This is a genomic window from Bacillus sp. sid0103 (assembly GCF_019219025.1).
The window spans coordinates 173,015-230,685 of record NZ_JAHUWN010000008.1; the positions used below are offsets into that span (position 1 = coordinate 173,015).

Annotated in this window: 61 protein-coding genes and 2 riboswitches (1 of these 63 cut by a window edge); of the genes, 48 read left to right on the top strand and 13 right to left on the bottom strand. The window is 39.6% G+C overall.

Annotated features, from left to right (window positions below; translation table 11 throughout):
* The first annotated feature begins 161 nt into the window (after positions 1-161).
* The 4 genes from KW850_RS11225 (at position 162) to KW850_RS11240 (ending at position 4,152) form a co-directional block, all read left to right on the top strand.
* Entirely contained in the window at positions 162-1,196 is a 1,035-nt protein-coding gene (locus tag KW850_RS11225; RefSeq protein ID WP_218347658.1) for an ABC transporter permease, read from the top strand.
* A 1-nt stretch (position 1,197) separates the two neighbouring features.
* Positions 1,198-1,878, top strand: a complete 681-nt coding sequence (locus KW850_RS11230) for an ABC transporter ATP-binding protein (RefSeq protein WP_218347659.1) — start codon at positions 1,198-1,200, stop codon at positions 1,876-1,878.
* A 214-nt stretch (positions 1,879-2,092) separates the two neighbouring features.
* Positions 2,093-2,773 (top strand): response regulator transcription factor, encoded by a 681-nt coding sequence (locus tag KW850_RS11235; protein ID WP_218347660.1) that lies wholly within the window; start codon positions 2,093-2,095, stop codon positions 2,771-2,773.
* Positions 2,770-4,152 (top strand): sensor histidine kinase, encoded by a 1,383-nt coding sequence (locus KW850_RS11240; RefSeq protein WP_218347661.1) that lies wholly within the window; start codon positions 2,770-2,772, stop codon positions 4,150-4,152. The genes KW850_RS11235 and KW850_RS11240 overlap by 4 nt, the downstream gene beginning before the upstream one ends.
* A 134-nt stretch (positions 4,153-4,286) precedes the next feature.
* Here the strand turns inward: KW850_RS11240 and KW850_RS11245 are convergent, their stop codons facing one another.
* Positions 4,287-4,937 carry a spore coat protein gene (locus KW850_RS11245; protein ID WP_218347723.1) on the bottom strand — a complete coding sequence of 217 codons (651 nt, stop codon included), beginning with the start codon at positions 4,935-4,937 and terminating at the stop codon, positions 4,287-4,289.
* Positions 4,938-5,090: 153 nt separating this feature from the next.
* Between KW850_RS11245 and KW850_RS11250 the strand changes: the two genes are divergently transcribed.
* The 3 genes from KW850_RS11250 to KW850_RS11260 all read left to right on the top strand — a co-directional run bounded on the left by KW850_RS11250 (position 5,091) and on the right by KW850_RS11260 (position 7,110).
* Positions 5,091-5,672 (top strand): IMEF encapsulin system ferritin-like cargo protein, encoded by a 582-nt coding sequence (locus KW850_RS11250; protein ID WP_308128786.1) that lies wholly within the window; start codon positions 5,091-5,093, stop codon positions 5,670-5,672.
* Positions 5,673-5,876: 204 nt separating this feature from the next.
* The gene (locus tag KW850_RS11255; RefSeq protein WP_218347663.1) at positions 5,877-6,725 is read left to right on the top strand and encodes a family 1 encapsulin nanocompartment shell protein; all 849 of its coding nucleotides are present in this window, start codon (positions 5,877-5,879) and stop codon (positions 6,723-6,725) included.
* Between the two features lie 4 nt (positions 6,726-6,729).
* Positions 6,730-7,110: a 2Fe-2S iron-sulfur cluster-binding protein gene (locus KW850_RS11260; protein WP_218347664.1), complete on the top strand. Its 381-nt coding sequence runs from the start codon at positions 6,730-6,732 to the stop codon at positions 7,108-7,110.
* A 125-nt stretch (positions 7,111-7,235) separates the two neighbouring features.
* Here the strand turns inward: KW850_RS11260 and KW850_RS11265 are convergent, their stop codons facing one another.
* Positions 7,236-7,703 (bottom strand): hypothetical protein, encoded by a 468-nt coding sequence (locus tag KW850_RS11265; RefSeq protein WP_218347665.1) that lies wholly within the window; start codon positions 7,701-7,703, stop codon positions 7,236-7,238.
* 236 nt (positions 7,704-7,939) lie between these two features.
* Between KW850_RS11265 and KW850_RS11270 the strand changes: the two genes are divergently transcribed.
* From KW850_RS11270 to KW850_RS11285, 4 genes are all read left to right on the top strand, one after another.
* Positions 7,940-8,959, top strand: a complete 1,020-nt coding sequence (locus KW850_RS11270; protein ID WP_218347666.1) for a polysaccharide deacetylase family protein — start codon at positions 7,940-7,942, stop codon at positions 8,957-8,959.
* A gap of 99 nt (positions 8,960-9,058) precedes the next feature.
* Positions 9,059-10,063 (top strand): AI-2E family transporter, encoded by a 1,005-nt coding sequence (locus tag KW850_RS11275; RefSeq protein WP_218347667.1) that lies wholly within the window; start codon positions 9,059-9,061, stop codon positions 10,061-10,063.
* A 61-nt stretch (positions 10,064-10,124) separates the two neighbouring features.
* A complete protein-coding gene (locus KW850_RS11280) occupies positions 10,125-10,358 on the top strand; it encodes a group-specific protein (protein ID WP_218347668.1) in 234 nt (77 codons plus the stop codon).
* 167 nt (positions 10,359-10,525) lie between these two features.
* The gene (locus KW850_RS11285; RefSeq protein WP_218347669.1) at positions 10,526-11,500 is read left to right on the top strand and encodes a cation diffusion facilitator family transporter; all 975 of its coding nucleotides are present in this window, start codon (positions 10,526-10,528) and stop codon (positions 11,498-11,500) included.
* A 66-nt stretch (positions 11,501-11,566) separates the two neighbouring features.
* On the opposite strand, the gene KW850_RS11290 is transcribed toward KW850_RS11285, so the two are convergent.
* Entirely contained in the window at positions 11,567-12,079 is a 513-nt protein-coding gene (locus KW850_RS11290) for an acyl-CoA thioesterase (protein ID WP_218347670.1), read from the bottom strand.
* Positions 12,080-12,205: 126 nt separating this feature from the next.
* On the opposite strand from KW850_RS11290, the gene nadE reads away from it, so the two are divergent.
* The 9 genes from nadE to KW850_RS11335 all read left to right on the top strand — a co-directional run bounded on the left by nadE (position 12,206) and on the right by KW850_RS11335 (position 22,650).
* Complete coding sequence (gene nadE / locus KW850_RS11295) at positions 12,206-13,027, top strand: ammonia-dependent NAD(+) synthetase (RefSeq protein ID WP_218347671.1); 822 nt, start codon at positions 12,206-12,208, stop codon at positions 13,025-13,027.
* 344 nt (positions 13,028-13,371) lie between these two features.
* Positions 13,372-14,802 carry an amino acid permease gene (locus KW850_RS11300; RefSeq protein WP_218347672.1) on the top strand — a complete coding sequence of 477 codons (1,431 nt, stop codon included), beginning with the start codon at positions 13,372-13,374 and terminating at the stop codon, positions 14,800-14,802.
* Positions 14,803-14,959: 157 nt separating this feature from the next.
* On the top strand, positions 14,960-15,790 hold the full coding sequence (locus tag KW850_RS11305; protein ID WP_308128787.1) for an amino acid ABC transporter substrate-binding protein: 831 nt from the start codon (positions 14,960-14,962) through the stop codon (positions 15,788-15,790).
* Positions 15,777-16,475 carry an amino acid ABC transporter permease gene (locus KW850_RS11310; RefSeq protein ID WP_218347724.1) on the top strand — a complete coding sequence of 233 codons (699 nt, stop codon included), beginning with the start codon at positions 15,777-15,779 and terminating at the stop codon, positions 16,473-16,475. Before KW850_RS11305 ends, KW850_RS11310 begins: the two co-directional genes overlap by 14 nt.
* Positions 16,476-16,490: 15 nt before the next feature.
* Positions 16,491-17,225: an amino acid ABC transporter ATP-binding protein gene (locus KW850_RS11315; RefSeq protein ID WP_218347673.1), complete on the top strand. Its 735-nt coding sequence runs from the start codon at positions 16,491-16,493 to the stop codon at positions 17,223-17,225.
* A gap of 249 nt (positions 17,226-17,474) precedes the next feature.
* The gene (locus KW850_RS11320) at positions 17,475-17,660 is read left to right on the top strand and encodes a hypothetical protein (RefSeq protein ID WP_218347674.1); all 186 of its coding nucleotides are present in this window, start codon (positions 17,475-17,477) and stop codon (positions 17,658-17,660) included.
* 19 nt (positions 17,661-17,679) lie between these two features.
* Entirely contained in the window at positions 17,680-18,222 is a 543-nt protein-coding gene (locus KW850_RS11325) for an NfeD family protein (protein WP_218347675.1), read from the top strand.
* 14 nt (positions 18,223-18,236) lie between these two features.
* On the top strand, positions 18,237-19,754 hold the full coding sequence (locus KW850_RS11330; protein ID WP_218347676.1) for a flotillin lipid rafts scaffold protein FloT: 1,518 nt from the start codon (positions 18,237-18,239) through the stop codon (positions 19,752-19,754).
* 505 nt (positions 19,755-20,259) lie between these two features.
* Positions 20,260-22,650, top strand: coding sequence for an immune inhibitor A domain-containing protein (locus KW850_RS11335; protein ID WP_218347677.1), 2,391 nt, complete (start codon positions 20,260-20,262; stop codon positions 22,648-22,650).
* A gap of 42 nt (positions 22,651-22,692) precedes the next feature.
* On the opposite strand, the gene KW850_RS11340 is transcribed toward KW850_RS11335, so the two are convergent.
* Positions 22,693-23,364, bottom strand: coding sequence for a sensor histidine kinase (locus tag KW850_RS11340; RefSeq protein WP_374226318.1), 672 nt, complete (start codon positions 23,362-23,364; stop codon positions 22,693-22,695).
* Between the two features lie 231 nt (positions 23,365-23,595).
* Between KW850_RS11340 and KW850_RS11345 the strand changes: the two genes are divergently transcribed.
* Both KW850_RS11345 and KW850_RS11350 read left to right on the top strand, forming a co-directional pair.
* On the top strand, positions 23,596-24,306 hold the full coding sequence (locus KW850_RS11345; RefSeq protein ID WP_218347679.1) for a response regulator transcription factor: 711 nt from the start codon (positions 23,596-23,598) through the stop codon (positions 24,304-24,306).
* On the top strand, positions 24,284-25,657 hold the full coding sequence (locus KW850_RS11350) for a HAMP domain-containing sensor histidine kinase (RefSeq protein WP_218347680.1): 1,374 nt from the start codon (positions 24,284-24,286) through the stop codon (positions 25,655-25,657). Before KW850_RS11345 ends, KW850_RS11350 begins: the two co-directional genes overlap by 23 nt.
* Before the next feature lie 73 nt (positions 25,658-25,730).
* On the opposite strand, the gene KW850_RS11355 is transcribed toward KW850_RS11350, so the two are convergent.
* Both KW850_RS11355 and KW850_RS11360 read right to left on the bottom strand, forming a co-directional pair.
* On the bottom strand, positions 25,731-25,973 hold the full coding sequence (locus KW850_RS11355) for a P-loop NTPase family protein (RefSeq protein ID WP_218347681.1): 243 nt from the start codon (positions 25,971-25,973) through the stop codon (positions 25,731-25,733).
* A gap of 241 nt (positions 25,974-26,214) precedes the next feature.
* Positions 26,215-26,997, bottom strand: coding sequence for an undecaprenyl-diphosphate phosphatase (locus KW850_RS11360; RefSeq protein ID WP_218347682.1), 783 nt, complete (start codon positions 26,995-26,997; stop codon positions 26,215-26,217).
* A gap of 205 nt (positions 26,998-27,202) precedes the next feature.
* Here KW850_RS11360 and KW850_RS11365 point away from each other — a divergent pair, with 205 nt between their 5' ends.
* The 3 genes from KW850_RS11365 (at position 27,203) to KW850_RS11375 (ending at position 29,607) form a co-directional block, all read left to right on the top strand.
* A complete protein-coding gene (locus KW850_RS11365) occupies positions 27,203-27,967 on the top strand; it encodes a DUF4931 domain-containing protein (protein ID WP_218347683.1) in 765 nt (254 codons plus the stop codon).
* Between the two features lie 104 nt (positions 27,968-28,071).
* Positions 28,072-29,241, top strand: a complete 1,170-nt coding sequence (locus tag KW850_RS11370; RefSeq protein ID WP_218347684.1) for an FtsW/RodA/SpoVE family cell cycle protein — start codon at positions 28,072-28,074, stop codon at positions 29,239-29,241.
* Positions 29,242-29,427: 186 nt separating this feature from the next.
* On the top strand, positions 29,428-29,607 hold the full coding sequence (locus tag KW850_RS11375; protein ID WP_218347685.1) for a hypothetical protein: 180 nt from the start codon (positions 29,428-29,430) through the stop codon (positions 29,605-29,607).
* Between the two features lie 291 nt (positions 29,608-29,898).
* Here the strand turns inward: KW850_RS11375 and KW850_RS11380 are convergent, their stop codons facing one another.
* The gene (locus tag KW850_RS11380; protein WP_218347686.1) at positions 29,899-30,879 is read right to left on the bottom strand and encodes an ABC transporter substrate-binding protein; all 981 of its coding nucleotides are present in this window, start codon (positions 30,877-30,879) and stop codon (positions 29,899-29,901) included.
* 245 nt (positions 30,880-31,124) lie between these two features.
* On the opposite strand from KW850_RS11380, the gene KW850_RS11385 reads away from it, so the two are divergent.
* Genes KW850_RS11385 through KW850_RS11405 form a run of 5 tightly spaced genes read left to right on the top strand, consistent with a single transcriptional unit; the run spans position 31,125 to position 35,020 of the window.
* Complete coding sequence (locus tag KW850_RS11385) at positions 31,125-32,129, top strand: FecCD family ABC transporter permease (RefSeq protein ID WP_218347687.1); 1,005 nt, start codon at positions 31,125-31,127, stop codon at positions 32,127-32,129.
* Positions 32,126-33,181, top strand: a complete 1,056-nt coding sequence (locus tag KW850_RS11390) for a FecCD family ABC transporter permease (protein WP_218347688.1) — start codon at positions 32,126-32,128, stop codon at positions 33,179-33,181. Before KW850_RS11385 ends, KW850_RS11390 begins: the two co-directional genes overlap by 4 nt.
* 34 nt (positions 33,182-33,215) lie before the next feature.
* Positions 33,216-34,034, top strand: coding sequence for an ABC transporter ATP-binding protein (locus tag KW850_RS11395; protein ID WP_218347726.1), 819 nt, complete (start codon positions 33,216-33,218; stop codon positions 34,032-34,034).
* Positions 34,027-34,812 (top strand): siderophore-iron reductase FhuF, encoded by a 786-nt coding sequence (gene fhuF / locus KW850_RS11400; protein ID WP_218347689.1) that lies wholly within the window; start codon positions 34,027-34,029, stop codon positions 34,810-34,812. The genes KW850_RS11395 and fhuF overlap by 8 nt, the downstream gene beginning before the upstream one ends.
* The gene (locus KW850_RS11405; RefSeq protein ID WP_218347690.1) at positions 34,772-35,020 is read left to right on the top strand and encodes a YusU family protein; all 249 of its coding nucleotides are present in this window, start codon (positions 34,772-34,774) and stop codon (positions 35,018-35,020) included. Before fhuF ends, KW850_RS11405 begins: the two co-directional genes overlap by 41 nt.
* 45 nt (positions 35,021-35,065) lie before the next feature.
* Here KW850_RS11405 and KW850_RS11410 read toward each other — a convergent pair whose 3' ends face one another.
* The 3 genes from KW850_RS11410 to KW850_RS11420 all read right to left on the bottom strand — a co-directional run bounded on the left by KW850_RS11410 (position 35,066) and on the right by KW850_RS11420 (position 35,955).
* The gene (locus tag KW850_RS11410; protein ID WP_218347691.1) at positions 35,066-35,401 is read right to left on the bottom strand and encodes a spore coat protein; all 336 of its coding nucleotides are present in this window, start codon (positions 35,399-35,401) and stop codon (positions 35,066-35,068) included.
* Positions 35,402-35,425: 24 nt separating this feature from the next.
* Complete coding sequence (locus tag KW850_RS11415; protein WP_218347692.1) at positions 35,426-35,719, bottom strand: hypothetical protein; 294 nt, start codon at positions 35,717-35,719, stop codon at positions 35,426-35,428.
* 104 nt (positions 35,720-35,823) lie between these two features.
* On the bottom strand, positions 35,824-35,955 hold the full coding sequence (locus tag KW850_RS11420; RefSeq protein WP_149871499.1) for a YuzL family protein: 132 nt from the start codon (positions 35,953-35,955) through the stop codon (positions 35,824-35,826).
* Positions 35,956-36,218: 263 nt separating this feature from the next.
* Here KW850_RS11420 and KW850_RS11425 point away from each other — a divergent pair, with 263 nt between their 5' ends.
* From KW850_RS11425 to KW850_RS11460, 8 genes are all read left to right on the top strand, one after another.
* Complete coding sequence (locus KW850_RS11425; RefSeq protein ID WP_374226316.1) at positions 36,219-38,606, top strand: 3-hydroxyacyl-CoA dehydrogenase/enoyl-CoA hydratase family protein; 2,388 nt, start codon at positions 36,219-36,221, stop codon at positions 38,604-38,606.
* 75 nt (positions 38,607-38,681) lie between these two features.
* Positions 38,682-39,857 carry an acetyl-CoA C-acetyltransferase gene (locus KW850_RS11430; protein ID WP_218347693.1) on the top strand — a complete coding sequence of 392 codons (1,176 nt, stop codon included), beginning with the start codon at positions 38,682-38,684 and terminating at the stop codon, positions 39,855-39,857.
* Between the two features lie 87 nt (positions 39,858-39,944).
* On the top strand, positions 39,945-41,729 hold the full coding sequence (locus tag KW850_RS11435) for an acyl-CoA dehydrogenase family protein (protein ID WP_218347694.1): 1,785 nt from the start codon (positions 39,945-39,947) through the stop codon (positions 41,727-41,729).
* Positions 41,730-41,923: 194 nt separating this feature from the next.
* Positions 41,924-42,280 (top strand): arsenate reductase family protein, encoded by a 357-nt coding sequence (locus KW850_RS11440; RefSeq protein ID WP_218347695.1) that lies wholly within the window; start codon positions 41,924-41,926, stop codon positions 42,278-42,280.
* Positions 42,281-42,360: 80 nt separating this feature from the next.
* Complete coding sequence (gene gcvH / locus KW850_RS11445; protein ID WP_218347696.1) at positions 42,361-42,744, top strand: glycine cleavage system protein GcvH; 384 nt, start codon at positions 42,361-42,363, stop codon at positions 42,742-42,744.
* Positions 42,745-42,852: 108 nt separating this feature from the next.
* Positions 42,853-43,077: a YusG family protein gene (locus KW850_RS11450; RefSeq protein ID WP_218347697.1), complete on the top strand. Its 225-nt coding sequence runs from the start codon at positions 42,853-42,855 to the stop codon at positions 43,075-43,077.
* A gap of 156 nt (positions 43,078-43,233) precedes the next feature.
* A complete protein-coding gene (locus KW850_RS11455) occupies positions 43,234-43,590 on the top strand; it encodes a toprim domain-containing protein (RefSeq protein WP_218347698.1) in 357 nt (118 codons plus the stop codon).
* A 7-nt stretch (positions 43,591-43,597) separates the two neighbouring features.
* Positions 43,598-43,903: a thioredoxin family protein gene (locus KW850_RS11460; protein ID WP_218347699.1), complete on the top strand. Its 306-nt coding sequence runs from the start codon at positions 43,598-43,600 to the stop codon at positions 43,901-43,903.
* Between the two features lie 560 nt (positions 43,904-44,463).
* Here KW850_RS11460 and KW850_RS11465 read toward each other — a convergent pair.
* Complete coding sequence (locus KW850_RS11465; protein WP_218347700.1) at positions 44,464-45,378, bottom strand: NERD domain-containing protein; 915 nt, start codon at positions 45,376-45,378, stop codon at positions 44,464-44,466.
* A gap of 238 nt (positions 45,379-45,616) precedes the next feature.
* On the opposite strand from KW850_RS11465, the gene KW850_RS11470 reads away from it, so the two are divergent.
* The 10 genes from KW850_RS11470 (at position 45,617) to sufB (ending at position 56,166) form a co-directional block, all read left to right on the top strand.
* Positions 45,617-45,976: a hypothetical protein gene (locus KW850_RS11470; protein ID WP_218347701.1), complete on the top strand. Its 360-nt coding sequence runs from the start codon at positions 45,617-45,619 to the stop codon at positions 45,974-45,976.
* Between the two features lie 72 nt (positions 45,977-46,048).
* Positions 46,049-46,157, top strand: a riboswitch (SAM riboswitch).
* A 72-nt stretch (positions 46,158-46,229) separates the two neighbouring features.
* Positions 46,230-47,546, top strand: a complete 1,317-nt coding sequence (locus tag KW850_RS11475) for an O-acetylhomoserine aminocarboxypropyltransferase/cysteine synthase family protein (protein WP_218347702.1) — start codon at positions 46,230-46,232, stop codon at positions 47,544-47,546.
* Between the two features lie 131 nt (positions 47,547-47,677).
* Positions 47,678-47,787, top strand: a riboswitch (SAM riboswitch).
* 164 nt (positions 47,788-47,951) lie between these two features.
* Complete coding sequence (locus tag KW850_RS11480; RefSeq protein WP_218347703.1) at positions 47,952-48,977, top strand: methionine ABC transporter ATP-binding protein; 1,026 nt, start codon at positions 47,952-47,954, stop codon at positions 48,975-48,977.
* A 34-nt stretch (positions 48,978-49,011) separates the two neighbouring features.
* Entirely contained in the window at positions 49,012-49,641 is a 630-nt protein-coding gene (locus tag KW850_RS11485; RefSeq protein ID WP_218347728.1) for a methionine ABC transporter permease, read from the top strand.
* Between the two features lie 13 nt (positions 49,642-49,654).
* Positions 49,655-50,497: a methionine ABC transporter substrate-binding lipoprotein MetQ gene (gene metQ / locus KW850_RS11490; RefSeq protein WP_218347704.1), complete on the top strand. Its 843-nt coding sequence runs from the start codon at positions 49,655-49,657 to the stop codon at positions 50,495-50,497.
* 402 nt (positions 50,498-50,899) lie between these two features.
* Entirely contained in the window at positions 50,900-51,685 is a 786-nt protein-coding gene (sufC, locus tag KW850_RS11495; RefSeq protein WP_218347705.1) for a Fe-S cluster assembly ATPase SufC, read from the top strand.
* A gap of 21 nt (positions 51,686-51,706) precedes the next feature.
* Positions 51,707-53,017, top strand: a complete 1,311-nt coding sequence (gene sufD / locus KW850_RS11500; RefSeq protein WP_218347706.1) for a Fe-S cluster assembly protein SufD — start codon at positions 51,707-51,709, stop codon at positions 53,015-53,017.
* Positions 53,017-54,246, top strand: coding sequence for a cysteine desulfurase (locus KW850_RS11505; RefSeq protein ID WP_218347707.1), 1,230 nt, complete (start codon positions 53,017-53,019; stop codon positions 54,244-54,246). Before sufD ends, KW850_RS11505 begins: the two co-directional genes overlap by 1 nt.
* Positions 54,236-54,676, top strand: a complete 441-nt coding sequence (gene sufU, locus KW850_RS11510; RefSeq protein ID WP_218347708.1) for a Fe-S cluster assembly sulfur transfer protein SufU — start codon at positions 54,236-54,238, stop codon at positions 54,674-54,676. Before KW850_RS11505 ends, sufU begins: the two co-directional genes overlap by 11 nt.
* 92 nt (positions 54,677-54,768) lie before the next feature.
* Positions 54,769-56,166 carry a Fe-S cluster assembly protein SufB gene (gene sufB, locus KW850_RS11515; protein WP_218347709.1) on the top strand — a complete coding sequence of 466 codons (1,398 nt, stop codon included), beginning with the start codon at positions 54,769-54,771 and terminating at the stop codon, positions 56,164-56,166.
* A gap of 87 nt (positions 56,167-56,253) precedes the next feature.
* Here sufB and KW850_RS11520 read toward each other — a convergent pair whose 3' ends face one another.
* Both KW850_RS11520 and KW850_RS11525 read right to left on the bottom strand, forming a co-directional pair.
* Complete coding sequence (locus KW850_RS11520) at positions 56,254-57,414, bottom strand: tyrosine-type recombinase/integrase (RefSeq protein WP_218347710.1); 1,161 nt, start codon at positions 57,412-57,414, stop codon at positions 56,254-56,256.
* A gap of 242 nt (positions 57,415-57,656) precedes the next feature.
* Positions 57,657-57,671, bottom strand: partial view of a hypothetical protein gene (locus KW850_RS11525; RefSeq protein ID WP_218347711.1) — the end only. Its footprint extends 915 nt past the window's final position; only the last 15 of its 930 coding nucleotides appear in the window; the start codon falls outside the window, past its right edge — the gene reads right to left on this strand; its stop codon occupies positions 57,657-57,659.

Genomic DNA, 57,671 nt, shown 5'->3' on the forward strand with positions numbered 1-57,671 from the left:
TTAATAAACTCTTGTTGAACGTGTGCATGAGTTAAAAACCAAAGCTGTCATTGAGGCAGCTTTTTTTTGTGCTATCGAAGTCAAATGTAATTTCCTGTTCATCGTCCGTTCACATAGCGATTTTAAACTAAGGATGTCAAAAAGAAATTGGGGGAATTAAGATGAACATTGCTTGGAAAGAAATTAAGAAAAATAAAGTAAGGTTTTTGATTTTAGGTTCAATCGTTTTTCTCGTTAGTTTATTAACGTTTGTTATATCAGGCTTGGCAAATGGATTATCACAAGATAATGCTGCATTAATTAAAGATTTACCAAATGGACAATTTTATATGAATAAAGATGCAGAGCAAACCTATAATCTTTCAAGAATAGATAGCAGTACCCAAGATAAAGTTTTAAAAGAACAAAAAGGTGCGGTTGCATTTTCAATTCAAATGGGATTTTTGAATGATAGTGCTGGTAAGCAACGAAGCGTTGCCTTTGTTACATCGACCGATTCAAATTCGTTTAAAAATGTAAAAAAAGGAGAAATCGTACTAGATCGCTCAATGGAAGACATGGGTATAAAAGTCGGGGATACCTTAACCAATAATCAATACAGCAGCAAGTTTCTTGTAAAAGGTTTTGTGGACCATAGTAAATACAGCCATGCGCCTGTCGCTTATATTAGTATGGAAGACTATAAAGAAATTTACCGGTCCGAAGAAATGCAGTTGATTTTCATCCCAGGAGGGGATGAAACACAAGTATTCACTGGCTTACAATCATTCTCGAAAAATCAGTTCCTTAATACAATTTCAAGTTATAAAGCAGAACAGATGTCTCTAAATATGATTGTTTGGTTTCTAGTTGTTATTAGCGGAATGCTGTTTGCGATCTTTTTCTACATGATGAACGTTCAAAAAATTGGTCTTTACGGTATTTTTAAAGCAATCGGTGTAAAAACACTTGCCTTGTTTAAAATTATGTGGACACAAATGGTACTGATTACAGTAATTGCACTTAGTTTATCAGTTGCACTCAGTCAAGTCTTTAATATGATTGCACCTAAAGGAATGCCTTTTAGTTTAACCCCTGAAACAACCGTACAATTGTCAGCAGTCTTTTTAATTATCGGATTTATTGGAGCTACTCTTTCAGGTATGCAAATAAAAAAAGTCGAACCATTACAAGCAATACAACAAGGAGAGATTTAAAATGGATATATTTACAATAGATGAAGTTAGAAAAACGTTTACTAATGGTGAAGTGAAGGAAGAAATACTAAAAGGAATTAATCTTTCCCTTAGAGAGGGAGAGATAACAGCATTAGTGGGTGCATCAGGCTCTGGTAAAAGCACACTCCTTACAATAGCGGCGGGACTTCAACACGCATCAGATGGGCAAGTAATATTCGAAGGAGAAAATTTGACTAATATGAGTTCGGAGCAAGTTCGGAAAATACGAGCAAGTAAATTTGGTTTCATCTTTCAATTTGCACATCTCGTTCCTTTTCTTACAGTAGAAGAGCAACTGTTACTAATGATGGAGGTATCTGAATCTAAATTGAAGAAACTTGAACAAAAAAAAGAAATTGACAACATACTAAAATTAGTTGATATGGACCATCGGAAAAAGGCATACCCATCTTCATTATCTGGCGGGGAAAAGCAACGAGTTGCAATAGCTCGCGCAATTATCCATAAGCCAAAAGTTCTTTTTGCAGATGAACCAACTGCGAGTTTAGATTCAAAAAGGTCTAAAGATGTTATGAGGTTAATCCGAAATTTAACTAAAACGCTAAACATTACTACTTTAATCGTTACACATGACGAAGAAATGCTTTCCTATGCTGACCATATGATTCAAATGAGCGATGGGCGGATTTTGCAAAGTTAGATTAAGGACCATAGTTATAGGCAAAGGATAAATCTTGCTAAAATAATATTAACAGACCTGACACTTTTACGTGGGCCTATTTATTATATTTTGTTTTATTAATGTAAGGTACAGGAACTGAAGTTTTACAACTTCGGTTTCTTTGCTTGCATGTAATGGTTATGATAAAGGTAATTAAAGATAGTAATTTTGAATTTTATAGGAGAAAACATTTATGACAACTATTCTAATTGTTGATGACGATCTCAATATTTTAAAGCTTCTAGATATTCACTTATCTGAAATAGGCTATAGAGTATTCCAAGCAAAAAACGGTATCGAAGCTTTGGAAATTCTTAATAGGGAAGCTTGTGATTTAGCAGTCGTGGACGTAATGATGCCTTTTATGGATGGCTATGCGCTAACAAATGAGATTAGAAAAAAGTATGCTATTCCAGTTATCCTATTAACAGCTAAAAATCAAATTGAGGATAAGGAGAAGGGATTTCAAGCTGGAACGGATGATTATTTAGTTAAGCCATTTGAACCAAAAGAATTAAGTTTTCGTATAAAAGCTTTGTTACGGAGATATGATAATCAACCAGATGAATCAATTGTTCGCATTGGAAATACAACAATCAACAAAAAAAGCTATGAGGTTAAGATTAGGGAAAGAACCTCACTTTTACCCTTAAAGGAGTTTGAACTTTTATTTTTTCTAACTTCTAATCCAATGCAAGTTTTTTCTAGAGAACACCTAATTGAACATATTTGGGGTTTGAATTTTGAAGGGGATGAAAGAACAGTAGATGTCCATATAAAAAGATTGAGGGAACGGTTTTCTAAGTTGACAGATGATTTCCAAATAAAAACAATACGTGGGGTTGGATATCTCTTAGAGGTCAAACATAGATGAAAACTCTATATGTGAAATTTATTGTAATAACTATTGGAATCATGGTTGTAAGCTTCATCTTAGCTTTTTTAATCTCTAATACCTATTATCAACAAAAATTAAAACCTTATAATGACAAAAAAAACACAAGAATTGCACTAGATATTGCAGCATTTGCTAAAGAGCATCCAAAAATCAACTTGACAGAGTATTTAGAAAGTATTGCAGCAGTTGGGTACCAAATTAATCTAGTAGATAATCAGGGAAATAGAAAATTCTTTGGCGAACCATTCAGGGACAAAAGTCTTTCAGCTTCGACTAAAGAGGATGTATTAAATGGTACTATTTACCATGGAATTCTTCACTTTCCTCAGGAAACATTTGTAACAGGATTTTTTGCTAATGAGCTGAGGAATACGATTGGTGTTCCTTTGAAACATAACGGAAGAAACTTTGCTCTTTTTGTTAGACCAGATATAAAACTCCTTTTCAATGAGATGCACATTTTATTTGGATGGATACTTGCATTATCGATTACGTTGAGCATAGCGATGGTAGTTATTAGTACAAAATATTTAGTAAAACCGATCTCTAACTTAACTAAAGCAACCAAATTGTTGTCAAATGGAGATTTTAATATAGAACTTAATATAACTCGTCATGATGAGTTAGGGGAACTTTCACATAGTTTTTTAAGAATGGCGAGAAAATTAGAACAAATGGATGAAATGAGGAAGGAATTCATATCGAATATTTCTCATGATATACAGTCACCTCTCTCTAATATAAAAGGATATACGAATCTATTGGATAATAATGATTCAATAAGCAAAGAAGAAAGATCCCAATACGTTTCAATCATTAACGGTGAAATTAAAAGGCTTTCTACCTTAACAAAACAATTGCTACTTCTTGCCTCATTAGATCGAAATGAGGATATTATGAAGAAAAGATTATTCAACATTGGTCAACAATTGAAGGAATTGGTGCGAAATTATCAATGGGCAGTAAGTGAAAAAGGTATAATGCTTAGCTACTCCTTACCAGATTTAGAAATTATCGGTGATCCATCCTTACTGAATAATGTTTGGGATAACCTTTTATCAAATGCCATTAAATATAATAAACCGAATGGCAGTATAGAGATATCAATTGAAGAAAGAGGTGAATCGGTCTGGATAACTTTTGAGGATACAGGAACAGGGATGAATAATACGGAATTAGAAAGGATATTTGATCGCTTTTATCGGGCAGATATAGCGCGTACAAGAACTACTGAGGGAACAGGATTGGGTCTATCAATTGTGGCAACCATCGTCAAACTGCATGGGGGTCATATTACTGTGAAAAGTAAAGAAAAAGTTGGGTCTACTTTTATTGTAGAATTACCAGTTAGATAGAAATTTTTGTACTATGCCATACATTACCTATGGGAAAATCTTCATAATATTTAGTATAAAAAAATCTATCCTTTCTTTCATTTCAAAATGAAATGGAAGGATAGATTTTTGTCTTATTTTATTTGGACTTCATTTTAATGATTGATGTTGTTCATATTCATATTGTTAGTTTGCGGCATTCCTTGTGCAGGGGCGAAGGCATTAAGCAGTTGATTCATATCCTGCTGTGCAAGCTGCGGTACTTGATAGTAATGATGTTTATTTTGATAAATCGAGATTTCATAAGCCATTTCAATACAATTTGGAACAGAGTCGGCGAGGACGCGGCGAACTACCGGATTGGTTGTCTCACATGCAGCCATTGTCTTCGCTGAGGCCCCAGTTTTACAGGAAGCAAGCATGCAGCTGGAAATGAATTCATCATTAATCTCCGATGCAGATTGCCAAGGTTTTTTTGGCTGGGAGGGTTTCATCCCATAGACCCAATCATTGCCTTGTTTCATCATATATTTTCCTGTCGGTTTGGAAGGATCCTGTCCGGTTTTGAAACACTCCACAGTGATATTGTATTCATCCTGCATAAATTGATATTGGCGGTCCAGAATATCCATCAATTCTGGATCTTTTACGTGTTGACGATATAACATATAGGAATTCATGGTTCCTATTGCGCCTGATAAGACTTCATGTAAGTCGAAAAGTTCATGACCACCGTGATTCATTTGTGGCGGTACAGATCCTGTATGCATGTTTTGGTGCGTTTGTCCTTGTTGTTGGTTTTGCATCATGAATGTATCTCCTCCTAATGATATTGAACATAACCATAGTTAGTATGTTTCGGAAGAAAAGAGTTATTCATTTTCTATGGAAATTATGGAAAATCGGTATTAAACTCGTCTATCCACGTCAATAATGATAGGTAGTTGATTTTTTAAGGGGTGGATAAATTGAAGGAAGAACTGAAGGTTTTTTATGGGATTTTTACAACAACGAAAGATGCTATTGAAAAATTTATGAATATGCTTGATCCGGTCATTCAGAACGCAACCGATGACCATGAACGACTTTATTATCATCATATTTTTGAAGAAGAGGAGCAGCGGCTTTCTCGTTTGGTAGAGCTGATTCCGCTTATCAGTAAGTTTGAATACGAAAAGGACGAGAAGGATTTTGCACCGACTAATAATGAATTTAATCGTCTTCTCCAAGAGTTGAATCTTGAAAGATTCGGATTACATAATTTTGTGGAACATTTAGATTTAGCGCTGTTTCGCTTTACTGACGAGGAACGAAGCACAATGCTGAACCAATTACGGGAGGTATCCTACAAGGATTATCAGCAGGTTAAAGCGATGTTGAACGACATTAATAAACGGTTCGATAATGACTACATCGACCCGCATGCCCATCATGATCACGACCATGATCACCTAGACAGGTCAGTTAACACATCAGATGGTGTCTCAATTGTGTCTTCAGCTAAATATAAAAAAGGGTTTACAGTGGGGAGCTTAATTTAGCTTTATTACATAAGATGATGTTTGGCGGAATAAATGGTGAAGTTGGCGGAATCCCTCGCAAGTTTGGCGGAATAAATTGTAGACTTGGCGGAATCCACGCTAAAATTGGCGGAATAATCCCATAATCGGCGGAATCCAAACACTAAACATCAACCTACAAACCCATGCCGAAAAATAAATACCTAAACACGAAAGGATAGAATCATGAACAAATCGCAATTATTTCCGGATGCACCATTAACAGACCAAGAATTTGCCGAACTAGACAAAACGGTCATTGAATCAGCACGCAGACAACTAGTTGGCAGGCGCTTTATCGAACTATATGGCCCACTCGGACGAGGGATGCAAAGTATCTCAAATGACATCTTTATCGAAAATCAAGAAGCGAAAATGGACATCCAAGGATCCTTTGATACCACCTTCGAAACAAGCAAGCGAGTAAACCATACCATTCCTTTACTCTATAAGGATTTCATCCTCTATTGGCGCGATATTGAACAAACCAAGGTCCTCGATATCCCAATCGATTTTTCACCAGCAGCCAATGCGGCCCGAGACGTTGCCAATCTTGAAGATCAGATGATTTTTCATGGAGCTAAAGAATTTGATATCCCCGGCTTAATGAATGTTCAAGGCAGGCTGACGCACTTAATTGGAGAATGGTATGAATCGGGAGCAGCCTTTCAGGATATTGTCGATGCACGAAACAAGCTGCTTGAAATGAATCATCATGGACCGTTTGCACTGGTCTTATCACCAGAACTGTACTCGCTTTTACACCGGGTTCATAAAGACACCAATGTATTAGAAATTGAACATGTCCGTGAACTTGTCACAGACGGAGTGTTCCAATCTCCAGTTTTAAAAGGAAGAGCAGGTGTGCTGCTTAACACCGGGCGGAATAACTTGGATCTTGCCGTATCAGAGGATTTTGACACAGCTTATATGGGTCAGGAAGGGATGAATCATCCTTTCCGTGTTTATGAAACCGTGGTATTAAGAATTAAGCGCCCAGGTGCCATTTGTACGCTAGAGGCAATCGGGGATTAATCAGGTGAATAATCGAGTTTTTACAGTAGGCTCGCTCCTTCCTGGAAAAATGGCGCCTGTACGGAATTCTCCCGCGCACACTGTTGTTGAAAAAAGAGAAGCTAAACACCAATCCGGTAAAGTCATAACGCACCTTGAAAAAATATTCGTCATTCAAGGCCGGAATCAATTTGAAATCGCACCTGCTAAAGGGACATTACTAGATGCAGCTTTAAAGCAAGGACAGGCAATCAAATATAAATGCCAAAAAGGAACTTGCGGACAATGTACAGTCCAGGTTCTGCAAGGCCCAAGTCTTTCGAAACCAAATGAACAAGAACATAAAAAACTTGGCGATGAATTAAACAACGGCTATCGATTGGCTTGCCAAGCCGTCATTCTTTAAACAAAGACTATGTTAAATCTCACTGTGGATTTGGCACAATGTTGATTGGAGCGGAAATCGACAGGCACGTTAAACAGAACCTAAACAAAAAAACGCGGTCCACCACAAGGCGGACCGCGTTCTCATTATGCAAACAACTGTACTAATTTATCCTCAACAGGGAATGGAAGCGAGATATTGTGGTTTTTCAATTCTTTCACACTAATATCACGCACTAATTTCAACGCTTCTTTTTTGAATGAGCTCGTAACAAAACCAGCATTCACTTCACATAGCTTTTGTAAGTATTTCAATGTATCATGCAGTAAGTACTGTTTAATGTAAGTATTATTAAGCTGGCAAATTAATTTATGTTGTAAGCCTTTAATAACAGCAATTTGGTCAACATGTGCAATCACATTTGCACCATCTTGGTCAATAAATCCTACAGAAACATAGTGTCCTTTTGAGATATCAACATTAGTAAACACGGGGTTTAGGTAGGTTTCACCTGATAATAACCGAATCGAATCAGCTTCAGCCGCACCGCCGATTTTACGATGATTAGAAATAACCGTGTGAATATCCTTCAACCCATATAGCATGTTAAACATGTTGAATCCCCCTTCAGATAATCTCGTTAATTTAATATTAAAGATAATGAGAATCATTGTCAATGGGAGTTATTTACCAAAATTATGAAGAAAAATGAAACAAAACTACCGATTCAAAGCATCGCTAAAGCAAAAGGAATTTATATCTAATAATTTCATAGATTGGTAACATTTTGATCAATAATTCGTCTATAATGGAGGTAGAAAAATAATAAACATCAAAGAGGGATTGATCAATGGGGAATCTTAAAAGCAGTTGGTCGAAGGGGACGTTAATTGCCGTCATTGTTGTTACTTTTTTGTTTGCAGGAATATTTGTCAGTAATTATTTTCAAGCAAAAGCAGCAAGCAGTGAATCTAATAATCACCCAAAAAATAAGGTTACGAATCAGCCTGTTGAAAAAAATGTGAGCGCAAAAACCATTGTGCAAAACACAAACGATGCAAAGTTGGAAAAAGAAAGAATGCAAAAACAGCAAAACGAAGCAGTGCACTGGAGAAACGAGCAAGAACGAGAGACTAGTAAGGTAAAAAACAATCACACTACTGATACGGGGGCACACCCCACCACAAAAGATAAAACTACTTCTCAATCACCGTCAAAGGAATCTAATGCAGCTCCGTCTAAACCAAAAAATACACAACAACTAAGCACAAGTGGAAAGAAAATTGTCTATTTAACATTTGATGATGGCCCAGCTCCATTTTCCGATAAGATTATCAAACTACTTGAAAAGTATCAATTTAAAGCTACCTTCTTTATGATAGATGGGAATATTAAGAGATACCCTGAAGCGGTAAATTTAATGACCAAGACAGGAGAAACGGTTGGACTACATAGTGTATCCCACAGTCAAAAGAAATTTTATAAATCAAAAAAAACCGTACTCAGTGAACTAAACCAAAATCGAAACACCTTAAAGGAAGTTTCAGGTGTCAATTCATTTATCATGAGAACGCCTTATGGCAGCGCGCCAAACATGACAGACGAGTATAAAAAGGCTGTTAAGGAAAAAGGGTACATCATGTGGGATTGGAATATTGATAGTAAAGATTGGTATTATAAGGATAAGCGCTATGTCAATAATGTTATACAGCAAATAAAACAGATGAAACACCATAACGGACCGCTTGTCATTCTTTTACACGAGCGAAAGGAAACACTTGCTTATTTGCCTAAACTTTTAGACTATTTAAAGAAAGAAGGCTTTGAAGGCAGACCAATTGAAAACACAACTACTCCTGTCCAATTTTAAAATAAGACAATATACCAGGAGATTTGGTATAATTAATGTATTGTTAAAAAATATTTTCATGTGAATTATAGTGAATATAATGGGGACCGATAATAGCCTATGATCAATAAACTTTTGCACAGTACAGGTTTCAAGCGAATATCTATTTTTGTCTTAATTGCCATTGTTATTTATGCAATGAAATCTATGATAAATTTAATCTTGCTTACGTTCATATTTGCGTTTTTAATGGATCGGTTAGTGCAATTCATTGAACAAAAAATACCGATTAACCGAAAGTTGATCGTTGTCATTGCGTATGCGAGTATTGTTGGTCTGCTTTCGTATGGGTTGGTCATGTACCTGCCAATGATTGCAGGTGAAATTACGGCATTAATCAAGCAGTTAACTGCTTTTTATACGGCTAAGCATGATAACATTGTGCTGAATTATATTGTTAGTCGAATGGAAGAAATTAAAATCTCAAGTTACTTAGAGCAGGGCTTTACTTTTGTATTAAAGTACTTTACGGATATTAGTAAAATTGGATTGCAAGTTTTATTGGCGCTATTACTGAGTTTGTTCTTCTTATTAGAAAAACCGCGCTTAATTGACTTTACAAAGAAATTTAGAACAAGTAAAATTGCACCCGTTTACTCAGAAATTGAATTTTTTGCGCGAAAGTTCGTTGGTACGTTTGGTAAAGTAATTGAAGCACAACTGATTATTGCTGTTGTGAACTGTATTTTAACAACTATCGCTTTATGGATCTTGGATTTCCCACAGCTTGGCGGATTATCCATTATGATTTTCGTTTTGGGACTTATCCCTGTTGCGGGTGTTATTATCTCGTTAATACCGCTGACAATCATTGCCTACAGTATTGGCGGATTGGTGACGGTTCTTTACGTCGGTATTGCGATTATGATTATTCATGGCATCGAAGCGTATATATTAAATCCAAATCTAATGAGTTCAAAAACCAATCTTCCTGTTTTTTATACATTCATCGTATTGATTTTCTCAGAGCACTTTTTTGGTGTATGGGGGTTAATCGTTGGGATCCCCGTCTTTGTTTTCCTTTTGGATGTTTTAGAGGTGACCGAGAGTAAGAAGGTTAAATAAAAAGCCCAGCTGTGGGCTTTTTTGTTTATACTAGAGATATTAACCAAAAGGAGGAAAACAGATGAGCGAATGTAAGCTAAATCATACCCACGAAGATGTAAAAACTAAATATGAATCACAAGCAGCCTTTCTTCCGGAAGAGATGAAGCCATTATTTAATCAGTTCTTCGAAAAAGAGCATACCCAGGACATCTTAAACGAAGTGTTCCATTTGCTTAAAAAATACGATTTAGCCGCTGAGGAAGAACAAGGAAACCGAAATAACCGCTTATATTTGGTACTGAATAACGTTTAAATAGGAAGGGCCCTATCGAATGATAGGGCCCCGTAAATTTCATCCTCCCTCCATTTTCCCTTGTTGGAAAAATTTCCTTTTGTTGTCATTAAGGTTTATTTATAATGAATTTGGTTATTTAAGAAAATATTAAGAAGAGAAAAGCTTACTTAAGAAAAGAGGATACGATGGGAGAAATATTGCAGTTATTAAAACGGGGCAATAAATCAGCTATGCTGGCGGCAATAATTAATACAATCATTTCGATTATTAAAGGGGTAGCCTTTATGTTTACGGGCAATGTGGCCATGTTTGCTGAAACGATGCACAGTCTAGGTGATGCTGCTAACCAGTTTTTTGTGTTTGTTGGGTCTGCCTTAAGTAAAAAGGCACCAACTGAGAAGTATCCAAACGGGTTTGGCCGCTTAGTGAACCTCGTCCTGTTGGGAGCTGTGTTGATTGTTGGAATTATGGCATTCGAGACCATAAAAGAAGGATATCACCATGTGGTTCATCCAACTGAATCTGGTGGGTTTATGGTTAATATACTTGTTTTAGCGGTTGCAACTCTTTTAGAAATGTTTGTTTTATTTAAGGCAATGAAAGAGATTTTACATGAAATCGAAGAAGAGGCAAGCGGACTTCAAGTGTTTTCTAAAAGTTTTGCCAACTTGGGAAAAGCTAAACCTGCAACGAAGCTTGTTTTCATGGAGGATCTGGTGGCAACTTTGGGCGGTTTGCTGGCAATTTTGGCAGTAGTTATTTCTCATTTCACTGCATTTCACCAAATAGAGGGGCTCGCATCCATGCTGATTGGCGCAATGATGTTATTTGTTGTCGGCAGGGTCTTTTTAGATAATGCTGCTGGGGTCCTTGGCCAAGCAGATGAAGAAATGGAAAACAAAATCGGCACCCTCGTGATGGAGGATCCTGATGTAAAGGATATTCAAGGGATAACCGTTATTAAAGAGGGCGAGGATCTGCACGTTGAATTAGAAATTGAGGTTGATCCAAGAATAACAGTTGCCGCTGCCGATGATATTAAGGACCGTCTTGAAGAAAAAATCATGGCGGAAAAAGGTGTCGTCGATGTCACGATTGAGTTTGATGAGGAAGATGAAGTCATGTCATGGCAAGCGCGCACGGAACAGAATGTAAAGTAAGCAAAAAGGTTCGCGGTATTCGCGAACCTTTTTGCTTCTTTTCTTATTGTCTAGCTCAGGCTTTTCTTATTCCCATGGTTTATGTATGGTCAGTACGCTTGCCAACTCTTTACTGCTTTTTCTGTGTTCTTTCCGTTTTTCTGCACGTTCTTTGCCTGTTTCAAAGAGCTTTTTCTCTTCATCGGTTTCAGGAATGATACCTGGGACCTTTGTCGGTTTGCCGTTTTCATCTAGGGCGACAAAGGTTAAAAAGGCGGTAGCGGCAATTTTTCTATCACCAGACATTAGATTTTCTGCAATTACCTTAACGAAAATCTCCATCGAAGATGTTCCGGTTGAAGAAACAAATGTTTCAATGCAAACAGAATCCTTTGGTGTAATCGGACTAAGAAAGTCGACGGAATCAATCGAAGCCGTAACACACTCCGCTCTGGAATGTCTGACGGCCGAAATAGAGGCGATCATATCGATATCGCTGATTAGCTTTCCCCCAAACAAGGTATTATGGTTATTTACATCATTAGGAAAAATCCTGCTTGTTCTGACCACTCGAGATTCATTACATGTTTTTGCATCCATCCTAATCCCTCCATTAATTGTCTATGTTAATTTACCCAAGTTTCTATTTTCTCTCCATTTTAGTGAAATCGAAGTATTTGTGGTACATTAATTAATATATCGATTGTTTGTCAGGAGGTACAGTAAATGAGTTTACAAGCACAGATTATGAAGGATTTAAATGTCAATCCGACCATCCATCCGCAAGAAGAAATTAGGAAACGGATTGATTTCTTAAAAAATTACCTATTAAAAACAAAGGCCAAGGGTTATGTGCTGGGAATAAGCGGTGGTCAAGATTCAACGCTTGCAGGCCGGCTCGCCCAACTAGCGGTGGAAGAGCTGCGCAGCGAAGGAACTGATGCCTTATTTATCGCTGTTCGTCTCCCTTATGGCGTCCAACAAGACGAGGAAGATGCTAAGCGTTCATTAGCCTTTATCCGCGCTGACCGTGAGACAGTCTTTAACATCAAATCAGCCGTAGATGAAGTCAAAAAAGAATATGATGAAAGCTATCAGGGGGCACCTCTAAGCGATTATCAAAAAGGAAATGTAAAGGCTCGAATGAGAATGATTGCTCAATATGCGATTGGTGGTATGGAAGGGCTGCTGGTTATTGGGACAGATCATGGAGCTGAAGCCGTAACAGGTTTCTATACAAAGTATGGCGATGGCGGAGCTGACATTCTTCCATTGAGCGGATTATCGAAGCGGCAAGGGAAAGCTCTGTTAAAAGAACTGGGTGCAGATGAACGTTTATATTTAAAAACACCTACTGCAGACCTGCTGGACCAAAAACCTGGACAGGCCGATGAGACGGAATTAGGTATCAGCTACGATGAACTCGACGACTATTTGGAAGGCAAGTCCGTTTCAAAAGAGGTAGCAGACAAAATAGAACAGCGCTATCTCATGACCGAACATAAACGCCAACTTCCGGTTACAATGTTTGATGGTTGGTGGAAATAGAAAGCGGATGTGGTTTGAACTAGATGACTTGGAAAAAAACATTCCATGTTTCCATGAAACCCACTATTGAAGAGAATCAAAAAAAACTATAATGGGAACTGTCGAAGATATCCCATTCCAATAAGGATGAACTATAAAATAGTAATGTAATCCATTGCAATGGGTACTTACTATTTTTTTTGTTAATTTACTTCTTTAATACTTTATCAGGATAAAATTTCCCGTTGACACAATCCTTGACGGGTCTTATATTTAATAAAGTGTTTTAATGTTTATTCAAGTAAATGACTAAAAAAACATTTTTTTAATATAAAATAAAACTTATTAGTGAGAGGGATTACACCATGGGGAACGCAAATAAATTAGGTTTTTGGGTTTTAACCGCTCTTGTTGTCGGAAACATGGTCGGTTCAGGGATTTTTATGCTGCCAAGCTCGCTATCTGAAGCAGCGAGTCCTGCTGGTGTGATCTCAGCATGGCTCGTAACAGGCCTTGGTGTATTAATGACAGCTCTTGTATTTGGTAACCTTGCGATACGAAAACCAAATATAACTGGCGGCCCGCAAATATATGCAAAGGAATTATTTAAACCAGGTTCACACGCATCAATCCTCTCTGGTTTTATGTCTTCTTGGGGATATTGGATCGGTAACCTTGCCGGGAATGTTGCGATGATTACAACCTTTGCTGGTTATTTATCAACCTTTTTCCCGATCTTAACAAGCCAGGCGGATTGGTTTACCATTGGCGGATTTACACTTAAGGTTGGTAATGGATTAACTTTTCTTGTATGTTCTATCCTGCTCTGGGGAACTCACATTATTATCCTGCGTGGGATTGAAAGTGCCGGAAAGCTGAATTTTGCCGCAACTGCAGCTAAAGTTGCCGGATTTATTCTGTTTATTATTGTCGGTTTATTTGCATTTGAAAAAAGCAATATCCTTCCTTTCATGGCCGTTAGAATGGACGAAGCTGGTCATGCAATTGGAATGATGAGTCAAGTGAACAGTGCTGCTGTTAATACATTGTGGGCATTTATTGGGGTCGAATCTGCAGTGGTGTTTGCTTCGCGTGCTAGAAAACAAACGGATGTTAAACGTGCCACCATCCTTGGATTATTTATTGCCCTTGGGATTTACATCGGCATCAGCACCTTAGTAATGGGAATGTTAGACCAAACCACGCTTATGCATTCTGATAAGCCGCTAATTGATGCAATTTCGACTGTCTTAGGACCTATTGCTGGGAAAGTATTAGCAGCAATCGGGTTAATCAGCTTATTCGGTTCAACTATTGGCTGGTTAATGTTAAGTGCAGAAGTACCATATCAAGCAGCGAAACAGGGATTATTCCTTCCATCTTTCAAAAAAGAAAACAAAAAGGGACTTCCCTTATTTTCCATGATTGTTTCGAATGGCTTAGGACAATTGTTTATCTTTTCAACGGTATCAAAATCCATATCCGATGCCTTTGGATTCGTTATAGTCATTGCCACGTTATCCTACTTGGTGCCTTACTTTATCTCTTCGGTTTATCAGTTAAAATTAGTTGTGACAGGAGAGACCTATATAGGGGGGCGTTCAAGGATTACCGATGGAATTATTGCCTTGCTTTCGACCATTTATTCGGTGTGGGTTATTATCGCTGGAACAGCTGATATTAAAACCTTCACTTATGGGATGATCTTAATAGCGAGCGGTGTCCTTTTTTATGGACCACTTTGGAGAGGTAAAAAGACCGCTAACATGGAACAGAAGAAAGCTTTATCAGCATAATAATTTTTAGCCTATCAGAATTCCTCTGATAGGTTTTTATTTTGTAAAAATGGGTAAAATAATTTTAATTTCGTGCACAACTTTTCCTTTGACATAAGTCAATCTGTGTAATATGATTAAATCCGATAAAAACAATAAGAATTAGGGGGTTTTAACAGTGAAAAAACTTTCACTTATTTTCGCACTTTTATTAAGCTTTATGTTAGTACTGTCAGCTTGCGGCAAGGATAATGCCGATAAAGATAATAACAAAACTGACAACAAGACTGCTGAAAAAGCAGGTAACGATTTATTGAAAAAGGTAAAAGATGAAGGAACACTATTAATTGGAACAGAAGGTACATATCCTCCATTCACATTCCATGATACTAGTGGCAAGCTAACGGGGTTTGATGTGGATCTTGCGACTGAGGTTGCCAAACGAATTGGGGTTAAACCTGAATTTAAAGAAACACAGTGGGATGCGATGTTTGCAGGATTAGATGCAAAGCGTTTTGATATTATTGCGAACGAGGTTGGCATTCGTCCAGACCGTCAGGAAAAATATGATTTCTCAGATCCATATATTACTTCTGCAGGTGTCCTGATTGCCCATAAAGATAACGATAAAGTGAAAAGCTTCGAAGATATTAAAGGTTTAAATGCGGCTCAATCGATGACAAGTAACTACGCAGATATGGCAAAGAAATATGGTGCTAAAATAGTTGGAGTGGATGGTTTCCAACAAGCAGTTGAGCTCCTTGCCCAAAAACGTGTTGATGTGACAATTAACGATAAGCTTTCATTTTTAGACTATAAAAAACAAAAGCCAGATGCGCCAATTAAGGTTGTCGCAACAGCAGATGATGCTTCTTCAAGCGGTTTTATGTTTAGAAAGAATAGTAATACGCTAGTCGACGAAGTGAATAAGGTGTTAAAAGATATCGTCGATGATGGAACCTACAAAAAAATCTCTGAGAAATGGTTTGGTGAAGATGTACTTAAATAGTATTTTTGCTGACCCAGAACGAGCAGATAGATTAATCGAGATTGCAAAAACTTCCCTCCAGCCGCTGCTGGAGGGTGCTGTTATGAATACTATTCCATTAACAATCATTTCGTTTATTATCGGGATTATTCTGGCCGTGCTAACTGCTCTTGCCCGAATTTCTCAGGTAAAACTCTTTCAAGGGATAGCAAGGTTTTATGTTTCAGCGATTCGCGGCACTCCATTACTGGTTCAGTTATTCATTATTTTTTATGGACTTCCTAATATAGGAGTGACTCTGGATCCATTTATATCCGCGGTCATTGGTTTCTCATTAAGTGTTGGGGCTTATGCTTCAGAAATCATTCGAGCTGCGATTATCTCCATTCCTAAGGGCCAGTGGGAAGCTGGTTATTCGATCGGAATGACCTACACCCAAGCATTAAAGAGAATTATCCTGCCGCAGGCAGCAAGAGTATCCATACCGCCATTATCGAATTCATTTATTAGTCTTGTAAAAGACACTTCTCTTGCGTCAGTTGTCCTTGTAACAGAGATGTTTCGCCGGGCCCAAGAAATTGCTTCAACCACCTATGAATTTTTATTGGTTTATGTAGAAGCAGCACTTTTTTATTGGGTTATTTGCTTTTTCCTTTCTATCGTGCAAGGATATTTGGAAAAGAGAATGGACCGGTACACGTCTTAATGAGGGAGTATTTCGATGATTTCAATTAAAGGTTTATATAAGCAATTTGGTCAATTAGAGGTCTTAAAAGGGATTGACATAGACGTTGAAAAAGGAAAAGTAGTTGTAGTGATCGGTCCATCGGGTTCTGGTAAGACAACGATGCTTCGGTGTTTGAATGTGCTTGAAACACCGAACAAAGGAATCATCTCCATCGAAGGACAAAGCTTGGATTTTTCAAAAAATGTACCGAAAAAACAAGTCGCCTCGTTTCGGCGCTTAACGGGGATGGTTTTTCAAAGCTATAATCTCTTCCCGCACAAAACAGCTCTTCAAAACGTCATGGAAGGTCCCATCATTGTTAAAGGCGAGAGTAAAGAGATTGCACGGAAAAAAGCACAGGCACTCCTTGAAAAAGTAGGACTTGGTGATAAGGTAGATTACTTTCCCGCCCAGCTTTCCGGCGGTCAGCAGCAGCGTGTCGGTATTGCCCGGGCACTAGCCATGGAACCGGAAGTGATGCTTTTTGACGAGCCGACCTCTGCCCTTGACCCCGAACTCGTTGGAGAGGTGTTGAAGGTTATGAAAGACCTGGCTGGTGAGGGGATGACGATGATTGTGGTTACCCATGAAATGCGCTTTGCCCGTGAAGCGGCCGATGAGGTCATTTTCATGGATCAAGGTGTGATTGTTGAGAGGAACAAGCCAGAAGAGATCTTTACTAATCCAAAAGAAGAACGAACAAGGAAGTTCTTGAATATGATTCAATAAGGTGTTGTAGCTAAGTGCTATGGCACTTTTTTATTTTTATAAAGTATTGTTCATAGATTCTCCATATCGTTGAGGCAGGATTTCGACAAGCAGTATCGAATCTTGAATAAATCAGGTAAATTTTTAGAAAAAAGTGAAACTTTTCCATTATTTAGCCGTATTTAAGGTAGGTAGATAGGAAGGGATGGATGCTAATGGATGAGGAGTGGTGGTTACATTCTTAAATAGTATTTTTTAAAATAAATAGGCATGTTAAAGCATATTGTTGATTTCGGCACCCTGTTGATTGGAGAGGAAGGCGCGAAGACTCCTGCGGGAGGACGGGGCAGGGGAGACCCCGCAGGAGCGCAGCGACGAGGAGGCTCCCCGGACCGCCCGCGGAAAGCGAAGCGCCTGGAGCGGAAATCAACAGGCAAGTTTAACAGGGCCAAATGAATAAGAAGGATGGATGCGCATGGAACCATTCAGCATTCCTTTAGAAACGATTTATTTATATGGATTAATAATTGCAGGGGTTTTAACCGTTTTGTATGTATTATTTGCAGATGTTTTCCATTTTCATGGATTTGGAGAAGGACTCGATTTTCTTAACCCGGTCCTGATCTTTGCTTTCGTGACAATCTTGTCGGCGAGCGGTTATCTGTTTGAACGGCTATCATCATTCCATTATTTACTGATTTTAGGCATTTCTGCTGTTTCGGCCTTTATTGTTGTAACGTTATTAAATGTTTTTGTGCTTATCCCGCTTTCGTCTGCGGAGGAATCACTAGTCTATAAAGAAACAGACTTGCGGGGCAGGATTGGGACGGTCATCACGACCATTCCTGTTGACGGGTTTGGGGAAGTGATGATTGACAGTACAAGCGGCAGAATTGCAAAGCCAGCATCAAGCTTTGATGGAGACCTGATTGAGAGTGGAACAAAAGTACTGATTGTCCAGGTAGAAAAAGGTGTCCTGCAAGTAACGGTACATCATCAATTTGAGAGTTTTTTATAGGGAGGTTTTAGGAGATGGAATTCAATATTATCTGGGTATTCATTGGAATAGTTGTTCTTATTTTACTTGCGTTAATCGGTGTTTTTATCACGAAATACAGAACGGCCGGACCAGATGAGGCCTTAATCGTGACCGGCAGTTTCCTTGGTAATGGAAATGTCCATGTCGACGAGTCTGGGAATAAAGTTAAAATCATCCGCGGCGGGGGTACGTTTATTTTACCCGTCTTCCAACAAGCTAAACCGCTAAGCTTACTATCTAGTAAACTGGAGGTAACAACTCCTGAGGTTTATACCGAGCAAGGTGTACCTGTAATGGCCGATGGGGTAGCGATTATTAAAATCGGCGGCTCAATTAGTGAAATTGCAACTGCAGCGGAACAGTTCCTCGGAAAACCTAAGGAAGACCGTGAGAATGAAGCAAGGGAAGTACTTGAAGGACATCTGCGTTCGATTCTTGGTTCGATGACCGTCGAAGAAATTTATAAAAACCGGGATAAATTCTCCCAAGAGGTCCAAAGGGTTGCCTCACAGGACTTAGCCAAAATGGGCTTGGTGATTGTGTCGTTTACGATAAAGGACGTCCGTGACAAAAATGGTTACCTGGATTCACTAGGTAAGCCGAGGATTGCACAAGTAAAAAGAGATGCGGATATCGCAACGGCAGAAGCAGAAAAAGAAACTCGGATTAAAAAAGCAGAGGCAGCGAAAGAAGCCAAGCGAAATGAATTAGAGCGAGCAACAGAAATTGCCGAAGCGGAAAAGGTCAACCAATTAAAAGTGGCTGAGTTTAGACGCGAACAAGATATTGCCAGGGCCCGTGCCGACCAGGCATACGATCTGGAAACGGCAAGATCCAAACAGGATGTCATGGAACAAGAAATGCAAATTAAGATTATTGAAAGACAAAAACAAATAGAATTAGAAGAAAAAGAAATTCAACGCCGCGAACGGCAATATGACTCGGAAGTGAAGAAAAAGGCTGACGCTGACCGTTATTCCGTGGAACAATCCGCAGAAGCAAATAAGGCCAAGGAAATTGCTGCAGCTGAGGCCAATAAATATCGAATTGAAGCGATGGCAAAAGCAGAAGCCGAGCGAATTCGTTTAGATGGTCTAGCTAAAGCAGATGCACAAAAAGCACAGGGATCAACCGAAGCGGAAATTATTCGCCTCAAAGGTTTAGCCGAAGCGGAAGCAAAAGAAAAAATTGCTGAAGCATTTGAACAATTTGGTCAAGCGGCTATCCTAGACATGGTCATTAAAATGTTGCCAGAATATGCGAAGCAAGTAGCGGCGCCATTGTCCAATATTGATAAGATTACAGTGGTTGATACTGGAGGCGGCTCTGGAGAAAGCGGTGGTGCTAATAAAATCACCAGCTATGCAACCAACTTGATGGCGAGTCTTCAGGAGTCACTTAAGGCCTCAAGCGGTATTGACGTGAAGGAACTCATTGAAAACTACTCAGGAAAAGGAAATATAAGAAAAAGTATTGAGGAATTAACCAATGAAGTTAAAAAAGCCGAATAAAAAAGAAAATCCTTATCACATTCGATAAGGTTTTTCTTTTTTTGCTTTTAAATTAATAAGATTATTATTCTATTACAATAACAATAGTTTTAGATGTTTTACCAATAGAATCAGAGTAATGCTTTATTACATTGGTGCGTTGCTGGGGAAGAGTAGTTTTTTAATCATTATTAAAATAATGAAGTCTATCCATTTGGTCCTCGGAGAACAATTTTTTATTTTTTTTGTAGGTAAAAAGAATTAAATCTAGAAACTCGAAATTATAAGTATTTTGTCGCAATTAGAGATTTTTAGGTCAGTTATTCCTATAATACACCTTTTATATTCAGGTAAAACCACTCGATTTAGTGGTAAATTCTGGTTGTTAATAATAGATTTTACCCAAATTTTTACCCATAAGACAAAAAAATTTTAAATATTTACAATATTACTTCTTCTTGCTAGAATACAAATCAGACTCTTCTGAAAACGCTTACACCATATTAATAATTAGGGGGCTACATATTTGAAGAAGAAAAGTGGCTTAAAGGTATTTTCCAGCGTCGCCGCTACTACTCTACTAGCGACGACATTATTCGCAGGCACATTTGCTGGGCCAAAAGCAACGCCAGTGTCGGCCAAAACAGTAAATGCAGCAGGAACTGCACCGATTGACTTGAATATTGTCGATCAGGAAAGACTAGCAAAGGCATTGGAAAAAAGGGGTCTAATTTCTAAGAATGCTAGTCAGGAAGACGTAACAAAAGCAGTAAAAGGTTACATAAAGAAAAAACAGGGTGAAAAGCCTGGCAAAACTGACATGAACCTTACAAAAGAGCAGAAGGAATTTGACAAGAAAGCAAAGGACTTTGTTACAAAACAGAAGGACAAGCTTGCTAAACAACTTGAAAAGGGTCATGAAAACTTTAAAAAGGGTAAACCAACAGGTACAGTAAAAGTAAATTCTGCTACACAAGCAAACTATAACGGAGCAGTACGCGAAGATAAAGTACTTGTGCTGCTTGTTGAATATGCAGATTTCGCACACAATAACATTGACCAAGAACCTGGTTATATGTGGGCTAAAGATTTCAATCGCGAGCACTATCAAAAAATGCTTTTTGGCGATGAAGATTTCACCCTTTTCAACGGTGAGAAGGTTAAGACTTTTAAACAATATTATGAAGAGCAATCTGGCGGAAGCTACACTGTTTCCGGAGAGGTTTCAAACTGGTTGAAGGTGCCAGGGTATGCAGATGAATACGGTGGCGACAATTCGGCAGGAGGTCATGATAATGCGCCTGGAATAAAAGGTGCTCGTGGTCTTGTTAAGGATGCATTGGTTGCAGCGGCTCAATCAGGGATTAACTTAGCTGACTACGACCATTTTGATCAATATGATCTTGATGGTGATGGAAACCAAAACGAGCCGGATGGACTTGTAGACCACTTGATGGTTCTTCACTCCGGAGTTGGACAGGAAGCAGGAGGCGGCAAGCTTGGTGACGATGCAATCTGGTCACACCGTTGGGTTGTTGGCAACGCTCCTTATCGAGTACCTGGTACAACTGCTGCGGTCCCTTATTGGGGAGGACAAATGGCTGCATTTGACTACACCATTGAACCAGAAGATGGGGCTACTGGCGTATTTGCGCACGAGTTTGGTCATGACTTAGGTCTTCCAGATGAGTATGATACTCAGTATACTGGTAACGGTGAGCCAGTTGAACAATGGTCTATCATGAGTGGCGGCAGCTGGAGCGGTCATATTGCTGGTACCCAACCACCAAGCTTCTCACCGCAAAACAAAGACTTCTTCCAAAAAACAATCGGCGGCAACTGGGCCAATATTACGGAAGTGAACTATGCAGACATCGATAAAAACGGTGGTGCGGCAGTTATAGACCAAAGTGTCACAAAATCAAAGAACCCAGGTATTGTAAAGGTTAATCTTCCGAAAAAAGAAGTAAAGGGTATTCAAACTACTTTTGGCAGCAAATACTACTACAGCCAAAAAGGGGATGACCTTCATACCACCCTTGTAACTCCTGAATTGGATCTTACAAATGCTACAAATGCTGAATTTTCGTATAAGGCAAATTATGAAGTTGAGTATGATTATGACTATGTATCTGTAAATGCATTGGTGGATGGTAAAGAAGTAGAACTTGATAAAATCGGGGATACAAACGTTGCTGATGGTATGGACACTACAAATGGAAAATGGATAGATGTATCATATGATTTAAGTCAATTTGCCGGCAAGAAAGTAAAACTAGCTTTTGAATATGTAACTGATGGCGGTTTAGCTCCTGAAGGTTTTGCAATGGACGAGCTGAAACTGACTGCTGACGGTAATGGCGTATTCGCTGATGGCGCTGAAGTTACACCTGCTGTAACGCTTAATGGTTTTACTCAGACAGACGGTATTTTTTTGAAAGATCACTACTACTACTTAGAGTGGAGAAACTATGCAGGTTCCGACACAGCACTGCAATTCTCTCGAGGTGTTAAATATAATACTGGTTTAGTAGTTTGGTATGCAGATGATTCATATACTGATAACTGGGTAGGTGTTCACCCAGGAGAAGGATTCCTTGGTGTGGTCGATGCCCATCCTGAAGCAATCATCGGTACACTAAACGGCAAGTCTTCAGTAAGTCAAAGTACACGCTACCAAGTTGCAGACGCTGCCTTCTCCTTAGACAAGTCACCAGAATGGTATATTAATTCACCTTCTCGTGGAATCTTTGATTACAAAGGACTTCCAGGCGTAACATCATTTGATGACTCTAAAACTTATTCTAATGAGTTGATTCCAGATGCTGGACGCAAAGTTCCAAACTTCGGACTTAAATTCCAAGTCATCGGCGAAGCAAAAGACAACTCTGCTGGTGCAGTTTGGATCCATAAGTAAAAAGTAAAAAGACACCGGGCATGCCTGGTGTCTTTTTACCTTTTATAAGATCATCGCAAATGCGGTCCCAATATTTGGGTTGCTTGTTACCTTGATTGTACCTCCATGTGCCTCAACTAATTGTTTAACAATTGACAGTCCCAGCCCTGTTCCACCGAGAGCACAGGTCCTAGATTTATCAACGCGGTAGAACCGTTCAAAAATGTGCGGCAAGTCCTCTCCAGGGATTCCCATTCCTTCATCTTGAATCTTCATATGAACTCTTCCACTGATATTCCTAATTTCGACACGGATTTTAGAATTTGGTTCCGAATATTTACGTGCATTATCAATCAGATTGAGAATAACCTGTTCGAATCGTATTGGATCTAGGAATAGATAAAGATCATCTGAGCATTCTAGAACAAGGTCCATATGATTTTCTTTGAGTGCAGGGGTAACTTTTTCGATGATAGATTGAAAATAAGGCCGTAAATGAACCTTTTCTTTTTCAATCGAAAAAATATCCTCATCCATTTTTGCGAGATTGAATAATTCCTTCACTAGTTTCGATAGCTTGCCTGTCTCTTCAAAAATAATCCCTAAATATTTATCGCTGTCCTCACCAATGGTTTCTTGCTGTCGGGCGATATCTGCATAGCCCTGAATATAAGTCAGTGGAGTATAGCTAAAATAAAAAAAGGGGGCGCCCCATCGGTGGGGCGCCCTGACTATTTAAAAAAGAGAGGTTAAATTTGGGATGAGTAAGATGGCTTTGGACCATGTACTTCATCAAAGAGGAGATAACTACAAACTTGGGAGTCCTTCTAGTGGTCGCCTCTTCCAACTACACCCCTATCTTACCGAGAAAAATTGAAGATGTTATGAAGAACTTGTGGTGAATTTGTGAAGTTACAAACATCACAGACTTGGAATGATATATTTAATTTGTGGGGAGTGGTTAAAATGAAAATATTATTAGTAGACGATGAACGTAGAATAATAGAAGTCCTTGAAGCCTATTTAGTAAGGGAAGGCTATGAAATTCATTGCGCAGATAATGGTATTGATGCTTTGAAAAAGGTAAAAGCCCTAAACCCAGATTTAATTATATTAGATTTAATGCTGCCGGATATTTCTGGTGAAGAAGTCTGCCGTTTGGTTCGAAAAGAGTCGGATGTACCCATTCTGATGGTGACGGCCAAATCAGCAGAAGATGACCGAATTAATGGAATCGTGATGGGCGCAGATGATTACCTAACCAAACCGTTCAGCCCTCGGGAAGTCGTGGTGCGTGTTCAAGCGATTTTAAGACGTGTAAAAAAGACGGAAAAAGTGGAACGTCTTGAATTCAATCGCAAAAAGCTGATCATTGACTTAATCAAAAGAGAAGTAACCGCAAACGGAGATAACATTACCTTAACACCAATCGAATATAAGCTATTAACCAATATGGCAGTGAAGCCTGGCCGGGTTTACAGCCGGATGGATTTGCTCGAAAAAATTCAGGATGAAGGCATGTATTATGAAGGCTATGAACGTAGTGTGGATACCCATATCAAAAATCTTCGTAAAAAAATTGAGCGGGATTCACGGCAGCCTGATTTTATCGTGACGGTTTTCGGGATGGGGTACAAATTTGGAGGGGTATTAGATGCTGCAAAAGCTCCGGTCTAAGATACTATTTTATTTAATCCTCATCTCGATGATTGCCATCATCATTGTTAGTTTTTTCATCCAGTATGGTTTTGAGGAGAGCTTCAATAGCTACTTAGATCGAAATCGGGATAAGAAGATTGATCGAATCATCACGGAAATTGAAAAGGATTATAAAAAAAATGGCCACTTTACGAGCGACCCGGTATTTGGCCTCTTACACGAACATGCGATGACCGATCAACTTTATTTCCAACTTTATGATCGTTTAGGGCAATTGCAAATGGATTCATCCAACATTCGCGGTATGCTAAACAGCTTCGGATTAACAGAACCTGCTCCAAACGGGGAAGAGTGGCATTCCAAGACCTATACACTGAGGGTAGAGAATCAAATCATTGGGAAACTCGTCGCCATCTATCCTAAGGGCTTAATTGATGATGAATATACGTTTATTCAAACGATTCAATTATACATTTATGCGGCTGTTTGTTTGACGATTGTTTTGGCGATTATATTTAGTATGCTTTTTTCAAAGAAGCTCACCTCAGGGTTACAGAAGCTTTCGTTTGCAGCAAATGAACTACAAAATCATAATCTTGATATTCGGATTCCATTAACCGGTTTGCCAACCGAGGTAAAGGATATTGCGATCTCGTTTAATAATTTGGCCGTGTCATTGGCAAAGGAAGAAAATTTGCGAAAGCATTTTACAGGTGACCTAGCACATGAACTCCGTACACCGCTTGCGACATTGAGAAGTCAAATTGAGGCATTTCAGGACGGTATTTGGGAGCCAACGCCGCAGCGATTGCAGACAACACATGAAGAGATAATGCGGTTAGTTAGGCTCGTTAATGAATTAGAAAAGCTGCTGGCGGCTGAAAATCCTCAGATCAGACTGGAAAAAATCGAATTAGATGCAGGAAGTGTGCTGGCGGCGTTATTTGAGATGTTCCAGCCCTTGTTTAAAGAGAAGGGTGTTCATCTCCTGATTAAAGAACCTGCCGAGGACGAATTATTTGAAGCAGACAAGGACCGGTTAATGCAAATTCTGTCAAACATCCTTAATAATGCCCTGAAGTATACGCCAGAAGGAAAAAATGTCACCCTCTCTGTGCAAACAGACATGGAAGGCTATGTTGGCTTTAAGATTCAAGATGAAGGTGCAGGAATGGCAGAGGACGATATTCCGCATATATTTGAACGCTTCTATCGCGGTGATAAATCCCGTGATCGTAAAACTGGGGGAGTCGGAATCGGGCTCTCGATCGTTAAAGCTTTAATGGATGCTCATAAAGGCGTCATTAAAGTAAAAAGCAGGCTGAATAAGGGAACGAGCGTGACGTTGTGGTTTCCGCAGAAAGACTAGAATGCCTCTGCAGTGAGCAGGGGCGTTCTTTACCATTCCACTAGAAAATAGCAGTTCCGAACAGAACTGCTAATTAACGGGCAATAGGATAAAACTTTTTCCACTCGTTTAGGAAGGAGGCAGTGAAGGCATTTGGTTGGTCAAGAACACGTTGGGTTGGTCCCACTTGTTTCACTTCACCATTTACAACAATGGCAAGCTGTGTAGTGAGATAATTGATTTCCATCAGATCATGACTGACAAGGACTGTTGTAGTTTTTGCGTCTTCGATAATTTGCTTGAAATCTTTCATTAAGTTGCAGAAGGTATGGATCATTTCCCTAAAATGATTCCTGAGATTATGGCATAAGCGTAGGAACAAGCCGCCGAAGCAGCTAGAGAAATGGCAAAACTACCTATTTCATTGTAAAAAAGAGCGACTCGATTGCATCGAGTCGCTTTCTCGTTGTTTTTTTGAAAAATTGTAGATTAATTTTACTCCTATTTGTGAAAAACCCCCTTTTATTTACGAATCGAGGGCTTTTATTTGCGTATTGATTTTTCCACCTGCTCCGGCTTTAAAATTTACCCGTAAATTGGAAAATTAACACGAGCAGACCTAAGGCCCACACATAAATAGCAAATGGTTTTAAGGAGTGATTCTTCAAATAGCCAATCATCCATTTAACGGCTACATACCCAAAGATGGCAGAAGCAACAATACCAACAAGCAATGCCGACAGAGAGATCTCTTCCCCTTGACCGCCGAGTAAATCCTTTGTTTGTAAGACAATCGCACCTGCAATCGCAGGGGTGGATAATAAGAAGGAGAAATACGCAGCTGTTTCACGGTCTAATTTTCGCCAAAGTGCCGCAACAATGGTCATCCCTGAACGAGAAATCGCCGGCATAATGGCAACCGCCTGAAAAGTCCCAATGATGAGGGCATCCTTATAGCTAATATCATCCATTTTTTTATAGCCATTTTTCACGGAATCAGCAAGCCACAAGAAAATTCCCGTAATCAAAAACTCCCAGCCAATTGTCACACCTGTTTTCGAAATTTCATCAATATAATCTTTAAAGGCAAGTCCAAAGACCACCGCTGGGATCGTCCCAACGATTAGCAAAAAAGTTAACTTACTAAATGGATTCTTAATAATTTTGATAAATTCTTCCTTATAAAATACAAACACAGCCAACAACGTGCCGACATGAAGCATGGTATCGAGCAAGAGCCCAGCTTCCTGCAAACCGAATAAATTTCTTCCTAAATAAAGATGGCCTGTACTGCTAATGGGCAAGAATTCCGTTAAACCTTGAATAATCCCAAGAATAAATGCTTCTAATTTCGTTAACATAAATACCCTCACAATCTAAAGAAATGATAAGCCTGTACATTTAAAAGATATGCTAAAATTATCTATTTAATGAAATTCTCCTCCATTTTAGGATTCTCTTTCCAATTAGGTCAATGAAAATATTGGCTGACTAAACAAAATAAGTGCAATTGGAGGGCACTCTCCCATAAAATAGAAGTATACCCGTTCGAGAGGAGAAGCGCATTTGGAAAATTCACATCTACATTTTAATACGTCGATTGGTGTTCAAAAGCCTGAGAATATACGAAACAAAGACCAGGCATGTCCATTTTGCGAAAGAGATCAACTGACCAACCTCATTGCTGTGGACGAACCAATTATTCTTTTAAAAAATAAATATCCAGTTTTAGAACATACCTTTCAAACGGTATTAATTGAAACAGATGATTGTCATGGTGAATTATCAACTTACTCAAAAGAGCATTTACATAAACTGATGAGGTTTGGCATCAAACATTGGTTAGCCATGGAGGAAACAGGCCGCTATCAATCGGTAATCTTTTTCAAAAACCATGGACCATTGTCCGGAGGTACGCTCTCCCATCCTCATATGCAAATTATCGGCCTGGATGATATTAATTATAAAGAAAAGGTAACCCATGAAATGTTTGAGGGCATTGTGATTGCCGAGGAGGAAGGGGTCCGGTTTACCCTATCGACAAAGCCGCGTGTTGGCTTCTATGAATTCAATGTTGAAATGGAGGAATCCAGCTACCAGGAAAAATTTTCAGATTACCTGCAAATAGCGGTTCATTATATCCTGAATAATTTTCCATTCAAAGCATCGAGCTATAATCTGTTTTTCCATCATATAGAAAATAAAATTTATGCCAAGGTAGTTTCACGTTTTGTCACCACCCCTCTTTATATCGGATACGGAATTCCACAGGTACCAAGTAATCTGGCATGGATGGCAGGGGAGGTACAGCGGATTTATTTTAACGAGTAGGACTTTCTAGGTAAATCAAACCATTCATGGTTTAGAAGTTGTGATTTGTTGATAATAAAAATATAATGAAGTAATGTAGCATTTCTTAGTAAGGTGGAACCTATATGACTTCAAATACTAACAAAACTTCAAAACTTGATTATAATCTTGTTTTTATATTGATTTTACTATTTTTAGCAAGCTGTTTAGCGATTTATAGTGCGCAGGCAAGCGGACAATACAAGGAGAACTTCCTAATTAAGCAGATTTTTTGGTATGCTGTGGGCAGTGGGATCATAACTGGGGTTATGACTCTTGATTCGGACCAATTACGAAAGTTAACCTGGTATGCTTATGGATTTGGACTTCTTCTGCTTGGATTTTTAATTGTTGCGCCGGAGAGTATCGCGCCTGTTATCAATGGGGCGAAAAACTGGTTTAAAATACCTGGAGTGGGAACAATTCAGCCATCTGAGTTTGTTAAAATCTTCATTATACTGGCTCTTGCACGCGTGATTGAAGATCATCACCAAAAGAACCAGATCAAAACGATGCAGACCGATTTCTGGCTGTTGGTGAAGATGGGGATTGTCACAATGGTCCCATTAGCATTTATCATCAAGCAAGATTTAGGAACTTCACTCGTTTTCCTAGCAATTATGATCGGGATGGTTTTTATTTCAGGGATATCGTGGAAGCTTTTGACCCCACTATTTTCCGCCGGGATTGCACTGATCGGGACGATTTTTTATTTTGTATTATGGAAACCAGATCTACTTGAAAAGTACCTTGGGGTAGGCGAGTACCAGCTCCGTCGGATTTACTCATGGCTTGACCCCTATAGTTACCAAGGTTCGGATGCCTACCAGTTGACCAAATCCCTGTTAGCGATTGGGTCAGGGCAGACGGGAGGTAAAGGTTTTGGAAACCGCGAAGTCTACTTACCCGAGAGCCAGACCGACTTTATCTTTAGTGTCGTCGGCGAGGAATATGGCTTCATAGGTGCGAGCGTCTTAATCAGTTTGTTCTTTCTATTGGTTTACCATATAACCAAGGTTGGAATGGAGACAAAGAATAACTTTTATACTTATATTTGCGTAGGGGTCATCAGCATGATTACCTTCCACGTTTTCCAAAATATCGGGATGACCATCGGTGTTCTTCCAATTACTGGTATTCCCTTACCGTTTATTAGCTACGGTGGTAGTGCCTTGATGGGAAACATGTTAGGCCTCGGCTTAATCTTCTCAATCCGCTATCATTATAAGAAATACATGTTCTCGACATCGGCATAGAGTTTGGATAAAGAGCGACGTTTTGGTCGCTCTTTTTTTGTGTGCTTTGAAATGGGTGGTTGGCGGAAAAAATGGGGGAGGCGGCGGAATTGTGTTCTAGTTTGGCGGAATAACTTTTGAAATCGGCGGAATACCAGATTAGTTCGGCGGAATAAATAGGAAAGTCGGCGGAATCCTCCACATATAGTGCGACCAAACCTATGTGTTAAATCGATCAAATTAAGGTTTGGCGGGATAACTCAAACAATCGGCGGAATCCCGTTCCAGATTGGCGGGATAACTCAAACAATCGGCGGAATCCCGTTCCAGATTGGCAGAATAACTCAAACAATCGTCGGAATTCCACATTCCCGTTTGGCGGGATAACTCAAACAATCGGCGGAATCCCGTTCCAGATTGGCGGTATAACTCAAACAATCATCGGAATCCCGTTCCAGATTGGCGGGATAACTCAAACAATCGGCGGAATTCCATTCCCGTTTGGCGGGATAACTCAAACAATCGGCGGAATTCCCACCCAATTTGGCGGAATCCCCCAGGAATCCGGCTGAACCCCCAAAAAAATACCCTAAACGAAAAGAGCAAGGCCATGGCAAGCCTTGCTCTTTTCTTCTCTATATACGGGAAGGTTTTTAACAACAATAATAGAATTGCTTATTACTTAAGTAAGATTTTCTCAATGTCATCGAGCATGATGTTTGCTGCCAGAACCCCGCCAGCAGTGTTCCATGTTGCGTCACTTACTTCATACGCATGGCCGCTCTTAACCGCATTTAAGTTTTTCCATAGTGGATCATTTGTCCATTCTTTTGCCGTATCCAAGGCTGCTTGATCACCTTGTGGAGCATAGGTGAAGTAGAATAGTAGATCTCCATCCATTTTTGGAATGACTTCTTTACCAACTTCAACAGCGAGTAAACCAAGCTTATTGTCAGGAGTGAAAAGTGCTTCCTGCTGCGCTGCACGCTTGAAGCCTAATTTATCAAAAATAACACCAGAAAAAGAATCCGTGTAATAAATTCGAGATTTACCAGCCATAAAGCGAACAAAAGAAACCTCTTGATTTACTTTATCACCCAGTTTTCCTTTTACATCTGCTACATGCTGATCAAAATCACTTAAAACTTTATTGCCTTTTTCTTCAAGGTTCAACGCTTTTGCATATAATTTAAAGTTTTCTTGCCAATCTCCTCTTAGTGTTTCGGAAAAAACGGTTGGAGCAATGGCACTTAACTGGTCATACACCTTTTCTTGACGCAGCTTATTCCCAATAATCAAATCAGGTTTTAGCGAAGCAATTTTCTCTACATTTACTTCACCTTCAACCCCAACAACTTCTACGCCGTCCATATCATTTTTAATATGATCGTACCATGGATCTCCAAGCCAGGATTGGACAGCACCCACTGGTTTAACACCTAAGGCTAGCAGCGCTTCTGTTCCTTCGTTCGTAAGAATAACGACCTTTTTAGGGGTACCTTTAATGGTAGTCGATCCCATCGCATGCTCTACCGTATAAGAGTTTTCTGCGGTAGTTTTCGTTTCTCCACCAGATTTTTCTTCATTGCTGCCGCACGCAGCTAACAAGAAAATGGTCATAACAGAGAATAAAGTAAGTATTGTCTTGATTGCCTTCATTGCTTATGTAGCCTCCTTAGCTAATTGTTAATGATAATCATTTTCAATGACAACTTAATCATAAAATGACAAGTACCAATATGTCAACGCTTTAATTGAAAATGATTATCAAAAATAGTTACATTTCAGTGAATACCCATTGTTTATAATTGAAAATGATTTTCAAAGTCATTGACAATAATTATCAATTGGAGATAGACTTAACTTAAATAAAACTATTAAAAAGGTAGAAAGGTTTCTCTGATATGCTCTTAAAAAGTACTCCATTAAAATGGATGGGTTTACTAATTGCCATCTTGGTGATGGTGGTATTCATGTGTGCTAGTGTCATTTATGGTTACACCGATACCAGCTGGCAAACTGCAATTGATGCATTTACTAAAAATAACGGATCCAATGAACATATCATTATTCAAACCGTAAGGCTGCCAAGAGCGTTAATCGCTTCGGCCGTCGGGGCTAGCCTCGCCATTGCCGGTGTCCTGATGCAAACCTTAACGAAGAATCCGCTCGCATCACCGGGGATATTTGGGATCAACGCCGGTGGAGGATTTGCAGTTGTGGTAGCCATGACTGTGTTTTCTGTGAATAGTTTACAAGCGTTTAGCGTTCTTGCTTTTATCGGTGCTGCCGTTGCGGCAATTAGTGTTTACGCCATCGGTTCATTTGGCCGTGAGGGGTTAACGCCAATGAAACTAACATTAGCCGGGGCTGCGATGTCCGCCATGTTTTCCTCCTTTACCCAAGGATTGCTAGTGTTGGATGAGGTCATGCTTGATCAGGTTTTGTTTTGGCTGGCAGGCTCTGTCCAAGGCAGAAAATTAGAGACACTTGTGTCGGTTTTACCTTATATTGGGATAGGCTGGGTAGGTGCCGTTTTAATTGCTGGTAAAATGAATATCTTGTCCATGGGGGAAGATGTTGCGAAAGGGCTTGGGTTAAACACCGGACTTATCAAGATCGCGATTGGTGTTATTGTTATTTTATTAGCGGGTGGTTCTGTCGCTGTCGCTGGTCCGATTGGTTTTGTCGGCATTGTTGTCCCTCATATAACTCGATCGATTGTAGGTATTGACCATCGCTGGGTCATCCCTTTTTCAGGTGTGTTAGGTGCGATTCTATTGATCGCTGCAGATATCGCTGCACGATATATTTTCATGCCTTCTGAGGTGCCTGTTGGTGTTATGACAGCCATCATTGGAACTCCATTCTTTATTTACATCGCAAGAAGGGGGTTCAATGGACGATGAGTAAATATAAAAATTTCCGTCTTTTTAATGGCCGATTGTCTTTTATAGTGGATCGAAAAGCTACCATCACGTTCACCACCCTACTCGTTGTTGCTTTCCTTGTTTTTGTGGTTAGTACGGGAAGTGGTGAACTGAAAATTAATCCGCTTACTGTGGTAAAAGTATTATTTGGCGACGGTCCTGAGATGGAATCACTTATTATTACATCCTTTCGCCTCCCGAGAATTATTGTCGCCTTAATGGTGGGAATTTCTTTAGCCATTGCTGGCGGTATTTTACAAGGTATGATTCGTAATCCGCTTGCTTCCCCAGATGTATTAGGGATTACCGGTGGAGCGGCAGCTGCCGTAGTTAGTTTTTTAGCCATTTTTAGTGATAAAAACCATTCATTAACGGTCAGTATCGCTTGGCTGCCATTAGCTGCCTTTTTGGGAGCAGCTGTTGTTGCCTTTTTAGTTTATTTCCTTGCTTGGAAAAATGGTGTTTCTCCGATCAGGCTGGTGTTGATTGGGATTGGGATCTCCACCTTAATGCAAGCAATCACCACTTTAACAATGGTAATGGGCCCGATTTATCAGGCTAGTCAAGCCAATATCTGGATTACCGGAACCGTTTACGGATCCAATTGGAGTAATGTGGCGATTCTTGTCCCGTGGACCGTTATTTTCATGATTATTGCTTTAGCGTTGGCCCGAACGATTAATATTCAAGAGCTCGGTGATGAGGTAGCGACAGGTTTAGGCGGCAAGGTTCAAAAACAACGGTTTCTATTATTAATGATTAGCACCGCCTTGATCGGAGGCTCGGTTGCTTTTGCCGGGGGCATCGGCTTTGTCGGCTTAATGGCACCACATATGGCGAGAAGGTTAGTCGGTTCCTCATTTGGTGCATTGCTGCCAGCGAGTGCCTTGATTGGTGGAATTCTTGTCATGGTAGCTGACCTCATCGGCAGAACGCTGTTTTCTCCATTAGAAGTACCAGCGGGTGTGTTCACTGCCGGCATTGGGGCACCGTATTTTATCTACTTATTATTTAAAGCGCGAAATTCCTAAAGCAAGCAAAAAGTCGAAAAGGAGCTGTCAGATGATGAATGCGATTGAAACGAAGAATTTATCACTATCATATGGGGAGACTCTCATTATTGATGAGTTAGATTTGAAGATTCCAAAAGGTGAAATTACCGTGTTTATTGGCGGAAATGGATGCGGAAAATCAACTCTGCTTCGTTCTATCGCCCGTCTGTTAAAGCCAAAGTCAGGCGCTGTTTTGCTTGAAGGGAAGGCGATTGCCAAATTATCCACGAAGGACATTGCGAAAAAGATGGCGATTTTACCACAGTCGCCAGCTGCACCTGAAGGATTAACCGTTCTGCAGCTTGTCAAACAAGGACGTTATCCACACCAAACCTGGTTAAAACAATGGTCAGAGGAAGATGAGAAAAAGGTCAATGACGCCCTTAAGGCCACTCGTTTAGAGGAACTGAAAGAAAGAACAGTTGATTCACTTTCTGGCGGGCAAAGACAGCGTGCATGGATTGCAATGACACTGGCCCAGGATACGGATATCATCCTCCTTGACGAACCGACTACCTATCTGGATATGACCCATCAAATCGAAATCCTCGATTTGCTGTTTGAACTAAATGAAAAGAAAAAACGGACCGTTGTCATGGTGCTTCACGACCTCAACCTAGCATGCCGTTATGCTCATAATGTGGTTGCCATCAAGGATCAAAAGGTGTATGACCAAGGGAAACCAGAACATGTAATCAACTGCAGTCTAGTCAAAAATGTGTTTGGCATGGACTGTGAGGTAACGATGGACCCGTTATTTGGGACCCCGCTCTGCATTCCTTATGGAAAGGGCAGATGTATCCTTGAGAAGGCGGTAGCGATGAATGGATAAACTATTCACGGAAAAACAATTGGAGAAATACCGTTTTAATCCTAATTTAGAGCATTCATTCGAAGTTACAAATCTCTTGGATGAATCATTCCTTAAGGACTTTTTGAAAAATTTATGCGCTGCCATTGAGGCTCCGTCTGAAAAGATAGCTGCTTCCATTTTTATTAAACGGTATTCCTTTATAGCCGTGATGTCGCTATATGCGATGACGGCTTGGAATAAAAAGCTAAATGTATCGCTGGATAATGTAAAAATGGAGTCACCCGAACAGGGGAAAGAGTGGCTGCCTAGGATTTCATTAAAGGATGTTACCGTGCAGGAATGGGATGGAACCGACCGCTCCGAATGGCGGACCAGCGTTTTTAAAGATCTGTTTGCAAATAATATTTATCCACTGATTACACATCTTGAAAAAACCGTCGGAATATCGAAGTTAATCCTGTGGGAGAATATCGCTGTCTACTTATTTTGGCTCTATGAAACTGAATTAAAAGAATATCCCAATGACCATATTGCAGACGATTTCCGCTTTTTAATTTTAGAAGCCGCTGGTCCGTTATTTGGCCGCTACAACTTAAATCCACTACAAAAATACTTTGCTGGAAAGACTTACTTGAAAGAATGGGATACAGAGGTTAGAGTAAGAAAGACTTGTTGTTTTACTTATCATCTGCCAGCAGGGAAACGCTGTAAAACCTGCCCATGTACCTATATTTCTAAGGACGGAAGGTGTCAGGATGGAGAAAGCATTTGTGAAGCAGTTCGAAGCTTTGCTTGAAAAATATAGTGAATTATTGGTGGGAGAAGCCACCGATGAAACAATGGAAAAAGTGAAGATGTGGGCACTTTACACCCATATCGCCAAGTCAATGCCAGCGTTAGCTAAGCATTGGAATGGGCTCTATCCTGAAGCGAAAGAAGAAATGAAACAGCTTATTAATGATATTAAAATCATGAATGAACAGCATCGCTCATCTCAAAAATAAACTACATACAAAAACCGGAAGCAGAGATGCCTCCGGTTTTTGCCATTATTGAAGGGTGCCGCCACTTGGTAACTGGTTCGTATATCCTTGAAACTGCTGATAGGACTGCTGCAGCTTTTGCTGATCCGCTGCTTCGATAGAATACCAGCCCTTTTTAAACATCAAATCATATAGTTCGCGCTGACAGTTTTGTGTTTCGGAAAAGATTTTCATAATGTCCTGATATAAACCTTCGTGACTTGCTTCATGTAGAGCCATGCTGTACGAACTTGTCATATATTTTTCCGTAGTCAGTAAATCATTGATAAAATCGCGATCATTCATTTGCGGCGTCTTAGGTACTTGCGTTTCAGGGTTTTGAATCTTCTGCTGTTGGTTCATAAAAAATGCATCCTCCTTTTTTGGTTATTGCATATTATTTAAGGGCTGCTGTTGGTTGGCGTGCTGACCTAAGTGGCCTAGCAGTTGTTGATAGTGGCGCTGATGCATTTGGCAAACTTTTTCAGCTTCTGCCTTTATTTCAGAGTCTTGACATTGCCCGGCGAAAAAGTGTGCTTTCTTAGCAGACAGCAAATTCCAAGACATCATGTCTGTTAAATAAAGTGCATCCTTTGTGGATACGACCCCGGGAGGCTGTTGCATGGTTGTTTGCTGATTTTGCATGTTCATGTTGGGCATATTCATATTTTGTTGCTGCATAATAACCCTCCTAATTCATGTAATCTTTACGACTATATAGTCTCTCAAACAGGAATTTTTATGCAAAAGTAGAAAACAGGCTGAACTCATCAGCCTGCTTTCCTTTACCGCTTATATTGATTGTTCTGGCTGTTTTTTTTATCAAGATGAGCCTCTTCATTACCTGGCCCGCCATTGCCCTTCACACTTGCAGCGCTTACTCCAGCTTTAGAAGGATTTTTTTTCATTTTCGCCATCGTCATCACCTCAACTAATAGGATGCCCATTTTTGTGGAAATATTTATTTTTAAAAAGACTGTGCCCACTGAAAGTGAAGCGCAAGAAGCGCAAATCGACCTGCACGTAAACACAGGAAAAAAAATTTCAAAATTCCGCGTTTATTGATTGCACAAATTTTCAAAATATTCTATAGTAAGTAGTAACAAGACTCATTCAATTGTGAATTTTTTTTGGCTAAAAAATGAATGAGTATTCATTCAAAAGTTTGGAGGGGGAGACAATGTTGAACCAATTAATTAAAAAAGCAGCTGTCCTAGGATCTGGTGTCATGGGGTCAGGAATTGCTGCCCATCTCGCAAATATCGGCATCCCAACACTATTATTGGATATCGTGCCACGTGAACTAACAAAAGAAGAAGAAGCAAAAGGACTGACACTACAAGATAAAAAAGTGCGCAATCGCATTAGTGCAACATCTATCCAAAAATTATTGAAGCAAAAACCTGCACCATTAGCGGTGAAAAAGAATTTAGCTTTAATTGAGGCAGGTAATCTTGAAGATGATTTAGTCAAACTGAAAGATGTCGACTGGGTTATCGAAGTTGTTGTTGAGAACCTTAACGTCAAGAAACAGGTATTTGAAAAGGTGGACCAATACCGGAAATCGGGTAGCATTATTAGCTCCAATACCTCGGGAATTTCAGTAGAAGCGATGGTCGAAGGCCGTTCTGAAGATTTTCAAAAGCATTTCCTTGGTACTCACTTCTTTAACCCGCCGCGCTATCTGAAATTGCTTGAAGTGATTCCTACTCAATATACTGCACCAGAAGTACTTTCATTCATGAAAACTTTCGGTGAGGATGTTTTAGGAAAAGGTGTGGTGGTTGCGAAGGATACACCAAACTTTATTGCTAACCGGATTGGAACATATGGTCTTCTTGTAACTGTTCAGGAAATGCTAAATTCGGGCCTAAGTGTCGGCGAAGTCGATTCCATAACAGGACCACTGATTGGCCGTGCAAAAAGTGCCACCTTCCGTACACTTGACGTGGTGGGCCTAGATACCTTCTATCATGTCGCGAATAATGTCTATGAAAAAGTCGAAGGCAAAGAAAAGGAAGTTTTCGAAATTCCTGCCTTTTTGAAAAAGATGGTGGAAAAAGGCTGGCTTGGAAGCAAATCCGGTCAAGGCTTCTTTTTGAAAAAAGGGAAAGAAATTCTAGAACTAGATCCAAATACGTTGGAATATGGCCCGCGTAAAAAGCTGTCCACACCTGCGGTTGAACTGGCGAAGCAGGAAAAAGGCACGGCGAATAAATTGAAAGCGCTTGTATATTCGAACGATCGGGCTGGACAATTCTTATGGAATACGATGGCACAATCATTTGTCTACTCTGCGCAGCTATTAGGCGAAATTGCAGATGATATCGTTTCCATCGACCGCGCAATGAAATGGGGCTTTGGCTGGGAAACAGGCCCATTTGAGACATGGGATGCCATTGGCGTGGAAAAATCCGTGCAGAAAATGAAGGAAGCTGGCCTTGAAATTCCAGCATGGGTAGCAGAAATGCTGGAAAAAGGGCATTCATCCTTCTATTTAGAAGAAAACGGTGAACGGTTCTTCTATCATAACGGCCAATACCGATTGGTGGAATATAATCCAAAGGCACTCGACCTTAAAAAGATAAAGAAACAAAAGGGTGTCATTAAAAAGAACAGCGGTGCAAGTCTGATTGATATCGGTGATAGTGTTGCACTGTTAGAATTCCATTCACCAAACAATGCGATTGGTCTGGATATCGTGCAGATGATTAACTATGCCGTTGAAGAAGTCGAGAAAAACTATAAGGGACTTGTCATCGGTAACCAAGGAAAGAACTTCTGTGTTGGTGCGAACTTGGCAATGATGCTCATGGAAGTACAGGATGACAATATTTATGAGCTCGATATGATTGTCCGTCACCTCCATAGTGCTTTGCTGAAAGTCAAATATAGCTCTAAACCAGTTGTCGCTGCTCCGTTTGGTATGACGCTTGGCGGCGGTGCAGAGGTTTGTTTGCCGGCTGCACATATTCAAGCTTCCGCTGAAACCTATATGGGACTTGTTGAAGTCGGTGTCGGCTTACTTCCAGGCGGCGGCGGTAACAAAGAGCTTTACATGAAGCACTTAGAAAACCTTCCAAACGGTGTGCCATTTGACCTGCAGACAATTGCAAATAAAGTGTTTGAAACGATTGCAACCGCAAAAGTTTCCACATCGGCTGAAGAAGCACGTGAAAACAATTTCTTAAGTAAATCAGATGGAATTAGCTTCAATAATGATCATCTACTCTATGATGCGAAGCAGGCTGTGCTAGCGTTACATGAAAAAGGCTATAAACCAAAGGTTCGCCGTAAAGTACCAGTTGTCGGTGAAACTGGATATGCCACTCTGCTACTCGGTGCTGAAGCGATGCGTCTTTCTGGATATATCTCAGAGCATGATTTAAAAATTGCTAAAAAAATTGCTTATGTCATTGCTGGCGGTAAGGTGCCGTTCGGTACAGAAGTAGATGAGCAATATTTACTGGACCTAGAAAGAGAAGCTTTCTTAAGTCTTATCGCAGAGCCGAAATCACAGCAGCGCATGCAGCATATGCTTGTGAAGGGTAAACCTTTAAGAAACTAACATTCGAGGGCTCAATCACCTGAGCCCTGTACGAAAAAATAGATTAATAATTTGACAGAAAGTGAGGGAACTTACATGAGAGAAGCGGTAATCGTTGCCGGAGCAAGGACCCCGGTAGGCAAAGCGAAGAAAGGGACGCTTGCCCATGTTCGCCCTGATGATTTGGGAGCATTGGTGGTAAAGGAAACATTAAAGCGTGCCGGGAATTATGAAGGAAATATTGATGATCTAATCATGGGCTGTGCGATGCCTGAGGCTGAGCAAGGCAATAATATGGCCCGCAATATCGGGGCATTAGCAGGACTTCCATATACTGTGCCTGCAATCACAGTCAATCGATTCTGTTCTTCAGGACTGCAGGCGATTGCTTATGCCGCACAGGGAATCATGCTAGGTCACACTGATACAGCTATAGCTGGCGGTGCTGAATCGATGAGTATGATTCCAATGATGGGTCATGTCGTCCGTCCCAATATTAAACTAGCAGAAACAGCTCCGCAATATTATATGGGCATGGGTCACACGGCCGAGCAAGTAGCGATGAAATATGGTATTTCCCGCGAGGATCAGGACGCCTTTGCGGTAAGAAGCCATCAAAAAGCTGCAAAAGCAATTGCGGAAGGGAAATTCGTTGATGAAATTGTGCCAGTCGATGTAACAAACCGGTCCGTTGGCCATGACAATAAACTTGTGGAAAAAACGATTCAATTTACGCAGGATGAAGGTGTTCGTCCTGATACAAACCTACAAACATTAGGTAAACTTCGCCCGGCTTTCTCCGTAACAGGAACAGTAACGGCTGGTAATGCCTCACAAACAAGTGACGGCGCGGCGGCATTGATGGTGATGGACCGCGAAAAGGCAGAGGCACTTGGCCTGAAACCATTAGCAAAATTCAGATCGTTTGCGGTTGGTGGTGTACCACCTGAAATCATGGGGGTTGGGCCGGTTGTTGCGATTCCAAAGGCCGTAAAACTAGCAGGTCTAGAGTTATCGGATATAAAATTGTTCGAATTGAATGAAGCCTTTGCATCGCAATCGCTACAAGTCATTCGTGAACTAGGACTAAACGAAGAAATCGTCAACGTAAATGGCGGCGCGATTGCCCTAGGACATCCACTTGGGTGTACAGGTGCTAAATTAACACTCACACTTATTCACGAATTAAAACGCCGCAATGAACAATTTGGTGTTGTTACGATGTGCATCGGCGGCGGAATGGGAGCAGCCGGGGTATTTGAATTACTCTAATTCATTTTGGTCTCTCCCAAGCATATACCTATTACAAGGGGAGCGGCTAATTGCTCCCATCTAATTAAAGATTAGGAGGAATAAATAATGACAAACCAAACAGAAAAAGTCATTAAAGGCGGAAGCTTTTTAATTGAAGATATTTCTTGTGAGCAACTCTTCACACCGGAGGATTTTACCGAAGAGCATTTAATGATTGCGAAAACAGCGGAAGACTTTGTTGAAAAAGAAGTGGTTCCACAGTTAGAACATTTAGAAAACCATGAGTTTGATCGTACGGTAAAGCTTCTTAAAAAAGCAGGCGAACTCGGTCTTCTAGCTGTTGACGTACCGGAGGAATATGATGGCTTAGCCTTAGATAAGATTACCTCTTCTCTACTAACGGAGAAAATGGCTGGCGGCGGAGGCTTCTCCCTTTCACACGGGGCCCACGTAGGAATCGGCTCGCTGCCAATTGTTCTATTCGGAAACGAGGACCAGAAGCGTAGATATCTACCTGGCCTAGCATCAGGTGAAAAACTGGCTGCCTATGCCTTAACTGAACCAGGTTCGGGTTCTGATGCCCTTGGAGCAAGAACAACGGCTAAATTAAATGCAGCAGGTACGCATTACATCTTAAACGGGGAAAAGCAGTGGATTACCAATGCTGGTTTTGCTGATGTATTTGTTGTTTATGCCAAGATTGATGGCGAGCAATTTACCGCTTTCATCGTTGATAGAGATCTCCCAGGCGTTTCTACAGGTGCTGAGGAGAAGAAAATGGGCATTAAGAGTTCTTCCACTCGGACGCTCATTTTAGAAGATGTTCCTGTTCCTGTTGAAAATTTATTAGGAGAAATTGGTAAAGGTCACGTAATTGCCTTTAACATCTTGAACATTGGACGTTACAAGCTTGCAGTTGGAAGTGTAGGCGGCTCTAAAAAAGCATTCGAATTAACCGTAAAATATGCAAACGGACGTCAACAATTCAAAACGCCAATTTCTCAGTTTAATCTAACAAAAGAAAAATTTGGTACACTCGCCTCTAAAATATATGCGGCAGAAAGCTCTGTCTATCGTACAATTGGCTTGTACGAAGATAACCAAGGCAAGCTGACTACTGAACAAGAAAAAGACAATAAATTAGTAGCGAATTCGATTGCTGAATATGCGATTGAATGTTCACTAAATAAGTTTTTTGCAAGTGAAGTATTGGCGGATGTAACAGATGAAGGCGTGCAAATTCATGGCGGATATGGCTTCATGCAGGAATATCCAATTGAAAGAGCGTACCGTGATGCAAGGATCCAACGTATTTTTGAAGGAACAAATGAAATTAACCGCCTGCTTGTGCCAGGCACCTTATTAAAGAAAGCCTTCAAGGGTGAGCTCCCTTTATTCCAAAAAGCGATGGCCCTGCAAGAGGAATTAATGATGTTAATGCCAGAAGAGCCGGGTGACGAGCCGCTTGCACAGGAAAAATACCTTGTCAAAAATGCGAAAAAGATCGCATTATTAGCAGCTGGTTTAGCGGCTCAAAAATTTGGCAAATCGCTTGAAAAAGAGCAGGAAATTTTAGCTAATATCGCTGACCTTATTTCAAACGTGTATGCAATGGAATCCGTTGTGTTACGTACTGAAAAAGCGATTGCAAAAACTGGTTTAGAGAAGAACAAGCAGAAGCTTCTTTATACACAAATCTACTGCCAAGAAGCCTTCAATGAACTTGAAGCGATTGCAAAAGAAACATTGATTGCAGTTGAACAGGGCGATACACTTCGGATGATGCTATCGTCACTTCGTAAATTTACACGTCATACCCCAATTAATGTCATTGCGAAAAAACGTGAAGCCGCTGATGTCATTATTGAAGCAGAACGTTATATTGTCTAATTAAAACGGGCTCCCTTTCTATTAGGAAGGGGAGCTTAAATTTTTATATTAGAAAAGGAAGGGATTTTAAAAAATTAGTCGAATTTTTTTAAGTGGAACATATTTTTTGCATTAGGAATTTGAAAAACGTTATGATAATATTCAAGTGACGTTAGACAAGTCATTGATTTTTGTAGGAAAGGGTGGTGAAATTGATGTCTCTGACGTTATACTGGTATCCGAAATGCGGCACATGTCGAAACGCGAAAAAATGGCTGGATACCCATCAGCTTTCCTATGAAGAAGTACATATTGTTGAAAATCCTCCAAGTCGTGAGGAATTGCAGGATTTTTATCAAAAAAGCGGACTGGAATTAAAGAAATTCTTTAATACAAGTGGTATGAAATACCGTGAATTAGGTATAAAGGATAAAATGAAGTCCGCAACAGATGAAGAATTGCTAGAGTTACTTGCTTCCGATGGCATGTTAATCAAACGGCCGATCATAACGGATGGCGGACGTGTTACCGTAGGCTTTAAAGAAGAAGAGTTTGAAAAAATGTGGCTATAAGCCTGTTCTTCATCATTACTATGGAAATCGAATTATTTCGATGATAGATTTTTTAGAAAAAACAATGGAGGGATTTAGCGATGAGTACACCAAAAGAATTACGTTATTCAGAAGAACATGAATGGGTAAAGGTTGAAGGGGAAAAAGTCCGCGTTGGGATTACTGCTTTTGCACAACATGAACTAGGAGATATCGTTTTTGTTGAGCTTCCAGAAGTGGGCGATGAAGTAAGTGCTGACGAACCATTTGGAAGTGTAGAATCTGTAAAAACCGTTTCTGAACTTTATGCACCTGTCAGCGGTAAAGTTGTTGAAGTGAATGAAGATTTAAGTGACAGCCCTGAGTTTGTCAACGAATCACCATATGAAAAAGCATGGATGATTGTGATTGAACTATCTGACAGCAGCGAGCTTGATAAGCTGATGACAGCTGAGCAATATGAAGAAATGATTAAAGAAGACTAATGAATTCCGAAAAGGCACCTTATCCAGGTGCTTTTTCTCTTAAATTCCCACTTTTTCTTCTACTATTTTTGGGAAACTTATAATAAATATATTGAAGAGGGTGGGTACATGACTTTAAAGCAGCAAAGAGTAGATGTTACTGACCGAGTAATTGGCAAAATGAAGAACGGGGAAATGGAACTGTTTCTTGATAATACGCCAATCGGAAAAATGAAAATTACAGATCACATGCAAGTGGAACTAGAGCATCATTTTGAAGTGGAGCAGCAAAAGATTTATCAACAAGTCACGACGGATAGAAACCCCAGATGCCAAGTAAACCGATTGTGTTGATGGCGGTTGGTGCTAACGGATTAGTGTACTTCGTAGGCAAAACCCTATTTTTACAAAGACAATAATGATAAGGTTAACATAGTCAGAAGAAGGCACACGTAATCAATATTTTAGAATATGTTAACATAAAACAACTTCTAATACAGGTGATGAATGATGAATGATTCGTATGTTGACAAAGTTCTTATTGTCGAAGGAAAGTCAGATAAAAATAAGGTAAAAAAAATCGTGAAGGAACCAGTTGAAATTATTTGCACCAATGGGACCATCAGTATTTCAAAATTAGATGAATTGATTGAATTCCTTGAAGATAAGGATGTTTATATTCTTGTCGATGCGGACTTTTCAGGAGAGAAGCTTCGCAAACAATTAAAGCGTGAATTACCACAAGCTGAACATTTATATATTGACCGGATGTATCGCGAGGTAGCCACCGCGCCAGTCCATCACTTGGCCACTGTCCTTTTAGGGGCAAATATCGATGTTCATACTGAATTTTTAGAAATGGGTTAAAAGATAAATGAACGAATGGAATCGAAACGAATTATCTGCCTTTCTTGATAAAAAGGCAACTGGATTAGTTTATTTTTATACACCAATGTGCGGAACCTGTCAGGTAGCTTCCAAAATGCTTCAGGTTATCAGGGAACTGGTAGAGATAGATATTGGTAAAATGAACCTAAACTTCTACCCAGAGCTCGCTAGGCAATATGAAATCGAAAGCGTCCCCTGCCTATTATTTGTCGAAGCAGGAGAAGTGAAAGAAACACTCTACGCCTTTCACTCCGTACCATTTTTACTTGAAAAAATAAAGCAATTATCCTAAGCAGATGCGGGTTGCATCTGCTTTTTTAGGGTTCGTATCCTTGGTAAGAGTACTTTTGATACTAGAAATACTAATTGGGATACCTAGTCTAGAAGAGTGCCCGTCAAAGTGAAAAAAAGCATCTCACGGTTCCTGTGAGAAGTCCAGAGTGCCCGTCAAAGTGAAAAAGGGCCCGTCACGGTCCCTGTGAGAAGTCCAGAGTGCCCGTCAAAGTGAAAAAAGGCCCGTCACGGTCCCTGTGAGAAGTCCAGAGTGCCCGTCAAAGTGAAAAAAGGCCCGTCACGGTCCTTGTGAGAAGTCCAGAGTGCCCGTCAAAGTGAAAAAGGGCCCGTCACGGTCCTTGTGAGAAGTCCAGAGTGCCCGTCAAAGTGAAAAAGGGCCCGTCACGGTCCTTGTGAGAAGTCCAGAGTGCCCCTTAAAGTGAAAAAAAGCTCCTAACGGTCCCTGTGAGAAGTCCAGAGTGATCATAGAGGAGAAAAAAAGCATAGCCTGGGAACTGTGAAAAACCAAAAATAAAAATTTAAAAATAAAATCAAGCTGAGAACGATAATTTTGCTTATTCAATCGTTTAAATGAGTGAAACCAAATTCTTTCTTCCCCACAAAACAGTAATTTTGTTTTAATATTCTTCTAGTTGCTTTTCTTGACTCGAATATCTTGCACCATTCATGAACTAGATTTGTTGTAATTTTTATATTAGGGAAAAGCAAATTGATTTCCTCCACACCACGTATTACTGCTGATGCAACCTCCTCCTCAAATCCACACTTACCACAAACAATCTTATACCCTTTAACAGACACCGAGAATGAATTACATCTTTTGCAAGTAGTCCCCTTTCTAAGCCGGCCATATTCATATGGAGGAAGCCTATCATAAGGTAATTCTGTTTGATGCAAGGAAACTAATGTTTCGGCCAACTTCATATGCCATGTATTAAGGTTTGAGGGCTGCATGTTCAAATTTTTCATAAATAAAGGGAGTTGATTGGAATAAATAATGGGTTTGTTTAGAGGGGCTTGATACAGGAAAAACGCAGGATTAATAAAAACAACGTACGACTCTATAGGGATCTTAATCCCAATATTAAGGAGCACTTCCCGAAGCAAGGTTTCTTCTCTTTCTAATTGGTGCAGCGGATTCTGAATTTCCTTTTTAAAAAGAGTATAAAACTTTCCATTTTCATAATAATAGTCACCCTCGTAATTTTTGACCTCAAACAGGTTTATCTTTGCTTGGAAAACAATCGAAGAATCAAGTTGGAATTTGCTTTTGTTTGACTCCAGCCGTAAGTCGTTCAAAATTAGACTATGACTTTGAAGTTTCTCAGTTAAAGCGTCAAACATTAGCTCCCCCTCATAGCCCTTTTCAAGAGTATAATAACGCTTTTTATCCTTCTCTGCTAATATCATTCGATTGTTTAGGGATCTCAAGATCATAATTTCAGCGGGTTCACTTCTGCTTTTAAAACTCATAACTCACTTCCTTTTCATCTAGAATCTACATACATTTTACAAAATAATAACCTCCAATCAGCTACCATGTTTGACTAATTTCCAACACTTTTCAAAAAAAATCTCTCAATCCGACATATTTCTCAGGAAATCTTACCTAACACCCTTACCAAAGTAGAGAATTGTCGACCACTTTAAAGAGGATTTCTACCTAGATTCTTGTATAGTTAAGGAAAGAGAGTAGACCGGAGTGGTGGGAATGATAGAGATGTTGAAAACGCTTCAATTGGCAATTAAAAAACAGGGACATGTTTTGCCGTTACTTGAGCATATCCATATAAGAGTTAATTTAATCTGTGAACAACAAAACAATAAAATCATCATGAAGGATGGAGAAATGTTCATCCTTCATGACAACGAAGAGACTCAAACAATACCTGAAATCCGTGGTGACTTAAATGCCATGAAAAAGCTGTTAGAAGGTAAAGAAAGGTTACGAGCACTTGAACGCAACGGTCAACTTAGGATTTCTGCTCCATTACGCACGACGTTATTGCTAGAATCTATTTTTTATTTGACAAAACCACAAGTTAATTTTTCGAAGATTACAAATTTTTAATCAAACCTGTTGACTCGGAATTAATTATCGACTAAGATGAAATTAGAATATTTATCCAATTTAACCTATACATTCTTATCGAGAGTGGCGGAGGGACTGGCCCTATGAAGCCTGGCAACCGGTTAAACACAATAACACGGTGCTAAATCCAGCAGAGCAATTATGCTTTGGAAGATGAGGAGAGTGAGAGACCCCCTCTTCGCTGAAGCGGGGGTTTTTTGTATAGTGAATTGCTTATGAAGGAGGAAGAAGTATGAGTGAAAATCCAAAGAAGTATCGTTTTGAAACATTAAGTGTTCATGGTGGATTAACTCCAGATCCGGTAACAGGGGCTCGGGCTGTTCCGATTTATCAAAACAATGCCTATCAATTTAAGAATACCGAGCATGCCGCCAATCTCTTTAGCTTAGCTGAAACGGGATACATATACACACGTATTCACAATCCAACGACTACCGTTTTAGAAGAAAGAGTTGCATTATTGGAAGGCGGTGTGGGTGCGCTAGCGGTTGCCAGCGGAATGGCAGCTATAACTCTCGCTATTTTAAATATTGCTGAGGCTGGCGATGAGATCGTTTCAGCGGCCAATCTCTATGGCGGCACCTATAATTTATTTGCAGTGACCCTGCCGAAATACGGTATTAAAGTGAAGTTTGTTGACGCGGAAAATCCGGAAAACTTCCGCAAAGCTATCACTGATAAAACCAAGGCTGTTTTTGCTGAAACAATTGGCAATCCAAGCTTACGCGTACTCGATATTGAAAAAGTTGCTGAAATTGCCCATGAGGCAGGTGTTCCGCTCCTCATTGATAATACCTTTGCCACTCCATACTTATGCCGTCCGATTGAACATGGAGCTGATATTGTCATTCATTCTGCAACAAAGTGGCTATTAGGAAATGGAACGACCACAGGAGGAATCATTGTCGATGGTGGTAAGTTCGACTGGAATTCACCGCGATTTCCTGGCTTTACTACTCCAGATGCAAGTTATCATAATCTGGTTTATGCAGAAGCACTTGGCGCTGTCGCCTATATTATTAAAGCTCGTGTCCAATTGCTGCGTGACTTAGGGCCAGCATTAAGTCCGCAAAATTCCTTTCAGTTTATCCTGGGTCTTGAAACTCTGCATGTCCGCATGAAAGAGCATGTGGCTAATACAAAAGAAGTGGTGGCTTATTTAGCAAGCCATCCTGCGGTGGAATGGGTATCTTACCCAGGTCATCCGTCACATCCTGATTATGAACTTGCCAAAAAGTATTTGCCAAAAGGTACGGGTTCAATGGTGGTTTTCGGAATAAAAGGTGGTAAAGAAACAGGGGCTAAATTAATTGATGCGATTACACTTTGGGCGCATGTCGCCAATGTTGGCGATGCGAAAAGTTTAATTATTCATCCAGCCAGCACCACTCATCAGCAATTAGATGCAGAAGGCCTTAAATCTGCAGGTGTCTCAGAGGATTTAATTCGCCTTTCAATTGGTATTGAGAATGTAGAAGATCTCATTGAGGACCTTGAATCAGCAATTGTATCGGCAACAGGTTTAGCCTCATTAAACGTGAATGCCTAAGTCGTAACTCAAACTAATTTTTCCGAATATGAAGTTTTTTCATTGACACCCCATTTTATCCGTGATACGATAGCTTTCGTAATATAATTACTTAATCAAATTAACGTTTTAATTGAATATAGGACTTGATGCTCTTATCAAGAGAGGTGGAGGGATGTGCCCGATGATGCCCGGCAACCGTCAATATTTATTATTGAAATGGTGCCAATTCACACAAAGCGATTGCTTTGGGAGATGGGAGAAAGGATTATTATTTATGATGCCTTTCTGCCTGTGCAGAGAGGCTTTTATTTTGTTAAAATAGAATCTTTTCGTTCAAAAAGTCAAACCCTATATTTTATAAGGAATATTACAAGAAAAAGCTTTCAGAATGTTAAGTAAATTGGATAAGAAGTAGGTGATTCAATGATTTCTATAAAGAATGTTCAGAAGATCTTTCCCGGTAAACAAGGGCAGCTAACAGCTGTAGATAATGTAAACCTAGAAATTCAAGAAGGTGAAATTTTCGGGGTAATTGGATACAGCGGTGCTGGTAAAAGTACCTTAATCAGGATGTTAAATGGGTTGGAATTGCCAACTAGCGGAACTGTAACGGTGGCTGGCAGGGTGGTCTCAAAAATCAAGGGTGCAGAACTCCGAAAAGCACGCCAAGAGATAAGCATGATTTTTCAGCATTTTAACTTACTATGGTCGAGAACAGTTAGTGAAAATATTGCGTTTCCATTAGAAATTGCAGGCATCAAAGGTCCTGAGCGCAAAAAGAAAGTAAATGAACTGATAAAATTGGTTGGTCTTGAAGGTAGAGAAAATGCCTATCCGTCCCAGTTAAGTGGAGGACAAAAGCAGCGTGTGGGGATTGCCAGAGCGCTTGCGAATAATCCGAAAGTACTTCTTTGTGATGAAGCAACTTCAGCACTAGACCCACAAACTACCGATTCTATTTTGGAATTGTTAGTTGATATTAATAAAAGACTCGGTCTGACAATTGTTCTCATTACCCATGAAATGCATGTAATCCGTAAGATATGTCACCGGGTTGCAGTCATGGAAAGTGGAAGGGTCGTCGAACTCGGACAAGTATTAGATGTATTCAAAAATCCACAGCAGTCGATTACGAAGCGCTTTGTCCAGCAGGTTACCGAACCAGAGGAAACAAAAGAAACAGCCGAACACTTAATTGAGCGTTATCGTTCCGGTCAAATTGTTCAATTAACCTTTATTGGGGAATCTGTTGAACAGCCGTTAATCACCAATTTAGTTCGCCATAATAACGTTACTGTTAATATTTTGCAAGGGAAGATTTCACAAACCCAAAGTGGATCCTATGGGACTCTATTCATTCATATTGATGGGGACGAAGCCGAAGTTAATCAAGCAGTCGACTATATTCGTTCACAGCAAGTAGGAGTGGAGGTGGTTACAAGTGAATAGTAAACCTTATTTTCAAGATTTTGATTGGCCGGCGATGTGGGAAGCAACGAAACAAACTCTTTATATGACAGGGATTTCTGTTGTGGCTACTTTTGTACTGGGCATCCTGCTGGGATTGCTGTTATTCCTTACTTCCAAAGGAAGCCTGTGGCGCAATAAACCGATCAATGTCGTCATAAGTGGTATTGTAAATATTTTTCGCTCCATCCCATTTATTATCTTAATTGTCTTATTAATCCCATTTACAATGTTAATTTTTCAAACGATGATTGGTGAAAATGCCGCATTGCCAGCTTTGATTATTGGTGCTGCACCGTTTTATGCGCGGATGGTGGAAATCGGCCTCAGGGAAATCGATAAAGGGGTCATCGAAGCGGCAAAGTCAATGGGGGCAACCACTGGTACGATCATCTGGAAGGTGCTCTTACCTGAATCGATGCCAGCGTTAGTTTCCGGAATCACGGTCACAGCAATTGCGCTTGTTGGTTACACGGCAATGGCAGGCGTAATTGGAGCAGGAGGTTTAGGAAATCTTGCCTACCTGCAAGGATTTCAACGAAGCCAAAACGATGTCACATTAGTCGCAACGATCATTATTTTAATTATTGTTTTTATCATTCAGTTTATCGGTGATTTTATCACTTCAAAATTAGATAAAAGATAAAGGAGAGGTCAACATGAAAAAATTATTAAGTTTACTATTGGCATTATCGATTGTATTTGTTGTCGCAGCTTGTGGTAAGTCAGAGGAAAAATCAGAAGGTACTACTGGAAAAGAAGCAGAAACAACAAAATTAGTTGTCGGAGCATCTAACGTTCCCCATGCTGAAATCCTTGAAAAAGCAAAACCGCTATTAAAAGATAAAGGCATTGACTTAGAAATTAAAACATTCCAAGATTATGTATTACCTAATAAAGCCTTAGCGTCAAAAGAACTTGATGCAAACTATTTCCAACACATTCCATACTTAAATTCTCAAAACAAAGAGAATGGTTATAACTTTGTGAACGCTGGCGGAATCCATATCGAGCCAATTGGTGTTTATTCTAAAAAATATAAAAAGCTAAGTGATCTTCCAAAAGGTGCACACTTAATCATGAGTAATTCTGTAGCTGATCATGGCCGTCTACTTTCTCTACTAGAAAAAGAAGGTGTTATCAAATTAAAAGAAGGCATTGATAAAACAAAAGCTGAATTAAAAGATGTTGTTGAAAATCCTAAGAACCTAAAGTTTGATACCAATTATGAGGCAGCTTTACTTCCAAAAATATATAACAATGGCGAAGGCGACGCAGTTCTTATCAATTCCAACTATGCGATTGATGCTGGCTTAAATCCTGTTAAAGATTCCATTGCAATCGAAGACAAAGAATCACCATACGTAAACGTAATTGCTGTCCGCAGCGGAGACGAAAACAAAGAATCAATCAAAACACTTGTGGAAGTGCTTCATTCCAAAGAAATTCAAGATTTCATTCTAAAACAATACAAAGGTGCCGTTGTTCCGGTTTCTGAGTAAATTATAAATAGGAAGAAAGTCAGTGTGAATACACTGGCTTTTTCTATGCAGTTGCTCGCTTATGCCTTTTGTTCTTATCAAAATGAGCTATACATTTATAAAGGTACGTTGGGAAAAATAGAAAGAACATAAAACTGAATTCACTTGGCAAATAGGAAAAAAATAAGGTATGATTTTAATCGAGTACATTTTCTTAAATGGAATTAATCGGAATTTTCATTAAAGTTTGTTTTTCATTCTCATTTGGTACTAGCTTAATGAAAATAGATACTCTGTTTTTACTGTTTAAGAGTTGCTAATACATTTCATTTGTTATAAGATTGGAATGAGAATAAAATGAGAATAGGGTTATTGAAATAATCCGATTACATGATACAACACTTTCTCTTTGGAGGTATAGATATGGCTGGATCAACGTTAACGATCAAAGATTTACATGTAGCAATTGATGGAAAAGAAATTTTAAAAGGTGTGAACCTTGAAATAAAGGGTGGAGAAATTCACGCAATCATGGGTCCAAATGGTACGGGTAAATCCACTTTATCATCTGCCATTATGGGTCATCCAAAATACGAAGTAACAAGCGGATCTATCACTTTAGATGGACAAAATGTTCTTGAAATGGAAGTAGATGAGCGTGCACGTGCTGGACTATTCCTAGCTATGCAATATCCAAGTGAAATTAACGGCGTAACGAATGCCGATTTTTTACGTTCAGCACTCAATAGCCGTCTTGGTGAAGGAAATGAAATTTCATTAATGAAATTCATTCGTAAAATGGATAAGCAAATGGAATTCCTTGAAATGGACCTTGATATGGCACAACGCTATTTAAACGAAGGCTTCTCCGGCGGTGAGAAAAAACGTAACGAAATCCTGCAATTAATGATGTTAGAACCTAAAATTGCCATCTTAGATGAGATTGACTCTGGATTAGATATCGATGCCCTAAAGGTAGTATCAAAAGGAATCAATGAAATGCGCGGCGAAGATTTCGGCTGCTTAGTTATTACACACTATCAACGTCTTTTAAACTATATCACTCCAGACCATGTGCATGTAATGATGCAAGGCCGTGTTGTTAAATCCGGCGGAGCCGAACTAGCACAACGCTTAGAAGCTGAAGGATATGACTGGATCAAACAAGAACTTGGAATTGAAGATGAAACAGTTGGGCAAGAAGCGTAAGAGAGGGTTAGGAGGATTACAATGACAACAGAAATCAAATTATCATTTGATCAGGAAAATGTTCGTTCCTATTCAAAAGAAACGAGCGAGCCTGCTTGGTTCGAAGAGCTCCGTCTTAAGGCATTAACTGATTTCGAGCAACTTCCAATGCCTAGACCTGATAAAACAAAGATTGATAAATGGAACTTCACCCAGTTTACTCAACATACGGTAACAAGTGCTCCCATTGCTTCTCTCGCTGAATTACCAGATGAAGTGAAAGCACTAATCGATATGGAAGCTGAAAATAAAAATTTATATATTCAACGCAATCAAACTCCTGCCTTTTTATCTTTGTCAGAAGAACTAAAAAGCAAAGGTGTTATTTTTACGGATATTTTTACAGCTGCAAAAGAACATGGTGACGTCCTGAAAAAGTATTATTTAACTCAGGCAATCAATGCCGATGAACATCGTTTAACGGCTCTAAATGCGGCCCTTATCAATGGAGGAGTATTCTTATACATCCCGAAAAATGTAGAAGTTTCTGAACCGATTCAGGCAGTGTTTATCCAAGATAATGCCGAAGCCAATTTGTTTAACCATGTAATTGTAGTGGCGGAAGATAATAGTGCCGTAACTTATGTTGAAAACTACATTTCCACTGTAGAAACATCGAATGCATTGGTAAATATCTTGACTGAAGTAGTTGCGAATGTAAATGCAAGAGTCCAATATGGTGCTGTAGATACCTTGGCTAAAGGTATTACTACGTATGTGAACCGTCGCGGTGTAGCTGGCAGAGATGCTAAAATTGAATGGGCTCTTGGTTTAATGAATGAGGGCAATACCATTTCAGAAAATACAACGAACCTTCTTGGCGATGGTTCATCTGGTGATACAAAAACAGTGGTTGTCGGACGTGGCGACCAAACGCAGAACTTTACGACTAAGGTTGTTCATTTCGGAAAACATACGATTGGAAACATCTTGAATCATGGTGTTGTAAAGGATAGTGCTACTACCATTTTTAATGGAATTGGCAAAATTGAGCATGGTGCATCTAAATCGGATGCGGAACAAACATCACGTGTCCTTATGTTAAGTGAAAAAGCACGTGGCGACGCCAACCCGATCCTTTTAATTGATGAAGATGATGTAGTGGCTGGTCACGCAGCATCTGTAGGCCGTGTTGACCCAATTCAACTGTACTACATGATGAGCCGCGGAATTCGAAAAGAAGAAGCAGAACGCTTAGTTATCCATGGATTCTTGGCACCAGTTGTTAATCAACTTCCGATCGAAGGAGTCAAGGAACAGTTAACTGAAGTAATTGAAAGGAAAGTACGCTAATGAATATCAAGGATATTCGCGCACAATTTCCGATTTTAGATCAAGAGGTTAATGGGAAGCCATTGGTATACTTGGATAGTTCTGCAACATCTCAAAAACCGCTCCAAGTAATCGAGGCGATTGAAAAATATTATCGTGAAATCAATTCCAATGTCCATCGTGGAGTGCATACACTAGGAACAAGAGCAACTGATGCTTACGAAGGGGCTAGGGAAAAGGTTCGTAAGTTTATCAATGCCAAGTCCACACAAGAAGTGATTTTTACTCGAGGAACGACAACGTCGCTTAATACCGTGGCAGCGAGTTATGCTGCAGCAAACCTAAAAGAGGGCGATGAAATTGTCATTACCTATATGGAGCACCACAGTAATATCATTCCGTGGCAGCAAGTGGCTAGACGGACAGGTGCCCAGTTGAAGTATATTCCTCTCCAAGAAGACGGAACGATTTCGCTCGATGATGTACGAGCAACCATTTCAGCAAACACAAAAGTCGTTTCGGTTATGCAAGTATCTAATGTGCTTGGCGTCATCAATCCAGTCAAGGAGATTGCGCAAATTGCCCATGATAATGGAGCAATTATGGTAGTCGATGGGGCACAAAGTGCACCACATATGAGTATTGATGTTCAAGATTTAGATTGTGATTTTCTTGCATTTTCAGGACATAAAATGTGCGGTCCAACCGGTATTGGTGTTCTTTATGGAAAAAAACATCTCCTTGAAAATATGGAACCAATCGAATTTGGCGGCGAAATGATTGATTTCGTACAATTGTATGAATCTACGTGGAAAGAACTGCCATGGAAATTCGAAGGTGGCACACCGATTATTGCAGGCGCTGTGGGTCTTGGGGCAGCCATCGACTTTTTAAATGAAGTGGGCTTAGACCAGATTGCTGAACATGAACATAAACTTGCTGCCTATGCGTTAGAAAAAATGGCAACAGTTGAAGGAATGACTATTTATGGTCCATTAGACGCAGCGAAGCGGGCAGGACTTGTCACCTTTAATATCAGTGATGTTCATCCGCATGATGTGGCCACTGTTCTTGATGCGGAAGGTATTGCGGTACGTGCAGGACATCATTGTGCCCAGCCGTTAATGCGATGGCTAAAAGCCTCTGCAACAGCACGTGCAAGCTTTTACTTGTATAATACAGAAGATGATATAGATAAACTTGTTGAAGGACTTGTTAAAACGAAGGAGTATTTCAGCGATGTCTTCTAATAATTTAGATAATCTTTACCGTCGGGTGATAATGGATCATTATAAAAACCCACGCAACCGTGGTGTTTTAGAAGATGGCAGTCTGACGATTAATATGAATAACCCTACATGCGGAGACCGGATTCAATTGACATTAAAAGTAGTCGATGGAATTGTGGTGGACGCAAAGCAAGAAGGCGAAGGCTGTTCTATTTCCATGTCATCAGCTTCAATGATGACCCAGGCTATAAAAGGGAAAACGGTTGAAGAAGCCTTAAAGCTATCAACCATCTTTTCTGACATGATGCAAGGCAAAGAGTATGACGAAGATATCGATTTAGGTGATATCGAGGCACTTCAAGGTGTGGCCAAATTCCCAGCCCGTATCAAATGTGCGACATTAGCGTGGAAGGCAATGGAAAAAGGACTGAAAGAAGAGGAAAAAGAATAAAAATAAGAAAAAGCGGATGCGAGAGGGCAGGGTCCAAATCTAGTGCCTAAAATAAGGCACTTCCGCTTTTCTAAGAATGGAGGAACACGACGATGGCGAAAAAAATGCCGGAAATCGGTGATTATAAATATGGTTTTGCCGATAAAGACGTTTCCATATTCCGATCTAAGCGCGGTTTAACAGCTGATATAGTAAAAGAAATTTCTAAGTTGAAGAACGAACCACAATGGATGTTAGACTTCCGTTTGAAGTCGCTTGAGCATTTTTACAAAATGCCAATGCCACAATGGGGCGGCGATCTGAATGCATTAAACTTTGATGAAATTACTTATTATGTAAAACCATCTGAGAAATCTGAGAAATCATGGGATGAAGTACCTGAAGAAATCAAGGCTACTTTTGATAAACTAGGAATTCCTGAAGCGGAGCAAAAGTACCTTGCTGGGGTATCTGCACAGTATGAATCAGAAGTAGTTTATCACAATATGAAGGAAGAACTCGAAGATTTAGGAATCGTCTTTAAAGATACAGATTCTGCTCTAAGAGAAAATGAAGATATTTTCCGCGAACACTGGGCAAAAGTAATTCCGCCAACGGATAACAAGTTTGCTGCACTAAACTCAGCAGTTTGGTCTGGCGGCTCGTTCATCTATGTACCACCTGGTGTGAAAGTGGATACGCCGTTACAAGCATACTTCCGCATCAACTCTGAGAACATGGGTCAATTTGAGCGTACCTTAATCATTGTTGATGAAGGCGCACACGTACATTATGTTGAGGGTTGTACAGCACCAGTTTATACAACAAACTCTTTACACAGTGCTGTTGTTGAGATTGTAATTAAAAAAGATGCATACTGCCGTTATACAACGATCCAAAACTGGGCGAATAACGTCTTTAACCTTGTAACAAAGCGTGCGGTTTGTGAAGCAAATGCGACAATGGAATGGATTGATGGCAACATCGGTTCGAAATTAACAATGAAATACCCAGCCGTTATTTTAAAAGGCGAAGGCGCACGTGGAATGACTTTATCGATTGCAATTGCTGGTAAAGGTCAGCACCAAGACGCTGGTGCGAAAATGATTCATTTAGCACCAAATACATCATCAACAATCGTTTCTAAATCCATTTCTAAGCATGGCGGTAAAGTAACCTACCGCGGTATCGTTCACTTCGGACGTAAGGCAGACGGTGCCCGTTCTAATATCGAATGTGATACATTAATTATGGATAACAAGTCGACATCTGATACGATTCCTTACAATGAGATTTTGAACGATAACATTTCACTTGAGCATGAAGCGAAGGTTTCTAAGGTTTCTGAAGAGCAGCTCTTCTACTTGATGAGCCGTGGTATTTCACAACAAGAAGCAACTGAAATGATCGTTATGGGCTTTATCGAGCCGTTTACAAAAGAACTACCAATGGAATACGCCGTTGAAATGAACCGTCTTATCAAGTTCGAAATGGAAGGTTCTATCGGTTAATAAATAAAAACCTTTGTATATCAAGGGTTTGAACGATTATTATAAAATGTAAAATTGACTGCGTGCCGATTTTGTGCCGATTTGATTTTATCTTTTAGTGTAGGAGGCGAACTTTTGAAGTTCGTCTTCTTCTATTTTTTCAGTTATATCCAGATACGTATCCGCTGTTGTTTTGATGGTTTTATGTCCTAATCGATTAGATACATATTTCAGACTTGCACCGGATTCAAGAAGTAGAACAGCGTGTGTATGTCTAAACACGTGAGTGCCTTTATATTCTACACCGGCTTTTTTACAGTATTTTTGAATCATTTCACGAACAATAGAAGGTGTTAAATAATGACCATGATAATTTTGAAAAATGATACTATCCTCATTTTTACCGAATCTTTTATTTCCTAAAATTAATTCATTTTGCTTCAATTTAAACTTCTTTAATTCACGAACTAAATCTTGATCAATTTTAATTGAGCGATATGAAGAAGCATTTTTTAATGTTGTCAGGATTACATTATTGTTATTATCTCTTCTTGTTTGTTTATCGATCGTTACCTTATCACCATCGATATCAGACCATCTTAAGGCTAATGCTTCAGATATTCTTAAGCCGGTTTTGCTTAAGAATAACATAAGCATGTAATAAAGCTGATATTCAGGGAATCGCTGATGCTTATATGTTTTCATGAAATCCAATAGTTTGTTTAATTCTTCAAGGCTAAAATATTTAACTTCATCTTCTTTTTGCATAGCTACACTATCTTTAACCGGAACTCTTAATTTATCAGCTGGATTTTTTTCAAGCACTTCAAGTTCATGTACAGCGTGATGTAAAATACTTTTCATAACTGAAAGATATTTTAGCCTTGAGCCAAATGAATATTTTTCTTTTCCGTTTTCATCTAGTTCACCGAATTTGGCAATCCATCTTTTTATTTCAGTTCTACGAACAGTCATAATTTTTTTATGTCCAAAAGTGGGTAAAATGTGATTTCTAACAATCACTTCAAGTTGTACAAATGTTGATTCCTTTACATTAGCTTTTTTATGTTCAAGCCAATCCTTTGTTACTTCATCAAATAGCATATTTCTATCATTTAATGTTTGACCATAATAAATCCGTTCTTCAACTTTTGCAGCTTCAATTTCCGCTTCTTTTTTCGTGCGGAATGTTCCAATACTTTTTTCTTTACCATCTTTTGATACACGTGCTTGCCATTTTCCACTTGGTAACTTTCTGAATGTTGCCATCTTTCCTTATCCCCTTTCAATCCTTTAAAACGATTTCGATAACGGTTTTTATTTTTGCTCTTTCCTCCTTTTGTCAGTAGCCTGTCCTGAAAAAGCCACCTTAAGATATCCTCCTTGCGTTTTTTTTTAAGTGGGTCCAGCCCTAAAAAAATATGATACCTTCATTTTTTTCTCTCGTTGCCTGAATTTTGCCATCATAATGGCCTCCTTAATTGTAATTTTGAAGATTCTTAGCAATTTAATTATGAATTCTTCTG

Coding starts and splice junctions, on each gene's coding strand:
- KW850_RS11225 (WP_218347658.1), top strand. CDS start 162: ATGAACATTGCTTGGAAAGAAATTAAGAAAAATAAAGTAAGGTTTTTG.
- KW850_RS11230 (WP_218347659.1), top strand. CDS start 1,198: ATGGATATATTTACAATAGATGAAGTTAGAAAAACGTTTACTAATGGT.
- KW850_RS11235 (WP_218347660.1), top strand. CDS start 2,093: ATGACAACTATTCTAATTGTTGATGACGATCTCAATATTTTAAAGCTT.
- KW850_RS11240 (WP_218347661.1), top strand. CDS start 2,770: ATGAAAACTCTATATGTGAAATTTATTGTAATAACTATTGGAATCATG.
- KW850_RS11245 (WP_218347723.1), bottom strand. CDS start 4,937: ATGCAAAACCAACAACAAGGACAAACGCACCAAAACATGCATACAGGA.
- KW850_RS11255 (WP_218347663.1), top strand. CDS start 5,877: ATGAACAAATCGCAATTATTTCCGGATGCACCATTAACAGACCAAGAA.
- KW850_RS11265 (WP_218347665.1), bottom strand. CDS start 7,703: ATGTTTAACATGCTATATGGGTTGAAGGATATTCACACGGTTATTTCT.
- KW850_RS11270 (WP_218347666.1), top strand. CDS start 7,940: ATGGGGAATCTTAAAAGCAGTTGGTCGAAGGGGACGTTAATTGCCGTC.
- KW850_RS11275 (WP_218347667.1), top strand. CDS start 9,059: ATGATCAATAAACTTTTGCACAGTACAGGTTTCAAGCGAATATCTATT.
- KW850_RS11280 (WP_218347668.1), top strand. CDS start 10,125: ATGAGCGAATGTAAGCTAAATCATACCCACGAAGATGTAAAAACTAAA.
- KW850_RS11285 (WP_218347669.1), top strand. CDS start 10,526: ATGGGAGAAATATTGCAGTTATTAAAACGGGGCAATAAATCAGCTATG.
- KW850_RS11290 (WP_218347670.1), bottom strand. CDS start 12,079: ATGGATGCAAAAACATGTAATGAATCTCGAGTGGTCAGAACAAGCAGG.
- nadE (WP_218347671.1), top strand. CDS start 12,206: ATGAGTTTACAAGCACAGATTATGAAGGATTTAAATGTCAATCCGACC.
- KW850_RS11300 (WP_218347672.1), top strand. CDS start 13,372: ATGGGGAACGCAAATAAATTAGGTTTTTGGGTTTTAACCGCTCTTGTT.
- KW850_RS11310 (WP_218347724.1), top strand. CDS start 15,777: ATGTACTTAAATAGTATTTTTGCTGACCCAGAACGAGCAGATAGATTA.
- KW850_RS11315 (WP_218347673.1), top strand. CDS start 16,491: ATGATTTCAATTAAAGGTTTATATAAGCAATTTGGTCAATTAGAGGTC.
- KW850_RS11320 (WP_218347674.1), top strand. CDS start 17,475: ATGTTAAAGCATATTGTTGATTTCGGCACCCTGTTGATTGGAGAGGAA.
- KW850_RS11325 (WP_218347675.1), top strand. CDS start 17,680: ATGGAACCATTCAGCATTCCTTTAGAAACGATTTATTTATATGGATTA.
- KW850_RS11330 (WP_218347676.1), top strand. CDS start 18,237: ATGGAATTCAATATTATCTGGGTATTCATTGGAATAGTTGTTCTTATT.
- KW850_RS11345 (WP_218347679.1), top strand. CDS start 23,596: ATGAAAATATTATTAGTAGACGATGAACGTAGAATAATAGAAGTCCTT.
- KW850_RS11350 (WP_218347680.1), top strand. CDS start 24,284: ATGCTGCAAAAGCTCCGGTCTAAGATACTATTTTATTTAATCCTCATC.
- KW850_RS11355 (WP_218347681.1), bottom strand. CDS start 25,973: ATGATCCATACCTTCTGCAACTTAATGAAAGATTTCAAGCAAATTATC.
- KW850_RS11360 (WP_218347682.1), bottom strand. CDS start 26,997: ATGTTAACGAAATTAGAAGCATTTATTCTTGGGATTATTCAAGGTTTA.
- KW850_RS11370 (WP_218347684.1), top strand. CDS start 28,072: ATGACTTCAAATACTAACAAAACTTCAAAACTTGATTATAATCTTGTT.
- KW850_RS11380 (WP_218347686.1), bottom strand. CDS start 30,879: ATGAAGGCAATCAAGACAATACTTACTTTATTCTCTGTTATGACCATT.
- KW850_RS11385 (WP_218347687.1), top strand. CDS start 31,125: ATGCTCTTAAAAAGTACTCCATTAAAATGGATGGGTTTACTAATTGCC.
- KW850_RS11390 (WP_218347688.1), top strand. CDS start 32,126: ATGAGTAAATATAAAAATTTCCGTCTTTTTAATGGCCGATTGTCTTTT.
- KW850_RS11395 (WP_218347726.1), top strand. CDS start 33,216: ATGAATGCGATTGAAACGAAGAATTTATCACTATCATATGGGGAGACT.
- fhuF (WP_218347689.1), top strand. CDS start 34,027: ATGGATAAACTATTCACGGAAAAACAATTGGAGAAATACCGTTTTAAT.
- KW850_RS11405 (WP_218347690.1), top strand. CDS start 34,772: ATGGAGAAAGCATTTGTGAAGCAGTTCGAAGCTTTGCTTGAAAAATAT.
- KW850_RS11410 (WP_218347691.1), bottom strand. CDS start 35,401: ATGAACCAACAGCAGAAGATTCAAAACCCTGAAACGCAAGTACCTAAG.
- KW850_RS11415 (WP_218347692.1), bottom strand. CDS start 35,719: ATGCAGCAACAAAATATGAATATGCCCAACATGAACATGCAAAATCAG.
- KW850_RS11420 (WP_149871499.1), bottom strand. CDS start 35,955: ATGGCGAAAATGAAAAAAAATCCTTCTAAAGCTGGAGTAAGCGCTGCA.
- KW850_RS11425 (WP_374226316.1), top strand. CDS start 36,219: ATGTTGAACCAATTAATTAAAAAAGCAGCTGTCCTAGGATCTGGTGTC.
- KW850_RS11430 (WP_218347693.1), top strand. CDS start 38,682: ATGAGAGAAGCGGTAATCGTTGCCGGAGCAAGGACCCCGGTAGGCAAA.
- KW850_RS11435 (WP_218347694.1), top strand. CDS start 39,945: ATGACAAACCAAACAGAAAAAGTCATTAAAGGCGGAAGCTTTTTAATT.
- KW850_RS11440 (WP_218347695.1), top strand. CDS start 41,924: ATGTCTCTGACGTTATACTGGTATCCGAAATGCGGCACATGTCGAAAC.
- gcvH (WP_218347696.1), top strand. CDS start 42,361: ATGAGTACACCAAAAGAATTACGTTATTCAGAAGAACATGAATGGGTA.
- KW850_RS11450 (WP_218347697.1), top strand. CDS start 42,853: ATGACTTTAAAGCAGCAAAGAGTAGATGTTACTGACCGAGTAATTGGC.
- KW850_RS11455 (WP_218347698.1), top strand. CDS start 43,234: ATGAATGATTCGTATGTTGACAAAGTTCTTATTGTCGAAGGAAAGTCA.
- KW850_RS11460 (WP_218347699.1), top strand. CDS start 43,598: ATGAACGAATGGAATCGAAACGAATTATCTGCCTTTCTTGATAAAAAG.
- KW850_RS11465 (WP_218347700.1), bottom strand. CDS start 45,378: ATGAGTTTTAAAAGCAGAAGTGAACCCGCTGAAATTATGATCTTGAGA.
- KW850_RS11470 (WP_218347701.1), top strand. CDS start 45,617: ATGATAGAGATGTTGAAAACGCTTCAATTGGCAATTAAAAAACAGGGA.
- KW850_RS11475 (WP_218347702.1), top strand. CDS start 46,230: ATGAGTGAAAATCCAAAGAAGTATCGTTTTGAAACATTAAGTGTTCAT.
- KW850_RS11480 (WP_218347703.1), top strand. CDS start 47,952: ATGATTTCTATAAAGAATGTTCAGAAGATCTTTCCCGGTAAACAAGGG.
- KW850_RS11485 (WP_218347728.1), top strand. CDS start 49,012: ATGTGGGAAGCAACGAAACAAACTCTTTATATGACAGGGATTTCTGTT.
- metQ (WP_218347704.1), top strand. CDS start 49,655: ATGAAAAAATTATTAAGTTTACTATTGGCATTATCGATTGTATTTGTT.
- sufC (WP_218347705.1), top strand. CDS start 50,900: ATGGCTGGATCAACGTTAACGATCAAAGATTTACATGTAGCAATTGAT.
- sufD (WP_218347706.1), top strand. CDS start 51,707: ATGACAACAGAAATCAAATTATCATTTGATCAGGAAAATGTTCGTTCC.
- KW850_RS11505 (WP_218347707.1), top strand. CDS start 53,017: ATGAATATCAAGGATATTCGCGCACAATTTCCGATTTTAGATCAAGAG.
- sufU (WP_218347708.1), top strand. CDS start 54,236: ATGTCTTCTAATAATTTAGATAATCTTTACCGTCGGGTGATAATGGAT.
- sufB (WP_218347709.1), top strand. CDS start 54,769: ATGGCGAAAAAAATGCCGGAAATCGGTGATTATAAATATGGTTTTGCC.
- KW850_RS11520 (WP_218347710.1), bottom strand. CDS start 57,414: ATGGCAACATTCAGAAAGTTACCAAGTGGAAAATGGCAAGCACGTGTA.